This window comes from Gloeotrichia echinulata CP02 (assembly GCA_038087035.1).
Taxonomy (GTDB): domain Bacteria; phylum Cyanobacteriota; class Cyanobacteriia; order Cyanobacteriales; family Nostocaceae; genus Gloeotrichia; species Gloeotrichia echinulata.
This window is the reverse complement of record CP051187.1, coordinates 3847211-3904881: the sequence shown is the minus strand read 5'-3', so window position 1 is coordinate 3904881 and position 57671 is coordinate 3847211. Positions and strand designations below refer to the sequence as shown.

At 40.6% G+C, this 57671-nt stretch carries 46 protein-coding genes, 1 tRNA gene, 3 pseudogenes and 2 riboswitches (1 of these 52 cut by a window edge); of the genes and pseudogenes, 10 read left to right on the top strand and 40 right to left on the bottom strand.

All coding sequences use genetic code 11. The annotated features are described in order from the left end of the window. On the top strand, positions 1-95 hold the final stretch of the coding sequence (locus HEQ19_17205) for an ATP-binding protein (GenBank protein ID WYM00972.1). It extends 1303 nt beyond the left edge of the window; the window shows 95 of its 1398 coding nt (coding positions 1304-1398); its start codon lies off the left edge, out of view; the stop codon is at positions 93-95. Positions 96-385: 290 nt separating this feature from the next. Then, positions 386-1528: an IS4 family transposase gene (locus HEQ19_17200; GenBank protein WYM03469.1), complete on the top strand. Its 1143-nt coding sequence runs from the start codon at positions 386-388 to the stop codon at positions 1526-1528. Between the two features lie 215 nt (positions 1529-1743). On the opposite strand, the gene HEQ19_17195 is transcribed toward HEQ19_17200, so the two are convergent. The 5 genes and pseudogenes from HEQ19_17195 to HEQ19_17175 all read right to left on the bottom strand — a co-directional run bounded on the left by HEQ19_17195 (position 1744) and on the right by HEQ19_17175 (position 4081). Then, positions 1744-2505 (bottom strand): class II aldolase/adducin family protein, encoded by a 762-nt coding sequence (locus HEQ19_17195; GenBank protein WYM00971.2) that lies wholly within the window; start codon positions 2503-2505, stop codon positions 1744-1746. Next, positions 2492-3163 carry a cysteine dioxygenase family protein gene (locus HEQ19_17190; GenBank protein WYM00970.1) on the bottom strand — a complete coding sequence of 224 codons (672 nt, stop codon included), beginning with the start codon at positions 3161-3163 and terminating at the stop codon, positions 2492-2494. Before HEQ19_17190 ends, HEQ19_17195 begins: the two co-directional genes overlap by 14 nt. Further along, a complete protein-coding gene (locus HEQ19_17185; GenBank protein ID WYM03468.2) occupies positions 3160-3369 on the bottom strand; it encodes an RRXRR domain-containing protein in 210 nt (69 codons plus the stop codon). Before HEQ19_17185 ends, HEQ19_17190 begins: the two co-directional genes overlap by 4 nt. 10 nt (positions 3370-3379) lie before the next feature. Beyond that, a complete protein-coding gene (locus tag HEQ19_17180) occupies positions 3380-3682 on the bottom strand; it encodes an LLM class flavin-dependent oxidoreductase (GenBank protein WZI66943.1) in 303 nt (100 codons plus the stop codon). A gap of 201 nt (positions 3683-3883) precedes the next feature. After that, positions 3884-4081: pseudogene (locus HEQ19_17175) on the bottom strand (transposase). A 650-nt stretch (positions 4082-4731) separates the two neighbouring features. On the opposite strand from HEQ19_17175, the gene chrA reads away from it, so the two are divergent. The 3 genes and pseudogenes from chrA (at position 4732) to HEQ19_17160 (ending at position 8050) form a co-directional block, all read left to right on the top strand. Continuing rightward, the gene (gene chrA, locus HEQ19_17170; GenBank protein WYM00969.1) at positions 4732-5931 is read left to right on the top strand and encodes a chromate efflux transporter; all 1200 of its coding nucleotides are present in this window, start codon (positions 4732-4734) and stop codon (positions 5929-5931) included. A gap of 753 nt (positions 5932-6684) precedes the next feature. Continuing rightward, positions 6685-7278: pseudogene (locus HEQ19_31135) on the top strand (sulfonate ABC transporter substrate-binding protein). 202 nt (positions 7279-7480) lie between these two features. Continuing rightward, positions 7481-8050 carry an ABC transporter substrate-binding protein gene (locus tag HEQ19_17160; protein ID WZI66942.1) on the top strand — a complete coding sequence of 190 codons (570 nt, stop codon included), beginning with the start codon at positions 7481-7483 and terminating at the stop codon, positions 8048-8050. Between the two features lie 66 nt (positions 8051-8116). On the opposite strand, the gene HEQ19_31130 is transcribed toward HEQ19_17160, so the two are convergent. Together HEQ19_31130 and HEQ19_17155 are read right to left on the bottom strand one after the other, a co-directional pair. Next, positions 8117-8305: a hypothetical protein gene (locus HEQ19_31130; protein WZI66941.1), complete on the bottom strand. Its 189-nt coding sequence runs from the start codon at positions 8303-8305 to the stop codon at positions 8117-8119. A 49-nt stretch (positions 8306-8354) separates the two neighbouring features. Continuing rightward, on the bottom strand, positions 8355-8993 hold the full coding sequence (locus HEQ19_17155; GenBank protein WYM00968.1) for a cyclase family protein: 639 nt from the start codon (positions 8991-8993) through the stop codon (positions 8355-8357). A 297-nt stretch (positions 8994-9290) separates the two neighbouring features. Between HEQ19_17155 and HEQ19_17150 the strand changes: the two genes are divergently transcribed. The 3 genes from HEQ19_17150 to HEQ19_17140 all read left to right on the top strand — a co-directional run bounded on the left by HEQ19_17150 (position 9291) and on the right by HEQ19_17140 (position 12746). Beyond that, positions 9291-10148 (top strand): ABC transporter permease subunit, encoded by an 858-nt coding sequence (locus HEQ19_17150; protein WYM00967.1) that lies wholly within the window; start codon positions 9291-9293, stop codon positions 10146-10148. 22 nt (positions 10149-10170) lie between these two features. Continuing rightward, a complete protein-coding gene (locus HEQ19_17145) occupies positions 10171-10935 on the top strand; it encodes an ABC transporter substrate-binding protein (protein WYM00966.1) in 765 nt (254 codons plus the stop codon). A gap of 965 nt (positions 10936-11900) precedes the next feature. Beyond that, positions 11901-12746, top strand: a complete 846-nt coding sequence (locus HEQ19_17140; protein ID WYM00965.1) for a hypothetical protein — start codon at positions 11901-11903, stop codon at positions 12744-12746. A gap of 290 nt (positions 12747-13036) precedes the next feature. Here the strand turns inward: HEQ19_17140 and HEQ19_17135 are convergent, their stop codons facing one another. The 16 genes from HEQ19_17135 to HEQ19_17060 form a co-directional block, all read right to left on the bottom strand. Continuing rightward, a complete protein-coding gene (locus tag HEQ19_17135; protein WYM00964.1) occupies positions 13037-13531 on the bottom strand; it encodes a DUF6174 domain-containing protein in 495 nt (164 codons plus the stop codon). 79 nt (positions 13532-13610) lie between these two features. Continuing rightward, the gene (locus tag HEQ19_17130) at positions 13611-14921 is read right to left on the bottom strand and encodes a DUF4910 domain-containing protein (protein WYM00963.1); all 1311 of its coding nucleotides are present in this window, start codon (positions 14919-14921) and stop codon (positions 13611-13613) included. Between the two features lie 38 nt (positions 14922-14959). Further along, entirely contained in the window at positions 14960-15685 is a 726-nt protein-coding gene (locus tag HEQ19_17125; GenBank protein WYM00962.1) for an SDR family oxidoreductase, read from the bottom strand. Between the two features lie 32 nt (positions 15686-15717). Continuing rightward, on the bottom strand, positions 15718-16374 hold the full coding sequence (locus tag HEQ19_17120; protein ID WYM00961.1) for a PIG-L deacetylase family protein: 657 nt from the start codon (positions 16372-16374) through the stop codon (positions 15718-15720). Next, the gene (locus tag HEQ19_17115) at positions 16371-17168 is read right to left on the bottom strand and encodes a sugar phosphate nucleotidyltransferase (GenBank protein WYM00960.1); all 798 of its coding nucleotides are present in this window, start codon (positions 17166-17168) and stop codon (positions 16371-16373) included. Before HEQ19_17115 ends, HEQ19_17120 begins: the two co-directional genes overlap by 4 nt. Before the next feature lie 57 nt (positions 17169-17225). Beyond that, complete coding sequence (locus HEQ19_17110) at positions 17226-18398, bottom strand: class I SAM-dependent methyltransferase (GenBank protein ID WYM00959.2); 1173 nt, start codon at positions 18396-18398, stop codon at positions 17226-17228. A 194-nt stretch (positions 18399-18592) separates the two neighbouring features. Further along, positions 18593-19594: a GDP-mannose 4,6-dehydratase gene (locus HEQ19_17105; GenBank protein WYM00958.1), complete on the bottom strand. Its 1002-nt coding sequence runs from the start codon at positions 19592-19594 to the stop codon at positions 18593-18595. Positions 19595-19610: 16 nt separating this feature from the next. Continuing rightward, positions 19611-20948, bottom strand: coding sequence for a glycosyltransferase (locus HEQ19_17100; protein WYM00957.1), 1338 nt, complete (start codon positions 20946-20948; stop codon positions 19611-19613). Positions 20949-20998: 50 nt separating this feature from the next. Beyond that, positions 20999-22924, bottom strand: coding sequence for a tetratricopeptide repeat protein (locus tag HEQ19_17095; GenBank protein ID WYM00956.1), 1926 nt, complete (start codon positions 22922-22924; stop codon positions 20999-21001). A gap of 164 nt (positions 22925-23088) precedes the next feature. Then, on the bottom strand, positions 23089-23283 hold the full coding sequence (locus tag HEQ19_17090; GenBank protein WYM03467.2) for a hypothetical protein: 195 nt from the start codon (positions 23281-23283) through the stop codon (positions 23089-23091). Positions 23284-23286: 3 nt separating this feature from the next. Then, on the bottom strand, positions 23287-24549 hold the full coding sequence (locus HEQ19_17085) for a nif11-class peptide radical SAM maturase 3 (GenBank protein WYM00955.1): 1263 nt from the start codon (positions 24547-24549) through the stop codon (positions 23287-23289). A 22-nt stretch (positions 24550-24571) separates the two neighbouring features. After that, positions 24572-24721, bottom strand: coding sequence for a hypothetical protein (locus tag HEQ19_17080; GenBank protein ID WYM00954.1), 150 nt, complete (start codon positions 24719-24721; stop codon positions 24572-24574). 399 nt (positions 24722-25120) lie between these two features. Beyond that, positions 25121-25552 carry a Nif11-like leader peptide family RiPP precursor gene (locus HEQ19_17075; GenBank protein ID WYM00953.1) on the bottom strand — a complete coding sequence of 144 codons (432 nt, stop codon included), beginning with the start codon at positions 25550-25552 and terminating at the stop codon, positions 25121-25123. 874 nt (positions 25553-26426) lie between these two features. Next, positions 26427-27908, bottom strand: a complete 1482-nt coding sequence (locus HEQ19_17070) for a calcium-binding protein (protein ID WYM00952.1) — start codon at positions 27906-27908, stop codon at positions 26427-26429. Between the two features lie 178 nt (positions 27909-28086). Continuing rightward, a complete protein-coding gene (locus HEQ19_17065) occupies positions 28087-30663 on the bottom strand; it encodes a tetratricopeptide repeat protein (protein WYM00951.1) in 2577 nt (858 codons plus the stop codon). Positions 30664-31284: 621 nt separating this feature from the next. Next, positions 31285-31596: a hypothetical protein gene (locus HEQ19_17060; GenBank protein WYM00950.1), complete on the bottom strand. Its 312-nt coding sequence runs from the start codon at positions 31594-31596 to the stop codon at positions 31285-31287. 747 nt (positions 31597-32343) lie between these two features. On the opposite strand from HEQ19_17060, the gene HEQ19_17055 reads away from it, so the two are divergent. After that, a complete protein-coding gene (locus tag HEQ19_17055; GenBank protein WYM00949.1) occupies positions 32344-32724 on the top strand; it encodes a hypothetical protein in 381 nt (126 codons plus the stop codon). Positions 32725-33270: 546 nt separating this feature from the next. On the opposite strand, the gene HEQ19_17050 is transcribed toward HEQ19_17055, so the two are convergent. From HEQ19_17050 to HEQ19_17035, 4 genes are all read right to left on the bottom strand, one after another. After that, positions 33271-34053, bottom strand: coding sequence for a peptidylprolyl isomerase (locus tag HEQ19_17050; protein ID WYM00948.1), 783 nt, complete (start codon positions 34051-34053; stop codon positions 33271-33273). Between the two features lie 305 nt (positions 34054-34358). Then, complete coding sequence (locus HEQ19_17045; protein WYM00947.1) at positions 34359-34550, bottom strand: hypothetical protein; 192 nt, start codon at positions 34548-34550, stop codon at positions 34359-34361. A 92-nt stretch (positions 34551-34642) separates the two neighbouring features. Continuing rightward, positions 34643-36187 carry an HlyD family efflux transporter periplasmic adaptor subunit gene (locus HEQ19_17040; GenBank protein WYM00946.1) on the bottom strand — a complete coding sequence of 515 codons (1545 nt, stop codon included), beginning with the start codon at positions 36185-36187 and terminating at the stop codon, positions 34643-34645. A gap of 179 nt (positions 36188-36366) precedes the next feature. Next, positions 36367-39444, bottom strand: coding sequence for a peptidase domain-containing ABC transporter (locus tag HEQ19_17035; GenBank protein ID WYM00945.1), 3078 nt, complete (start codon positions 39442-39444; stop codon positions 36367-36369). 295 nt (positions 39445-39739) lie between these two features. On the opposite strand from HEQ19_17035, the gene HEQ19_17030 reads away from it, so the two are divergent. After that, a complete protein-coding gene (locus HEQ19_17030; GenBank protein WYM00944.1) occupies positions 39740-39919 on the top strand; it encodes a hypothetical protein in 180 nt (59 codons plus the stop codon). A 1199-nt stretch (positions 39920-41118) separates the two neighbouring features. Here the strand turns inward: HEQ19_17030 and ilvA are convergent. From ilvA to HEQ19_16960, 13 genes and pseudogenes are all read right to left on the bottom strand, one after another. Continuing rightward, positions 41119-42630, bottom strand: coding sequence for a threonine ammonia-lyase, biosynthetic (ilvA, locus tag HEQ19_17025; protein ID WYM00943.1), 1512 nt, complete (start codon positions 42628-42630; stop codon positions 41119-41121). A gap of 560 nt (positions 42631-43190) precedes the next feature. Further along, positions 43191-43835 carry a universal stress protein gene (locus tag HEQ19_17020; GenBank protein ID WYM03466.1) on the bottom strand — a complete coding sequence of 215 codons (645 nt, stop codon included), beginning with the start codon at positions 43833-43835 and terminating at the stop codon, positions 43191-43193. 242 nt (positions 43836-44077) lie between these two features. Further along, positions 44078-44211: riboswitch (cyclic di-AMP (ydaO/yuaA leader) on the bottom strand. Between the two features lie 141 nt (positions 44212-44352). After that, positions 44353-45189, bottom strand: a complete 837-nt coding sequence (locus HEQ19_17015; GenBank protein ID WYM00942.1) for a nitrate ABC transporter ATP-binding protein — start codon at positions 45187-45189, stop codon at positions 44353-44355. Positions 45190-45252: 63 nt separating this feature from the next. Continuing rightward, entirely contained in the window at positions 45253-46695 is a 1443-nt protein-coding gene (locus tag HEQ19_17010; GenBank protein WYM00941.1) for an ABC transporter substrate-binding protein, read from the bottom strand. Positions 46696-46821: 126 nt separating this feature from the next. Then, entirely contained in the window at positions 46822-47673 is an 852-nt protein-coding gene (gene ntrB / locus HEQ19_17005) for a nitrate ABC transporter permease (protein WYM00940.1), read from the bottom strand. Positions 47674-47769: 96 nt separating this feature from the next. Next, a riboswitch (cyclic di-AMP (ydaO/yuaA leader) is annotated at positions 47770-47971 on the bottom strand. A gap of 372 nt (positions 47972-48343) precedes the next feature. Continuing rightward, positions 48344-49030 carry a ribonuclease III gene (gene rnc, locus HEQ19_17000; protein ID WYM00939.1) on the bottom strand — a complete coding sequence of 229 codons (687 nt, stop codon included), beginning with the start codon at positions 49028-49030 and terminating at the stop codon, positions 48344-48346. Between the two features lie 856 nt (positions 49031-49886). Further along, positions 49887-50078 (bottom strand): hypothetical protein, encoded by a 192-nt coding sequence (locus HEQ19_16990; protein WYM00937.1) that lies wholly within the window; start codon positions 50076-50078, stop codon positions 49887-49889. A gap of 225 nt (positions 50079-50303) precedes the next feature. Further along, positions 50304-50942 (bottom strand): Uma2 family endonuclease, encoded by a 639-nt coding sequence (locus tag HEQ19_16985; GenBank protein ID WYM00936.1) that lies wholly within the window; start codon positions 50940-50942, stop codon positions 50304-50306. Between the two features lie 342 nt (positions 50943-51284). Further along, positions 51285-51356 (bottom strand) — tRNA-Gly (locus HEQ19_16980). A gap of 57 nt (positions 51357-51413) precedes the next feature. Then, positions 51414-54617, bottom strand: a complete 3204-nt coding sequence (locus HEQ19_16975) for an efflux RND transporter permease subunit (GenBank protein ID WYM00935.1) — start codon at positions 54615-54617, stop codon at positions 51414-51416. Between the two features lie 75 nt (positions 54618-54692). Further along, positions 54693-54851, bottom strand: a pseudogene (locus HEQ19_16970) (RRXRR domain-containing protein). Between the two features lie 532 nt (positions 54852-55383). Next, on the bottom strand, positions 55384-56850 hold the full coding sequence (locus HEQ19_16965; protein WYM00934.1) for an efflux RND transporter periplasmic adaptor subunit: 1467 nt from the start codon (positions 56848-56850) through the stop codon (positions 55384-55386). Positions 56851-57522: 672 nt separating this feature from the next. Then, positions 57523-57636 (bottom strand): hypothetical protein, encoded by a 114-nt coding sequence (locus HEQ19_16960; GenBank protein ID WYM00933.2) that lies wholly within the window; start codon positions 57634-57636, stop codon positions 57523-57525. Between the last annotated feature and the right edge of the window lie 35 nt (positions 57637-57671).

Genomic DNA, 57671 nt, shown 5'->3' with positions numbered 1-57671 from the left:
GAATTATAGTGACTCAGCATAACGGAGAAATTCGCTGTTTTTCTCAACCTGGCCAGACACGCTTTCAGATTCGTTTGCGAATAGCACTAAGTTAAGATACAGCCGCCCTGACGGGTTAACGAATCGCGGAAGTCCCCACCCTCAACTCGTGAGTTCGGTGGGGATAGGGAGTGGGGGATGAGGATTACATCTGGAATTGATTTTTTACCAGGTAAAAACAAATTCTGGATGGATGACGAATCCCTAGGATTTTCTGCTAATATATTTATTGTCTTGACCTGAAGGGGCGACGAAACAAGCTCAAAAGCTTTGTATGTAAGGAGGGCAACGTTTTGTGGTAGAAAAAGATAGGTCTACTTTTGTCAATAAGACCTATCTAATGATAATGTTACCTGCATTCTACCAAAACCACTTAAAAAGTCAATTAAGTTTAGCAGAATACTTGCTGCTAAAAATTTTAATCCATCTATTACAGTCAATCAAAGAAGTAACTTTAGAAAAGTTAGCAAATGCGCTACCTTTGGCAGTTAAATTTGAGAGTAGAAGAAAGAGAATACAAAGATTTTTATCATTACCAAATCTCACCATTGAGAAAGTTTGGTTTCCCATTATTAAAGAATGGCTGGAAACATACTTCAAAGATGAAAAAATTATTTATATAGCAATTGATAGAACTAATTGGAGTCGGATAAATTTATTCATGGTGAGTATCATTTGGGATAAAAGAGCAGTACCAATATATTTTACTTTATTGCCAAAATTAGGTAATAGTAACATCGCTGAACAACAAAAAATATTGTCTCAAGTAATACCAATCTTTAAAAACTATAAAATCTGTGTATTAGGTGATAGAGAATTTTGCTCTGTCAAACTGGCAAAGTATCTCCAGGGATTGGATGTGTATTTTTGTTTGCGATTAAAAAAGAATGAGTTTTTGCAAGTTGAAAAAGATGTTTTTGTTGAGTTAAAAAATCTGGGTTTAGTACCGGGAGTTTCTTTTTTTATCAAAGGAGTTAAAGTGACAAAGACTCGGGGTTTTATGAGCTTTAATGTAGCGGCTAAATGGAAACGTAAAATCAATGGAGTAGCACCGAAAGAAGGATGGTTTATTTTAACAAATTTTGACGACTTAGAGTCGGCAATATCTGCCTATAAACAAAGATTTGATATAGAAGAAATGTTTAGAGATTTTAAAACAGGTGGTTATAATTTAGAAGAGACTAATGTTGAAGGCAACCGATTTATTTCTCTAGTTTTACTGATAACGCTCGCTTACACTTCTGCCATGATTCAGGGTCAAAAAATTAAACATAAAGGAATACAAAAATATGTAGCTCGTGTTAAAGAGTCTGGTCGCTCTGTGCGGAGACATAGTAGTTTTTATGTTGGCTTGTATGGTCAAACTTGGGTCAATTTCACAGATATTTGTATGGAATTAGTGACAGAATTAATGAGAATTAATCGTAATAAGCGCAAGTATTATCAACAGGGATTGAGGGCTATGAAGCTTATCGAGTCTATGTTTTAGCTTATTTCGTCGCCCCCTCAGTGTCTTGACCATCAATGCCATAAGCGAAAACCAAGCTAATAGGTATATGTTGCCAGAAAAAAATTTGGGTCTTGGGAACCAAGACTCCTGCCCTTGGAAGGAATGTAAGACCAAAAAAAACTACGGAGTTTTTGAGGCTATTCCTGATGAATTGGGAGAGCTACAGACTTCACCCGTAGGCAAGTCTGAGTAGTTCACTCAAATAAATCTGGTTCTTCGCGTACAATCCTTTCATAAAGTGGCTGGAAGCTAAACCATCCACTTACATGTGATCCCACTTGGCTTTTTGTTAAACGAGCAGTTTCATGTTGGATGATATGGGGTTTACCTGCAGCTTCCGCTAGCAGTTGCGCTTGACAGGAGCGCTCTAAGGTAATATACCAATAAGCAGCTTCATCTACTGTGTGTCCTACGGTTAAAATGCCGTGGTTTCGCAGGATGACAGCTTTTTTATTAGCCAAATTTTCCGCAATTCTTTTACCTTCAGAGGTATCTAAGACAACACCTGTGTAGTCATCAAAGACGCTATGGTCTTCGTAAAAAGCACAAGAATCTTGAGTCAGGGGATCAAGGAGGCGACCTAAACTAGACCAAGCTTTACCATAAATTGAATGGGCGTGAGCGGCCGCGATCACATCAGGTCGAGCTTCATGAATTTGGGAATGGATAGCGAAGGCTGCTTGATTAACGGGGAGATCGCCTTTGACAATTTCCCCTTCTTTGTTGACTAACAGCAGGTCAGAAACGCGAATATGACCGAAGTATACACCCAAGGGATTTACCCAAAAATGGTCTGTAAATTCTGGGTCACGAGCTGTAATGTGACCAGCTATACCTTCACTAAACCCAAATCGGCCAAACAACCGAAAGGCTGCAGCTAGGCGCTGTTTGCGGTGTAGGCGTTCTTCTTCAATTGTCTGGAATACGGGCGGTTGTGGTCTACTAAATACTGACATGTTCTTTTTCTTCCTCTTCTTTACACGGAGCATTGGAATAACCAGAACGAAACGATTTCACGCTGTGAGTTTCTGGGATAAACTGATGGCGCCAAATGCACCCAGTATCATTTCCTAGTATATGAATAGATACGGATGCCGTATCAGATATTGTTTTCACGGCGTGAATATCACCATCTGGGGGTAAAAGACGGTAAATATCACCTGGTTGGAGCGATCGCTCTTCCACGATTTCTAATTCGGCGTGTTCTTCTGCATCCCCGTGATCTACACGGCGATAAACTGTTTCTTGCTGATTACCTTGGTATAAACCAATCAAACCCCAAGCCAGATGATCATGGACAGGAGTTGCAGAACCAGGAGGAATCACCAAGCTGAACACTGTCAGAGAACGTTCTTGTGAGCGATAAAGCAACCACTGACCGATACCACCACCCATCCCACTTTTTGGGTTAATTTGGGCGTATTCTGTGGGTAGCCAACTCGGTTGAGCCAGCAATTCTTGAAAATAGGGTTCCAATCTGGAAACAGTTTCTGCGCGGTTCTCAACAGTATTGGCGCTAATTTCCCGCACTGTCGCCACAAAGGAACGCAGTTCTTGACTCTCAATAAACCATTGGTCTTCTGGTAGTGGTTGGAGAGTGCTTTGGTTGGTCATACAATGTTGGATTTTGAATTTTTGATGGGTTTGAATTTCCCTGTACCGATTCTCCTACCTGTGGTGACAACAGCGCTAGGTATTTTGACACCAGGGTTCATCTTGATACCAAGTTGTTCCAGTTTTGCTACAGGAAGACTTTCCTTGAGAATAATAGTGAATGGATATCTCTGGAATACTGCTGCTTTACCTTGAGACAACAACACCCTAGCATGGCTAATGCGTACTGGATACAAGGGTCTTACGGGCGAAGAGTGTAGGAGCAACAAAACCAGGACGGTGCGCGATTAAGAATTTTAATTTTTCTGTTGCCGCAGCCGCAAAGGATGCCACAGTTAAACCATCTGGGCCGGTTGAGCCATAACCCACCAGCACCCGATCAAAGCCCCCATCTTCATGGGCTTGAGCAAACTTGCGAACATAGGCTTGATCTATGGAACCACCAGTGATAGAGATAGTTGGGCTATCCAACTCTGATAACGCTCTAGTTCCAATCATCCCAATCAATTCTATTGGCATCGCGCACCTCCTACAAAGTTACACATTGTTAATGGCAGATTCAATTTGATGAGACTTCTGGCAAAAATCAGAGTTGAGAATTTTTCACCCCAGATAATTCAGAGAAAATCGCCGCAAAACTCCTCACTCCTCACTTAGCAGTAGGACAAATAGCCGTAGCAACATCTACCTTTTTTGGTAAGATTTTTTGCTCTTGCGTACTTAGCGTGCTAAATTGATAGGATAATGCCAAGAAAGTAAAGCTCTAATCTCAAAATTACGAAAGTTTCTAAATCCAAATCCACTTCGCTTTATTAACTTCAGTTTATTATTTATTCCTTCTACTACTCCACTGGTAGTCCTTCGTTCAAAATATCAGACTATTTCTCCAAACCACCGTTTAATTGTCTGCACACTTCTTTGATAATATGGTTCAGCTTTTTTTAACCAATTGATTAATTCTAGCGTTCCCGTTACCACATTTTTATTGTAGGCTTGATTCTACTAATACTTCAGGCAAATTTAGGAGTTGAGTCATTATTCGTTTCATAATTTATTTTATTAAACATTATTAAAAAATATCTTAACATTTTAGCACGCTAAGTACCCAAGAACCAGATTTATTCGATGCTTCACTGAATATAAGATATTTCGGTGAAACTGAAACAGCGGCTTATTACTTTGTGGGACGGCGAAGAGACAGTGTAAAGTTTTATTTGAAGGATGCCTGTCATCTGCGTAAAATTGCTACCGTGAATGACTCGAAACTTATATTTAGACAACTCCTTCCAACTATGGATGTAGATTTTGTCCGCACGGGGCAAAGTACCGTAATCCCTTTTCCGTTTAAGTATATTAGGGAGTATAAGAACTTTGGAGTTGCTCAATAAATGCAGTACCAATTGACTTTTAGGCTATTTGCTACTGTAAAAACAAGCTTTGTTTTCTAGAAATGTAGGATACTAACCTTGTTGCTGGAAATCAAATAATCGATATTACCTATTATTACACTCATTCTTCCCCATTCCCCAGTCGCGGGCGTTAACGCAAAAGCGCTATCACTATAAACAATGAGTAACTCAGCACTTAGTCGTTTGGGCGAACTCGCCAAACTTTTTCTCAAACTGGGTATCATCGGCTTCGGCGGACCGGTAGCCCATATCGCTATGATTGAAGATGAGGTGGTTAAGCGGCGTCAGTGGCTGACAAGAGAGCATTTTTTGGATTTGCTGGGAGCAACTAATCTAATTCCAGGGCCGAATTCCACAGAAATGGCTATCCATGTAGGATATGTCTATGCAGGATGGTTGGGGTTAATTGTTGCAGGTGTAAGTTTCATCTTACCAGCGGTGTTAATTACAGGTGGATTTGCTTGGTTTTATGTTAACTATGGCACATTGCCCCAAGTTGCACCTATACTCTACGGCATTAAACCGGTGGTGTTAGCCATAGTCATCAATGCTCTGTGGGGTTTGGCGAAAAAGGCGGTTAAGACGCGCCAATTGCTAATAATTACCTTGGTTGTTGTGGTGTTGTCAGGACTTTTAAAACTGAATGAAGTAGTTTCCCTATTAATTGGGGGATTACTGGGGATGATTTGGTTGCGTACTGGTGATAAAGGGAACCCACCAGCACAACAGACAAACTTTGTGATTGCTAGTTTAACTACAGGTGCAACTTTGAAGGCTACAGCTGCTAGTGCAACGGTAGCAACTGCAGCCAATGTACCTTTATGGCAGTTGGGTTGGTTTTTCCTCAAGATTGGTAGTGTATTATTTGGTGGCGGCTTTGTACTGATAGCCTTTATTCAAGGAGAATTAGTTGGAGAGTACGGCTGGTTGACACAACAGCAATTACTAGATGCGATCGCTATTGGTCAGTTTACCCCCGGACCGGTGCTTTCTACTGCTACTTTTATCGGTTATGTCCTGGCTGGGGTGCCGGGTGCAATTGTGTCTACACTGGGTATTTTCCTCCCGTCTTTTGTGTTTACCGCTGCACTTAATCCCCTTGTACCTAAGTTACGCGCCTCAAAATGGACGAGTGCATTTCTTGATTCCATCAATGTGAGTGCTGTGGCGCTGATGGTTGTTGTCACCTTCCAAGTAGGAGTAGCCACTTTAAGTTTAGCAAAATTGCCGTTTGTAGATTTCTTTGGTTTGGCGATCGCAATTATCTCTGCAGTTTTAGCTATTCGTTTCCGCATTAATGCTGCATGGTTGGTTTTAGGTGGGGCTATCATTGGCTGGGGTGCTTCTTTATTGGGTTGAATCCCCTCCACTCCCTTTCCCTTAGTCAAGACTAGGGCGTGTTTTCAAAGTCTTATACAATACCATCAAAACGCTGATACATGTAGGAGCGAGTGGGGGCACGGCAATGCCGTGCCCCTACAGCTGGTATCATATCGTGTGGATTTAGGGGTATCTAAAAATTTATGCAGCTAAACAAATAGTTTGAAAACACGCCCTAGGGGCGCAAGGCCTTGCGCCCCTACGCCCGCTTTTATAGGCCCACAAGATAAATTAGAGATTTTTTGATTTGTCAGTCCTAAAGGGCGGGCTGTCCGGCCTACCCTACAAGAGGTTGAGCAAATTTCAATCGACAAATTGATCCCTATCCGGTATCGAATACATCTTTGTAACAAAAAGACTTGATTTTGAATTAACATTAGTATAACGTAGTAACTACGGTAAGTTTATCGAGTTACCGGAGTTAACGGCTAACAGTGGATTTATCACTTTCTTAAAGCATAGTTTGTAGACACAGAAATTTACCCTGATGTCAAAAAACTGCTTTGAGTCTCACTACCGATACAATGCCTGCGGGTGTTCTCCCAGCATGTTTGATGCTGCAATATTTCTGTTTTGATTTAGCAAGGGCTACTGAAATTGAGTTGGCATTGCTCACCTGACTCTTGTCTAAAATTTCGAATGAATTTTGTTTGCTCTGACTAAAAGTCAGGCATTTTTGGGCAGTTAATTCTGTCTTTCTAAACCCTAAAACTTTCCGGAGAGAACATCGATATGGTCAAACCTCAATCTGGCAGAATATTTCGTCGCTTTTCATTGCTCTTAGTACCAGGTTTATTAGCTTTAGGACTAGTTAGTTGCATAGCAGAAAACCAAAAAGTAGCGACTCAATTTCCTGTAGGTAAAGTATCCGAAGCCAAAATATCTAAAGTGTTGGATACCACATTATCTTCGGTATTCAACACCGAAGTAGTTCCAGCATTGGAGACCACAACATCTCAAGCATTATATAAAACAATCCCCAATGCTTCAGTCGTCAAATTAGCTCAAACATCAAACAACAAAACACCTGGAATTAAAACTAACGTCATCCGCATCGGATTTCAACAATCAGGCGATTTAGTCAAGGTTACAGGAGTTTTAGAAAAACGTCTGACACCCTTGGGAATTAAAGTGGAGTGGGCACAATTTGCCCAAGGACCCCAACTGATGGAAGCCATGAATGTTGGCAGAGTCGATTTGGGTTCTGTGGGAGAAACTCCGCCAATATTTGCCCAAGCTGCTGGCTCTCAACTGGTTTACGTTGTTGGTTCGCGACGAACTGCAAATAGTGGTAAAGGAAGCGCGATCGCCGTACCACCAGATTCGGTTCTTGCGTACTTAGCGTGCTTAATTATTAGTTAAAGTCTATAAATTTGCTTTAAAAGTAAGACTTACAGGCGTTCATAATTTAATTTTCAGCAATATGACCAAAAATACAGGAAATAATGGCTATTACCGTATCTCAGTAAGGGTTTCAAGCTGATTATTTAATAAATTTAGCACGCTAAGTACGGAAGAGCCAAACCTGATGACACAGGCTATCAATGGGAATGCGATTGATCTTGCTTCTGGTAGTGAGATTCCGCCAATTTTCGGGATTCAATCTAATGCAGCATTGAGGCTGATTGCTTCCACCAGGGGTCCGACTATTGGTCAAACCTTACTAGTCCCCAAAAACTCTACAGCGAAGACAGTTGCTGATCTTAGAGGTAAAAAAATTGGCTATGTCAAAGCGACTACAGCCCACTACTTCCTAATTAAGATGTTGGAAGAAGTTGGATTGTCGTTTAAAGATGTGAATGCGATCGCCTTGAGTATTCCTGATGGACTTTCCGCCTTTAGAAGAGGGGATTTGGATGGTTGGGCTACCTATGGTTATGCAATTCAACAAGCGAAGAAAGACGGGGCTAGAGAACTCAAGTCAGGGAGAAATATCCTCAGCGGTAACTTTTTGATTTACGGAGCGCCTACAGCTGTTGCTGATCCAAATAAAAGAGCTGCGATACCTTCGGTGAGCTTCGCTAACGCAGATTTTATTTGTCGAATCAAGAAAGCCCAAAATTGGCGCGAAGCTACTCCCAGGAATTTGGACACTTGATCCGCTAAATATGCAGAAGCGATTGGAGTAGATAAAAAGCTGGTACTAGACGAAGCCAACGCCGGGCTAAAACAGCGCCGTTCCCAAGTTTTCCCCATCTCTAAAGAGGCGATCGCTTCTCAGCAAAATGTAGCTGATACTTTTGCTAAGGCTGGCGTGATTCCATCTAGAGTGAATGTAGCACCTTTGTGGGATGGCACCTTCACCGATGCAATTAACAACTGCAAATAGCACATTAGGAGTATTTTTGAACAAGCCTTATCCGCGTTATTATTTGTAGTAGCGCTTTAGCACTAAAGTGCTACTACAAACTGGTTTCTTCTGTACAAATCAAAATTGCTCTAACAGGAGTTGCATCAGCATCTTTAATTTTTAAAGGTAGAGCAATGAGTGTGTATAACCCAGGATCAACATTATCTAAAACCACACCTTCTAAAATCGCCATTTTGTTTTGATAAACAGCCCCATGAGATTCAAGTGCTTGAGATTCTTCAGGATCTATCGAAGGTGTATCAATGCCGACCAAAATCACATTCTGCTGTGCTAAATAATTTATTAATTCTGGTGAGAGAGAATTGAAGTCAGAATTCCATTGTTCAGGATTGGGGAAGGAGCCGGTTTTAAATAATATTCGTTCAGCTTGAATAGTGACGTTTTTAATATCTTCTGGATAAATCCTCGTTCCTGGTTGTTTACTAATATTAATTACTTGACAAAGACCGAGATAATAATCAAGGGAAACTTCAGCAATACTTTTGCCCTGTGGATGGTAATGGCTGGGAGCATCTGTGTGAGAACCAAGATGTACTGTAGAGCTAATTGAAGATAATACTAAATTATCGCCTTTGACAAAATCCAGAGAAATTTCGCGTTTAAAACTACAGTCTCCGGGGAATACGGCGATTTGTTCAGAAATTAGGGGAGAAATATCGATATATTTCATACAGCATATTTCATGTGAGTGAGGTACACAAGGGCGGGTAAGATGCCCCACCCCACAAGAGTTTTATCATTCCCATATTTTCTCTGGTGGGAAAATATAGAGCGGTGCTTCGTCCATCCAATTTTATCCCCAAATGTTGACCTTTAACCCTTGCTCCGGGAAATTTTAAATTTGACATTTGAACCTTGACTCTTATGAAATCATAAAATACGGTATACCGGTAGACTTGAAAAAGATTTTGTATATTGTATGTTATGAATAGTTAGATAACCCCCAATTACAACTAATCTACGAACGATGAATTTCCGATTAAAACAGCCTAATAAAGGTTCGACAGGAAATAATGAACAGTCCAAGCCAAGTATTTTTTACCAGCTATTTCACCTGCTAAAAATAGAGCAGATTATTTCTTTGTCATCGATTTTATTTGTGCTGATTTTATGGAGTATTAGTACTTATTTTAATTGGGTTCAACCGTTATTTTTGCCATCTCCAACATCAGTGTTAACAGCTTTTTTAGAAATTTTGCGAGATGGGTATAAGGGGAATTCTCTAATTTTTCATATTTATCAAAGTATGTACCGATTGTTTGTTGCACTGCTGTTAGCAGTGGTGACAGCAATACCAATAGGTATGTTATCGGGATTTTCTAAATACATTCGTGCCGCTATTGACCCACTGGTGGAATTTTACCGACCTCTGCCGCCTTTAGCTTACTATACGCTGTTAGTGATTTGGCTGGGAATTGAGGATTCCTCGAAAATCGCGCTGCTATTTTTAGCGGCTTTTGCACCACTCTATATTGCAGCGGTGTCGGGAGTACAGCGAGTACCGCGCGATCGCATTAATTGCGCCCTGTCTTTAGGGGCGAAACCTTGGCAGGTTTTTGTCTATGTAATTTTTCCCTCCTGCTTACCAGAGTTGTTTACCGGACTGAGAACAGCCGTAGGCTTTGCTTATACAACATTGGTAGCTGCAGAGATAGTAGCAGCGATTTCTGGCATTGGTTGGATGGTGTTAGATGCCAGTAAATTCCTCAGAAGTGATGTGATATTTGTGGGAATCATCATTATGGGTGCGATCGCCATGTTGATTGATGCGGGTATTCGTTGGATTGAGAAAGTTCAACTCCCCTGGATTGGTTATGACAACTAAGAGAAAAAAGGATGAAATTACTATGTCAGTGAAACGAAGAGATGTACTGTTTGGCTTGATGGGATTAAGTTTACCGCTGATTGTCGCTAGTTGCAGTGGCAATAAATCTGGGAGTTCTTCCGACTCTACACCAACAGAACGCCCCACAAGCGCTGCTGCTGTACCCGAAAAGATTCGGATTGGTTATCAAGTCGTACCTAATGCAGAATTGCTAGCAAAGGCTTTAGGATTAGCTCAAAAAGCATTTCCCAACTCCAAAGTAGAATATCTCAGCTTTGATTCTGGTCGGGATGTGAATACAGCGATCGCCGCCAATGGAATTGATTTTGGTCTGGTCGGTTCTGTGCCAGCTAGCGTTGGGATTGCTCGCGGACTAGCTTATCATGTTTACTTCATTCACGATTTGATAGGCTCTGCCGAGGCGCTGATTGTGAAAAATGGGAAGGCGATCGCTGATATCAAGGGGAAAAAAATTGCCACACCCTTTGGTTCCACCGCTCATTTTTCCCTACAAGCCGTCCTGAAAACCGAGAATATCGACCCGAAAGAAGTCACCATTTTAGATTTGCAACCCCCTGACATTGTAGCAGCATGGCAACGGGGAGATATTGATGGTAGTTACCTTTGGCAACCGAATTTAACTAAACTAAAAAAAGCTGGCGGTAATATTCTGATTACCTCCGCCGACCTCGCCAAAAAAGGCTTTGCGACCGCCGATTTAGGAGTGGTTCGTAAAGAGTTTGCCGAAAAATATGGTTCTTGCGTACTTAGCGTGCTTAATTATTAGTTAAAGTCTATAAATTTGCTTTAAAAGTAAGACTTACAGGCGTTCATAATTTAATTTTCAGCAATATGAACAAAAATACAGGAAATAATGGCTATTACCGTATCTCAGTAAGGGGTTCAAGCTGATTATTTAATAAATTTAGCACGCTAAGTACGGAAGATCCCTTGCACCTTGAAAGGGCTAGTCCTAATAAAAAACTCCATCCCCTTGTGGATAGAGTTTTTGGGAATGGACATGAGGAAGAATTTACCAATGCTCTATACCCAATGTCCCAAGCGATGGGGAGAACAACCTCAACCACCCACAAGGGGATGGAGTTTCCCGTCGCTTTCAATAAATAAAAAACAAGCAACGCTGGTTGCAAAGTCAGCGAGAGAAAACATTAGAAAATTAAAATTAGACTGTTTCTAGAAATCGCCAAAATGAAAGAGTATAAAATATACATCTTCCTTTTGACGTAATTTTAGATGTTGAATTCTTTATTTTGGTATTTTTTATGTCTTTCAAGGCGGTTTTTATGGCTAAAAAAATAAAATTATCAATTTAAAATTTCAAATTGTTTTACAGAAAAAAAGCATAATCATGGATTTTGAATTGATTAGAATATCTTATAATTTGTACAGAAAATTAACTATGACATGCCTTCTTATGCAGCCAGAATAACCGTACAGCAATACATCCAGCCTTAGCGTGACTCTGTATAGTAGTAGATGGGTTGGGGTTGTTTTTTAAAGTCTGAGTAATTTGACGGAATAAATATAATTTGTAATTGGCGTCAAAAGTATGATATTTTTACTTAAGTAAAAACCTGCATAAATCCTTTGAAGCCCATTTAACTCAGAGTTTGAATAGGTAGTGATGTCTTGAGATTTTTCTCAACCGGAATCATGCCATAATTTGTGCTGGTTTTTAATTAGTTAGTCAAGTTAGTCAAGTTGAAAACAAACAAATCACTGGACTTTTGTATGAAGCAATACATGGGATTTACCAAGCATTTTTTAGTATTTGCTACATCTTTGGTAGCTAGTTCTGTCTTAGTAGCTTCACCTGGTCGAGCTGCTACTTTTGCTTTTTCTGAAGGTAATTTTGAGTTTAAAAACTTTAGTCAAAGTCCTGTAGACACTTTTGCTGAAGCTATAATCAATACCCCTTCTACTTCTGGTGTTCAAGATACCAATAATGTAACAACTCTAGCTAATGCGAACGCATCTTTTATCGACAATTCAGGAAAAGCATCAAATTCTTCTTTCGGCGTTGCTATAGGTGCAAATAAAGATTACTTAGGAATTGCGGAAAACCAGTCTACTGTTCAAGGGATATTTGATGTAGAAAAAGACACACTTTTTTCTTTTGACTTTACAGGTGATTTGACTCTAAAAACATCAATAGATAATCCAACAGTAGAGAATGCAAATGCAACGGGAGATGTATCTTTTGCCTTAATAGATACCGCTGATAACAGTATCTTAGATTACTTTACATTGGGGGGTAATTTAACAAAAAATGCCAATCAAGATTTCCTCTCATTTGAAACAAATGGGAATGTTAGCTTAAGTAACCTATTCACTAAGACAGATTTTGATGGTAATCAAAAATCGGCTCAAGGTTCTTTTGATGGCTCTGTGAAACGTTATTTTACTGAAAAAACACGTTTAGCTCTCACAGAAATTAACCAGAATCAAGTGAGTGTTTCAGTATCCGAACCTTCACTTTTACTACCTTCACTTTTCTGTTGTGGTGTAATTGGCGTGGCGCTAAAACGTAAACGCAAAAAACCACATCACCAAGGAAATAATTACGGTATAGGGTGAGGTCTGTATAGGCTTCATCGAATTCATGTAATTTAAATTTATTAATGTTTGTAGTCAGGGTTAAAGTCCTGGCTACAAACAGGTAAATTTGGCTCTTGCGTGTATAGCGTGCTTAATTATTAATGAAAGTCGATTAAATTGCTTTAATAACAAGGCTTATAGGCGTTTATAATTTGATTTTTAGTAACAGTAGCTCAAATACAAAAAATAATGGCTTTTATCGGAGCCAGGCAAGGGTTTCAAACTTATTTTTTAACAAATTCAGCACGCTAAGTACGGAAGAGCCCTATCTATTTAATTAGCTGAAAATTCTCAATTGTGAGAAATATTTCTTCATCAGCTATCTGACTGTTGTAGTCGATATCTATTTGAGTGGGATAGCCAAATCTAGCATTGTATCGCACATTCAGGCTGTATGCTCTACGCTTAATAGCATCCTCAATTACATCAAATAGCTTAGGAATTGTATTGTATGTTTGAAAGAATTGTGGATCAACTGGTTGACCGGTAGCTACAGAAGTGACGGAAACTGTTTGTCCATTCCGGACTTCAATGACTACTGGACCTCTAGCATCGGGAATACAAAAGCAACTATTACTAATTGTGTATCGATAGTTATAGACGTTTTTTTGATTCCATAAACGGCGATTAAATTTTAATTGTCTAACATTTGAGTTACTTTTCGCTGGTGATTCGGCTATCTGACTGATAGACTGAGACATTACTGGTACATTGAAAGCTAATGATAGCAACAAAGTTGCACTAATAGTGGCAAGTAAGCGCATATAAATCTCCATGACTAATTTATTGGAGAGTCTCATCTATCTGAATAAGATACTAAGTAATATTACCACGTCGGAGCATTTACGAATCTAGCGAAGTCAGTAAATCATGTGCGAATAATGTGTCAGCAGCATCTTTAATCATATCAAATGCCATCCCTGACCTTTGGGCAATATCCAGCAGTGTATGATGACCATCTGACAAATTTAAAACCCACAATATTGCCATTTGATGTAGCCTACTATCTTGAACTCCACTGTATGCTTGATATAGGCCTCGTCTTCCCAACTGTGGCTCACATTTTGGGCTTTGATTTAAGTAGAGTTTATTATTTTCCAGTATATTTAATATAGAAACACATTTAAAAAATGATTGAGAAAGATATGCAGGTTTAACAAAGTTTAAATCATCCGCTGATGTGTGATATTCAGGAAAGGAATCGTGAGGCGATCGCATCAAGCAACCCACAGCTAAATTAAACCCTGGTGAGCAGTATTGTCGCTCATCATAGCCATAGGGAAAGAAGTCTATAATTTCATAATCTTGAGCCGAGTTTTTGAGGACGTAAGCAGCTATATCATCAATTTCTGCATTACCTCTGCGGCTTTTTTTGTAAGTAAATTTTCCTGAATCACCTAAACAAGTTAATACCAAACCATGTTTAATCTTGGTGACTTTAGCTTCGTTTAAAGATAACCATGTAATTGAGCCAATAGTTGCGGGAATCCAGATAAATCTATAGGAGTATCTTGGTGTAGTTTGGCTTAAATATTTGGCAATAAAAGTAGCGATCGCAATTCCTGAAAGATTGTCATTGCAAAGTGATGGATGACATGCATGACAAGAAATTAATACTTCATCTGACCTTTCTCCGGGGATAAAATACTCACCATAGGTCAAATATCCTGGTTCCAGGGAGGAATCTATACATACTTCATATTCTTCATCTTGTAGTTCTAAATATTGTTTGTGGCTTAGGCAAAAACCCCAAGTTTCTTTATAATATGAAGTCCGGTAAGGAATCCAATCAGGATATTCAGTAATAGTAAAAAGATGTGGTTTTAATTCTGTCAACGATAGCTTTTTGTGAACTGGAATACTGTAGCTAATAACATGCAAATTCGAGTTAGCAAAATCTACTATTTTATCTCCTTGTGAATTTTTAATATAGGCATCTTTAATATTCCATTCTTTCGGAACTGTCCAATCAAATATTTGAGTACCTGTAGGCACTTCATGAATTGATAAAGGAATATGCTGTTTGATGACTTTCAGGGTTTCTCGAAAGCCATCACCTGTAATACTGCGACATATGGGATATAGCTGGAAAATAAGTTGATAAATTTCCTCAGCAATTTGATTTGATGGTATAGTGATACTACTAAGGCTCATGTTTTTCTGGTTTTCAGCTATTTTGAATTTTGAGCAAATCAGGATTTCAAGAATGGTCGGATGTTGATATCAGTAACTTCAGTAGTTCGAGGTAAACTAAGTGCGTTAATGACAACACTTGCCAAATCTTCTGGTTGCATAAGGTTCTCAGGGTGATAGAGTTTACCCTCAATTTCGTGGATGCTGGCTTGGAGAGGAGTTGCAGTCCGCCCAGGAAATATACTAATAACACGTACCTGGTCGCCATTCACTTCTGCTCTGAGACTGTCTGCGATGGCTTTGAGCGCGTGTTTGGTTGCGGCGTAATGTCCCACACCGGCTTTCGCATTTAAGCCTACACTTGAGTTGATAAACACGATTTGACCCTGGGAGGTTTTGAGTATGGGTAACAAACCTTGAGTCAGGAGATAAGGAGCGCGAACATTAGTGCGGTACTGTTGGTCAAATTCTGCAACGGGGGTATTCTCAATCGTACCCATTGCGAAAATAGCAGCGTTGTGAATCAGGATATCAACTTGTTCAAAATCTTTTTGGATTGAGACTATTAGTTTTTGAATGTCTTCGTCCTGAGTCAGATCAATTTGATAGCTTTTGGATTTAGGTGAACTTTCGCGAACATTTTGGGTGATCGCGTTGAGGGTTTCTAGACGACGCCCTACCAAACAGAGTGTAGCACCTTGTGCTGCTAGTTCCAAGGCGATAGCTTTGCCAATACCGCTATTAGCTCCAGTGATGACTGCAATCTGATTAGCCAGCAGTTTCATAGTTACTCAACCTATTCCCAAATTTTATAAATTTATGATAAAATGACTTTTCGACAGTAAAATGCTTCTGCATAATTGTTCGGTGAATTTGACTCGATAGAGCGAATTCTCAGAATTGACCGAAAAGTTTCTTCCGTAAACCATTGTTTATTTTGCTGTGTTTTAAAAGCATCCATAATGTATTGAATTTTCCGGCGGGTTAAGGCTTCATCTAGATGGACAAAGAAATTGGGAATACCCAAATCGCCGTCATACTTGGGAATCTCATATTCCAGGATTAAATGATTTCTAAAAGTGTTCCAAGTAAAATCAGAAATTAAACGATGATCTTGGTGGCGATCATCTCGATAATGCGTAAAAATGATATCTGGTGAAAATTCCTGCTTCAACTGCTCAAAGCATTCTTTCACCTCGATTCCATGAAAAGGTAAAAAGCCATCTCGGAAATTTTTAATGATAACTTTTTTGGACTGTATTTCTTTTAAGAATACATTGGCGCTTGTAGTTGCTTCCTCTGCTCTTTGTTCATTGGAACTAAAGACAACCCAATATATGATGATATTCTGATAATTTTCTATCAGCTTTAAAATTGTGCCACCACAACCAATCTCGATATCATCACAATGGGCACCCAGACAGAGAATTTTATACTCAGATTCATCGGTTTTGCTCAAGCTAAGTTGCATCATCTAGAAATTACCTCTAGTGTTTTATCTCTCCATACTTCCCAAGGTCTTTCACCTTGAGCATACATATCATCCAACTGTTGCTTTTCTTTAAACGTATCCATAACACCAAAAAAGCCCTTATATTTGTAAGCTATAAGTTCTTTGATCGCAATTAGTCTTTGAAAAGGCTCCAGAACAAGTTCTTCACCATAATTAATATATTCAAAGATATCTTTTTTAAAGAGAAAATATCCTCCATTAATCCAAATCTCTCTTTGTTTGACATCCTTAATATCTTCAACTAAACCATTTTCATCGATATCGACTAAATGAAAAGTTTGGCTTGGTCTAACACACAAAAAGCTACCTATTTTATCACGTTTATAAAATTCCTGAATATAAGTAGGTAGATGCAAGTCTGTCAGTCCATCACTGTAGTTAGCCAAAAAGACTTCTTCTCCTTTGAGATACTCTTCTACTGCTTTAAATCTTTGTCCAATATTTGCAGTTAACCCCGTATCCACAAAGGTAATATTCCAATCTTGGATATCCCGATTAAATAATTTTATATCGCTGCCATTTGACAAAGTAAAATTATTGGATAGCCATTCATTATAATTTAAGAAATAGCTTTTAATTAAATCAGCCTTGTAACCCAAACACAAGATAAAATCTTTGTGCCCATAGTGAGCATAGTATTTCATAACCTGCCATAATATCGGTCGATAACCAATATTAATCATTGGCTTAGGGATAGTCTCTGAATATTCCCTCATTCTGGTTCCTAAACCACCACAGAATAAAACAACTTTCATTTTTAACCTCTACATTGTTAATAATTTATGAAAAAATTGACACAATTTACACAATATTTAAGAGTAAAGCTTGACTTCGGGAATTGGCACAACAAATTGACCGCCCCAATCTCGAATATAGGCTATTTGTGTGATAATTTCGTCCTGCAAATTCCAAGGCAAAATTAACACATAATCAGGTTTAGTTTCTTGAATTTTGTCTGGATGAAAAATGGGAATGTGAGTCCCAGGTAAAAATTGACCTTGTTTGTAAGGATTACGGTCTACTGTATAATCAATAAAATCTGTGCGGATACCGCAGTAATTTAACAGAGTATTTCCCTTACCAGGCGCACCGTAACCCACAATGGATTTTCTTTCGCGTTTAGCTTTAATTAAGAAATCAAGCAATTTAAGTTTGGTTTCTTTGACTTGTTCGCCAAAGGAAAAATATGTTTCTAAGTTTGTAAAACCAGCCGATTCTTCTCTAGCTTTCAGTTCTAATACTTTTTCACTCACTGGCTGGGAATAATTTTCAGTATGACGAGCATAAATTCTCAAAGAACCACCATGAGTGGGTAATTCTTCGACATCAAAGATAGTTAAACGGTGGGTGTTAAAAACTTTGTCTACTGTAATAAAAGAAAAATAAGAAAAGTGTTCATGGTAAATAGTATCAAACTGATTTTCTGCCATTAATCGCATCAAATGGGGAAATTCCATAGTAATTACCCCATGTGGTTTGAGGATAATTTTCATCCCAGCGACAAAATCATTGAGATACGGCGTATGAGCCAGGACGTTGTTACCCAATAATAAATCTGCTCGTTTTCCCTGACTAACGAGTTCCCGTGCTGTATCCTGTCCAAAGAACTTGACAACTGTGGGAATCCCCTTTTTAATCGCTACTTTAGCGACATTAACAGCAGGTTCTATTCCCAATACTGGGATGCCTATTTCTACAAAATATTGTAACAAATACCCATCATTACTGGCAATTTCTATTACCTGACTATCTTGGTTTAATTGAAAGCGTCCTATTACCAAATCAACGTAGTTATTGGCATGTTTTAACCAGCTATCAGAGTAGGAGGAAAAATAGGCGTATTCGCTAAAGATATTTTCAGGATTAATATACTCTTGCAGTTGCACTAAATGGCATTTTTCACAGACATAAGCATGGAGTGGATAAAATGCTTCCATCTCATTGTGCTGTTCTGGTTTGCGATAGCTTTCGCAGGGAGGAGACATTCCCAAATCTACGAATGTGTGAAGTAATTTTGTCCTACAAAATAGACATTCGCCTTGATTTGGGTTTTTATAAAACAATTGTGATGTATTTACAAAATCGTGATTTTGAGTTTTTACCAATGATGAATCTTGCATAATATAGTTGTTACAGAAAAGTTTGCAAATTTGACAATTATTGAACGCCGCAAACTAATTTAGAAATTTTTCGCAAGTTCCAGCTTATAATCAATAAAGCTTTGATACCATTCAATGGTTTCAATTAGTCCCTGTTCAAGGGTATATATTGGTTTCCAATCAAGAAGATTTTGAGCTTTTTGTGTCGAAAGATATTGATGTTTTATTTCGTTATGAGATTGATTTAAAATCACAGGTGTAAGATAACTCTTGTTGATCAATGCTAAAATTTTATTTACCAATTCCAAAACTGAAATTTGTAATTCATTGCTAAAATTAAACGCTTCTCCAACTATCTCACTTCGATGCATTTGTTCGGCAAGATGTAAGTAAGCATGAACCCCGTCTTTGACGTAAAAATAATCACGAATATTGGTGCCATCGCTGCGAATTAAAACAGGTTTTTCCTGCAAAGCCAAGCGTATGGTATCTGGCACAATGTTGTTAAAGTTTAAATCTCCACCACCATAGAGATTTCCACAACGAGTCACGCATACTGGTAAGCCGTAGCTCACATAGTAAGTACGACATATTAGATCCGCACAACTTTTGGAAACATCGTAGGGATGCGCTCCCTGAAGTGGTGCTGTTTCAGAGTAGGGTAATATCTCTTGGTTTCCATAAGCTTTATCGCTAGATGCGACTATGATCCGATTTACTCCTCCTATCTGACTACAAGCTTCCAGTAAGTTCCAGGTTCCTTTGATATTGGTTTCAAATGTTGCTAAAGGTTCACGATTAGCCCAATTAACTATAGTTTGAGCAGCCAAATGAAATACGGTATCAATTTCATATTCATTAATTGCTCGTTTCAATACTTCTAAATCTTCTATCCGTCCGTAAACGGTTGTGATTTTCTGAGATAATCCTTCTGTAAATAGTCTAGACTGAGGCACCCAATCTCGAACTAAGCCGACAACTTTTGCTCCTCTGTTTAAGAGTTCTTGAGTCATCCAGCTTCCTAACATACCTGTACATCCTGTAACTAAAACGTTACGACCTTGCCAGAATGAATTTGACATGAGTACTCCTTTAATTTTAATCTGCTTTGACTAATTTTTTATTGGTTGTAATTTCAGAGAGGGAAAACAACTTTGAAATAATCTCATCTCGGAGGGGAGCTACTTCCTCTTGAGTTAACCACACAAATAACTTGGCTACAGATTCAGGAGAGCTATCGATTTTGAGAATTTCTTGAATCATCCGCAAAGCTCCAGCAAGATTACCAGTTTTGAGAGGTATTGCGGCATGTTTCAGACAATAATTAAAGTTATATATACGAGCATCTGCGAGAACCTGAGAATAAAGATCAGCAGGGATATAGCTCTCGGAAATCTCTAGCCCTTGGCGAATGGACAAAGCCAGAATTCCAGATGATAAATCATTAGATGTCATTCTGTGAGAATGTATACGGTAACGAGCCAAACTTTCTGGTTCGTACCACCAATCATAAAAAACAGCAATGCGTTTATACAATTCCCATTCAGGAGCGCAAATTAACTCCGGATAATAACCTCCTAATTGTTCATGAGTGAGGCGACGAATAACAACCGCAGGTACCTGGAACGGACACGTGACACCAATTTGCTGCAAAAAATTGTGAGGGATACCTTTATGGTCTCCAAACCAATAACTCACTTCCCCTTTTTCAACTAATACCCCTTTTTCATTGAAATATTCAAAATTTGCGAAAGCAGCTCCTACGGAATCTGGACACCCTTGAAGACTTTTCTGAAGATTGGCATAAAAGCCCTCAAGGACACAATCATCATCATGTAGGATATGAATCCACTGACCGCGACTGAGACAAATACCTGCATTGTGATTTGGGAGTACTCCAATATTTTGCGGATGTCTGTAGTAGCGTACTATTCCTCCACCAATACTGTGTACTAGATCAAATAAAGGTGCTGTACTGGCATTATCCATTACCAGAATTTCCATATCCTCAGCCCCAGTCCATTGTACCAAGACGCTAGCTAGACATTCGAGGATATAATCGGTGCGGTTATATACCGGAATCACCACAGTCCAAAACGGTCGAGGTTTGTCAGGGTCTGTTACAGGTGGAATCCGTGGAAACTCATAGGCGCCAACAGTCACCTGAGTTTGGGATATGGGTGGAGTAACTAATATTTCTTGGTTGATTCCAGAATCTTCGTAAGCAGCTACGGCTTTGGCGTAATGGGGATTGAGTAACGTCAACCCCTGACGATACACAGAAATCGCCTCTGTGGTCTGGTTTTGAAGTTGGTAAATCTGACCTAAGCGAGTGTAGATATCCCAATTATAGGGATTGAGTTTTAAGGCTTGGTGATAAGATGCGATTTGTTTTTCCCAGGTAATATTAGGATGCTCGACCTGATTAATTGACATATTTTTTTAGTGCAAAAATAGAATATTTCAGCTTTTGGTCAAACAATCTTTCATAAAGTCATGGAGATGAGCCTTGAAGCAATTTCATCACGCAAAGGAGTCGCTTCTTCCCATGTTAACCAATTAAATAATTTCGCCACTGCTTCAGGGCTGTGATCCATTTTCAAAGCTTCTTCCAACATGACCAAAGCCCCAGCTAAATTTCCTGCTAAAATAGGGGATTTGACCATTTGTAAACAATAATTAAAATAATGAATGCGGGATTTTGCTGTAATTTCAGCACCCTGTTGAGTTGGGAAATAACTGTCGGAAATTTCAATTGCGCGGCGAATTGATATCATCTGCTTTCCAGATAATAAAAGTTCGCTCGTCATATTGTTGCCATGTTCGCGGTAATTAGCCAAAATTTCTGGCTCATACCACCAATCGTAACTAACAGCAATGCGTTTATAAAGTTCCCAATCACTTGTATATGTCAACTCAGAATGATATACTCCCAATCGTTCATGAGCTTCTCTGCGAATTACTACCGCAGGCATATTCAAGGAGTTAGCAACTCCAATACGTTGTAGCCAATTTTCAGCTATTCCTCGCTGTTCTCCATATACTTGTTGACAAAAAAATACTTCCCCTTTGTCGTTGATGTTTTGATAACCTGTAAAAGCTGCGCCAATCGAATCTGCACACCCCTCTAGACTTGCTTGTAACCGAGAATAAAAACCAGGGAGGATATAATCATCGTCGTGAAGTAAATGCACCCAGTGACCACGAGTTAGAGCAATTCCTGCATTCCAATTTTCTGGTAAACCGAGATTTTGCGGATTGCGGTAGTAGCTGATTATGCCTTGGCCAATACTATTGACTATTTCAAAAATTGGCGTTTTACTGGAATCGTCTATAACGATGATTTCCATCTGCTCTTTTCCTTGCCATTGTACTAAGACGCTGGTAAGGCATTCAAGTAGATAATCGATGCGATTATATACAGTTATGACTACACTCCAAAAAGGGCGATCGCCTAGGTTATCAACTACTTTAGGAATGCTAGGAAAATTATATTTCCCTACAATTACCTCAGTTTGAGAAATTTCTGGTGTGATTGGTACCGGCTGAGAAATTTCTGCATCTTCAGGAACTTCTATGGCTTGAGCATAGTGAGGATTAATCAGCTTTAATCCTTGGCGATAGGCAGAAACTGCTGCTGCTAATTGATTTTTTTGTTGATAAATTTTACCTAACTTGAGGTAAACTTCTCCATAGTTGACATTGAGTTCTAAGGCTTTTTGATAACAGGCGATCGCCTCTTCTAATTCGCCTTTTGCTTGCAGCACTACCCCCAACTGATAATGAGCTTCTACAAAATCGGGTTGTAAAATAATTGCTTGTTTGTAATAAGCTAGAGATGTTGCCAAATCACCAGCTTTTTTTCTGGCAAGACCTAGCTGAGAATTTAATTGTGCATAATGCAATTGCTCTGTAGGAGATAGCTGTCCTTGAGCATGTAGTGTATTGCCTAAATTCGCCTCTGCTTCCACAAAATTAGGCTTTAAATCTAGAGCTTTTTGATAATAGTTAATTGCTTGGGCAAATAATCCTTGTTGTTGCAGAGCATAACCCAAATTGTTGTAAATTGCTAGGGAGTTTGGTTTCAGGGCTAGAGCTTGACAATAAGCGATCGCAGCTTCCCCGTATTGCCCTTGTCCTAAACGTAAATTACCCAAACTAAACCATATTGTTGCAGAATCAGGCTGAATTTGGGTAGCAGCACTGAAAAACTCTTCGGCAGTTTTGCTTTGTCCCTGTTGTTGCGCTAATGTACCCATTCTATATAAAGCTTCGGGGTTGTCTGGCTGTGTTTCCAGAATTTGACGATATAATTTTTCAGCTTCCCCTAGGCGACTAGCTCGTTGATATTGGGCAGCTATTTGCAACATTTCAGCAGTATTTACATGGTAATCTGTAGCTTGTGTAGTCATAAGACCTCCAAATTCCACGAACCTGGTATAACGCAAAATTAAGGTTTTTCTCACCTGGGTCGGTAGGTTTTGTTTGCGTGCAAGATCAACCGCGATTTCTCATCCCCAGGGCACATGAAAGCGGACTTTTCCAACAGCCTCTTAGACCGGGAAAGGAATATGAATTAAGAATTATCACTATTGAGCGTTTCGCTTTTATCCAGGCTTTGCTTTGCTTTTAACAGGACTTTTAAATAAGTCAGTTGACTCTTCCAAGCTGAACGCGGAAGTACAGCAATATTCTCTGATGCATCTGGCGATAACTCTAAGCCTGTTGTTTCAGTTTTAATTGTGGCATTTGCTGAATTTTCTGTCATCATTTATTACCTCTCTAAGATGTAAGAATTTTCTGCTTCTTCCTGCCAATTTTGCGACCATTGAATGCTATCAGCACTGAAGCGTAATGGGTCATTTTCTGGCAAAGGTATATCTATAGGCTCAACAATTAACTCAAACTCACCATTGTCAAAAGGTAATCCTTGTGCTTTGATTTTAGGAACAACACGTTCTCTCAAACCACGTTCAGCTTGGACAAGAGAGCGATAATGACAGTAAGGATTATTCCCTCTTTTATCAAAGAAAACATGGGCAGTCCAACTGCAACCCCCACGGCAAATTTCGGCGAATTCGCAAGTTTTACAAAAGCCCCACAAGTGATTTGTACCTTCTGCTGTTCCTGCGCCTAAATTCAAGCGCAACTCTGGGGCATTTTCAATGATGTCATGCAAAGAGCGATCGCGAATATTCCCACCTGTGTAAGCCGTAGTCGGTAATGAGGGACAACCTTTAATTGCGCCGTCAGCTTCAATTCCCAAAGTAGAAAGACCAGCACCGCAACCTTGCCAAAATGAGAATTCATGCTCGTTACCTCGTCCCCGCAACAGCCTTTCATAAGGGCCGTAGTAACCAATATTATTTCCCGCCTGGACTTGGACACCTTCGCGGTAGGCGCGGCGAACAACACGAGCCAGCATCGGGTAAATATCTAGCAGTTCATAGGGTTGGAGCAGAATGTCTGCGTTATCTGCTGCATTCCCCATTGGTACCGTCATCTGAATTTGCCAAGCACGGGCCCCAGCATCACGAATGCATTCATAGATGGAAGGAAACTCTGGCGCTGAGAGGCGGTTAATTTGCGTGTTACAACCAAAAGTAATACCTACTTCTCTCAGATGGCTCATGGTTTTAAACGCATACTTCCAAGAACCTTTTTTTCCCCGCAACCGATCATGGGTTTCCTCCAAACCATCAATAGAAACGGAGACAGTACGAATTCCCGCTGCTTTCATTTTTTGTGCAGTTTCTAAGGAAATACCATAGCCGCCAGTTGTCATACCACAAAGCATCCCCGCTTGAGTAATCGCTTGGGCAATTTCTAGCCAGTCTGGACGCAAAAATGCTTCACCACCAATCAAGGTAACTTCTTTAATCCCCACTTCTGCCATTTGTCTTACCAGATCCAAAGCTTCTTCTGTGGAAAGTTCTTTGGTGCGTTCCTGTCCGGCGCGGGAACCACAGTGACTGCAGGCTAGGTTGCATTTTAAAGTAATTTCCCAAACGGCGTAGCTTTTACGGTGGTATGTCATAGTTCACTCTCCATCTGATTACTTAAATAAATCCCTCTTCGCTGAGGTCTTCAAATTCGCCTGATTCTTTTAATGCCAATATTTTGATGGCAACTGTTTCCCATTCTGCTTGAGAAAAGTGATAGCCTCCATCTGCCATATTTTTTTTGATATCTTCGATTTTATCACTCATTAATTGAGTGCCAAAATCTTCATCTTTGACTAGTTTAATCAGGAAATTCTTGACCTTTTCTAAAATGTCATGTCTAGGGCAATTGTTTTATTTGCTAAAAAAAGTTTTCGATTCATGATTTATAATCCATAATTAACATAACTTTCAATACGGTTCGGTTAAGCCCAAAATCCCGCCCTGCAATAAATTGATTGCTCATAGCTAAACTCAGCTAAAAGCTTACTAGGTAGGCTTTTAACCGATTTCAATCGGTTTAAGCTAAAAGCCAGAAAACAACTACGGCGCTTAACCGAACCGTATTGACATAACTTTCCACGAATTGGGAAAAATTTCTGTTTTCACCTGTTGGTGATTTAGACACCAACAGGTAATTATGAATTATGAATTAGTTGAATCTGATCATTGTAGTTCTTCTGGCGCAACAACTCCGTATAAAGCCTGTACGGGCGGATCAAGTGGATTAATGACTATGCCATATAAGGGTTGTGGTTGCGGCCACGGTTTTGGGTGTGGCTTTGGATACTCTTCAGGAGGCCAATAAATAACCCCATACATTGGCTGAAGACCTTTGAATTTAGAGATAGTTGTTAAACCACCAAAAGCTCCCACTAACTCCTCTTCGCTGAGGTCTTCAAATTCGCCTGATTCTTTTAATTCCAATATTTTGATGGCGGCTGTTTCAAATTCTGCTTGAGAAAAGTTATAGCCCCCATCTGCCATAGCCTTTTTGATATCTTCGATTTTATCACTCATTAATTGAGTGCGAAAATCTTCATCCTTGACTAGTTTAATCAGGAAATTCTTGACCTTTTCTAAAATTTCTAGTGACATGGTATTGTTTCCTCGTTGAATGAGAACAAGTCTATTAGCTTGAGCATTGTGATGTACTACAGCTAGATTTGACGTGACACCTAGAGCTATTACCTGCCGAAACGCTTACATACACTGTTTGACGAATATCACCTTGATCATTGGCAGATGACTTGTCAAAACTTGTAGTTTCGGCTATAATATTTCCATCGTGTGAAACTATCCGTTGAATTACAACTCGATAGTGATCCATGATTGTCCTACCTACTATTGTTTGTTAGAGAAAATAAACAAGTCAGCGGGAGGACAAGGGAGAAAGTGGATAAATAACTATCCTGCCTATTTGAATTAGCTCTGGGAGAACAGAGGCAACTCAAATAGGAGTCTATCCCGGGAATTGCTAACTTTTTTTTGGTAATTTGTTTATGTGTGGGGAATTATTTTTTAATTCCCCACATTTTTATTGTATCCGATTTTGTGTTTAATGAACATTATTTTTCTAGCTAAATTACTAAAAATATATAAGATTATCTCAATATATAAAACCCCAATTTATTAGGTTATATATATAAGCCGAAAGTATCTGGATCTTAATTTTTTAATAATTAAAAGCCAGATTTAATAAGTCCATAGCATTCGCTTAAGTAAGTCGGCGCGAAAAAACAAAACTATATTACGACACGTAAATATGACTGAAATGCTTCCCAATGACAAATGACAAATGACGACCATAACCAGTATGGTTTATTTACGCTGACCTACTTAAGACTCTTTATTTGTTTAGTAATTATGGCTCTTTCACCTAACAGCACTTTTAAATAAGTCAATATTACAAATTTCACGCAATGTGCAACTTTATATTTAGTCCCCTTCTTAGAAAGAAGGGTTAGCGACATTATGTGGGCGGGGTGATAAAAGTACCAGCAGCAAAAGAATTAATGTTAGATGCACTAAATCCTGACACCTGAGCAATCACTTCAAAGTTGTTATTAACTGTAACCCCAATCAGCGTGGTTGGTGTGCCTGTTACGTCATTGAAGGCATAAAATACCAGAGCATCTGGGTTATTCACCTGGATTTTATCTACACCATTCTGGAAGTCAAAAATATCAGCGCGATCCTCAAAACCAGTTAACAGAAAACCATCGCTGAGAAGGAGTTGTCCACCAGAACCACTAGTATAAAAATTAACCTCATTGTCTCCAATAACGAATGTATCTGATTTTGAAGTCAATGGATCGAATCTACCGAGACCTCTAGCCCTCAGAAAATTAGTCTCGCTGAAGGATGACTCTGGTTTACCGTCGCCGTCTCGATCACGGAAGATACCGCCGATTAATATATCGTACTCACCAGGTCCACCACGACCATTAAGGGTGTCGTTGCCGAAGCCACCAACCACGGTATCATTACCCTTACCTCCGAAGAGTTGGTCATTCCCTCCAAAGCCACCAAGGCGGGTATCAATGTCATTAAAAACAAAATTCAAATCATTATCGCCACCATCAATGAGGTCATTGCCCTCTCCTCCTGAGATAGTATCATTGCCACCACCACCAAAGATAGTATCTTCACCTCCTTTACCAAAGAGGTTGTCATTGCCGTCGGGTCTTCCAGAGGTATCCCGATCCCCATAGATCAGATCATTGCCGTCACCTGTGAGGATAAAGTCATTGCCACTCTCCCCTATAAGAGTATTGCCAACAGTTTCATCACCATTATCACCTTCCTGACTAAGACTACCATAGATGGAATCATTACCAAATCCCCCGAATATCCGGTCACTGCCAAGACCCCCAAAGAGCCGGTCATCGCCTTCGCCCCCATCGAAAAAATCATTACCAGAGCTACCGATAGCAAGGTCATTTCCTGCACCGCCGATCAAAATGTCATCGCCAGAGCCACCGAGCAGAAGATCATCGCCACTGCCTCCTAAGAGAGTGTCATTAGCGTCCTTGTCGTTTCCTCCAGTTAGAGTATCATTACCACCTCCCCCCGAAATGATGTCATTACCGTTGCCACCATCGAGAAAATCATTGCCATCGTTACTGCTCTCGGGAGTTTCACCAGTAGAAAGGTTAAAAGCTTGGTCTCCTGAGATGACATCATTGCCCTCACCCCCAGAGATGTTGTCATTCCCTGCACCTCCCACGAGGGTATCATTATCACCGACTGTTCCGAAGCTTAGTTTTCCCCCTCTAATGATGTCATCGCCGTCACCTCCATCAACAAAGTCATTCCCCTCATCGCCATAAAGAAGGTCGTCTCCACCCAATCCCGTCAAGGTATCATCTCCAGCGCGACCGTATATCTGATCAGCATCCGAAGTACCCACCAGATTGGGATCATTTCCGCTGGTTCCTCTAATCAAAGCCATATTATTTGTCTCCTCAAATTTCAAATATTACAAACTTGGAAAAATTTAGAGTTCTTCGATGCCTGTTATGCTGAACTTTTAATTAACCCGTTTTGGTCAAACTGGGAATCAAGAAATAATTGCCCCTATTTTTTGCCTTTAACTGGTGTTAATTGTCATTAATCTCTCCTCCACTCGTTTAAACTTCCCCGTAATTGGGATTGAGTTCTAAGGCTTTTTGAAAGTAAATCTCGGCAGTTTGTAAATTCCCGTTATTTTTACTATTAAGACCCAATTTGTGATTTAATTCTGCATAATGAGCTTGTTTGTTTTTTGAGAGTTTACCTTGGGTATGGAGTGCATTACCTAAATTGACATCTGCCTCAATGCAGTTGGGTTGCAATTCCAAAGTTTTCTGATAGCAATTAATTGCCTCTTCTAACTTACCTTGTTGTTCCAGGGTGTAGCCGAGGTTATTGTAAATTGGTGCTGCATCTGGTCGTAGAGCAATAGCTTTTTTGTAAGCGTCCTCGGCTGCTGGTAACTGTCCATCAAGTTGACGCAAATTACCCAAAGTAAACCAAATTTTGACAGAATCAGGTTGAACTTTTGAAGCTGTACTTAAAAATTTCTCAGCCTCTTGTAACTCTCCCTTTTGCTGCGCTAGCATCCCTAACCCATACAATGCCTCTGGGTGTTCCGGCTGTTGTGCTAAAATTTGGTGATAATACTGTTGAGCTTGGTCGAGGCGATGAGACTGGTGATGTTGCATCGCCAGCCGCAGGGCATCAGCAACAGTGGGTATATTTGTTCTCCTTTGTTTCTGGAAGATATTGAGGAGAAAATCCTCCAGAGCTTTTATTGGTTCGAGATCGTTATATAATTTATGCTTATTATCCGCTATTTGCTGGGAGATGTGTCGGCGATATTCAGCATCTTGAGCGAGACGCACAGCAATTTTGACATAATCCTCCTTACTTGCAGCAATCATCTCTGCGATGCCCATCATCTGCAAAATTGCCGTGGTATGACGACCCCGCATCAACTCTCCTGGTAGTGCAACTATGGGAATGTTGTAGGGAATTGCTTCCAAGGTAGAGTTGCATCCCGACCAACCAATACTATCCAAAAAGATATCTGCAATGGCTGTCACTCCTGCAAATTTTTGGGGTTCCAAAGAAGACAAAAATATGCAGTAGTCTTGATAGTGGAATCCAAATTCCTCAAAAGCATGGCTGAGACGCTGACGAAAAACTTCCGTGACCCATTCACCTTTGGCAAATTTGATAAATACAAATTTACAATTACCTACCTCCTGAGCAATTCTAGGAAATACATCATCATCCTGCGGTAAATATTTAAATAAAGATTGGCAGCACCAGAACATAATTTCATTATCTTTCAGACCGATTGCTTGTTTTTCTATCCTTTCCGGTTGAATTTCTAAAGGAGAGTAATAGATAGATAGATTCGGCAATCTTACCAATTTTTCGGTGTAATGTTGTTGAGCATTTTTGGGTTCCATTAAGTCACTGCTCAAGTAGTAGTCAATTGTTGGTAAACCACTAGTATTTGGGTGTCCCCAAGAGGTAATTTGAATCGGAGCCAATCTTAAGCAACCAAGCTTAACTGTTGTAGTGTCCATCCCCAGTTCTGGAAAAATCAGAACGTGTAAATTGTCTTGCTCAATCAGATGACACCATTGTTCAATTGGCAAAGGACCTTGAATAAATTTGTCAAACGCTTTCGCGGCTTTTACTGTTTCCCGATCCCGTTTTGCATTGGTGTAATATCCAAATAACTCAAATTCAGTTATATCCAGATTTTCTATCCAACCCCTAATGGGAATTCTCCAATTAGAATGATGTTGAAAATATCCAGAAACCAGACCAATACGAATCTTTTCGTTGTTTGCTAAATTAGGAAGAGGAATAGGCTGGCAATTTTGGGTATAGCGACTTGCCATGATCTGACAAATCATTTCCCCATAGCTTCGCTGCAAATCGCGGTCATTTAAGCCTTGATATGCTAGAAAGAAAGGCAATAATGTTCCTACATCTTCCGCCGCATTAGCTCGGTCTTGGGTATTAGCTAATTGATAATAACTAACTAAATTTTCCAGCTGTTGTTGATAATTATTTCGTCTAAGTTGGATTTCCTCAAAGCTGGAATAAATAATTGGCAGTTGACTTATACAAATACCCAATTTAGCCTGAGCCAAATCTGGTTTAAGTGCTAATGCTTTCTGGTAGGATTGGACTGCTTGATCTACCTCTCCTGCTTCTAAAAATGCATTAGCCAGATTGTCATGAGCTTCGGCAAAATCTGGGTTTATTTCTAATGCTTTTTGGTATGATTTAATCGCTGTTTTCCACTTCTGCTGTTGCTGAAATACAGTCCCTAAATTGTTATAAACTAAGGGCAGTCCAGGTTGGATTTCTAAGGCTTTCTGGTAAGACTGGATGGCTTGCTCTAACTTACCCTGTTGTTGGAGTGCATTACCCAAATTGCTATGAGCATTAACATGGTCAGGTTTAATTTTTATAGCTTGCTGGTAGCAGGTAATGGCTTTTTCTAACTGACCCTGTTGTTGGAGTGCATTTCCCAAGTTGTAATAAGCATCAACATAGTCAGGTTTAATTTTTATAGCTTGCTGGTAGCAGGTAATTGCTTCTTCTAACTGACCCTGTTGTTGGAATGCATTTCCTAAGTTTTTTTGAGCCACAGCCAACTCAGGTTCGATTTCTAAAGATTCTACAATATCTTCGTTATTCATAACAATTAAGTTCTAAAAGATTGAGTTGTCTTCTCTCTCTTTCAAGCATTGAAATTATAAATTATCATCACTTACTCCCGAACCGCTGGAAGATTACCGTTAGCGGAGCGTCCCGTAGGGAAATAATTTTGAGCTTCTGCATTCGCGGAGCGTCCCGCAGGGAAGGCGCGTTCGCGTAGCGTCCCATAGGGAACGTAGAGAAGAAGGAAAATTATAGGTAATCTTAGACCGGGAAAGGAGTAATCTAAGTAGCCATCATGAACTGCGTACACCAGAAAACATAAAAAAACTTATTATTCCACTCCTCCCTTGCGTTTAGGGGTTAGGGGTGGGGTCTTATTTTCAAGCTAGGTAGGGGGAGCATCCCTATTTTGCAAAAAAAATACCGAGCGATTATAAATCGCGGCTATACAAGCAAAGCCTACAGACCTAGGCTGTAAGTCGGCGACATCACGCTTGGTTTGTGTAGCCCCAGAATTCTATTCTGAGGGCTAATTTACTTCCAGATGTAAATTATCCTGATGTTTAATGTTTATAAAAGTTGCCCCCACTTGGGGCAACTTTTATTTGAAATTAAACGCTAATGACGCGCCTTGTGGATTTTAAATTAGCCTGTTGCTATTAGTTAGCAGCAGTAACTACCTTCAGACCGATGCTAGCTATTTGTCCAGCAATGCTTAAGTTTGAAGCTTCAACTTCAACCAAACTGTTAGGACCTAAAGCTTCAGCGTCTACCAACAATAGAGTTGAAGTACCTTTAATGGTAGAGTCAGCTTTAATTGTCTTGTTGATATTAGTGTCTTCTTTGATAACGCTAGTGTTACCAAAGTTTATATTGTTGTTTTGGGTGGAACTCAAGGTTTTGGTGAAATTGAAACCACCAACAACTTCTTCGGTAGTAACTTCTAAGTAGTTGATATCTGCAATAATCATTGTTTTCTCCTGAAAATTAACTAGTCTTGTTTTGGTAATTTGTTTGTGGACGCTTTGTTTTTGTCCACATTCATAATATAAAATATCTTTCTCTAAAAGTCAACAATTTTTCCAATTATTTTTGATAAATAAACATGATGCAATATCTCAAATAAATCAAATTAAACTAATCAATAAAACGCTGGATAAAACACAAAAATCTTGGCAATAAACAATCGTTTACTACCAAGAAATTCGATGGGAATTATATACTATTCTAAATATTCAAAACCCTGTTATCTTTGTAAGATAACATCTTTACAGCATTTTAATAAATTAGCAATTCTAATTCATACTGGCATTCAACAAACACAATAAACCACCTATTTATTATTGGCTTAACCAAGTGATTCTAAAATAACTCCACAAATATATATCTTATTTTGATTCTTCGGTTATTTTTATGGAACCCTTGGTTCAAAATGATTGCAACCCAAATCATGTCAGCATTTCCTTTAAAACTTCAGCATAATTCTTTGTCAGCCTTAGAGGATGTTTGAAAAGTTTTGGGCAATGTTGGTGACAACTACACTAGCATTGTCCGCACTTCTCTGCGTTCGCCTAGCGTTTGTCTACGACACGCTCCGCGAACGCAGAGAAATGTGGGTTTTGTCTGTGTAGACGCGGTTTCTAACCGCCAATGTGAGTAGTAAATTAGACTCTCTTTAACCTGCTTTTGTTTTTAGGTTTAGCTTTCAGCTAATCCCCTTGCATCAAGTTTTATATCAAATCCAGGTGATTGCAGATGGTATTTGTAGGGAACACTCCTGTGCCCCTAACGTTTGTCTGTTTATTTCACCGGATTTGATATTACTTAACAATAGAAAGAACGTCAGCGAAAGATTGAGAGCGATTTCCTTCGGTTTGAGCGCCAAAAATAACGCTTATGAAGGTGTCTTTGCCAGTAGCATCAGCTTTAACAACTACTTCAGCTACGTTTCTAGTTACATCACCCAAGCTATTTGTAACGGTATTAACGAAGGTTTGCTTAACGTTAGCCGTAACTTTCTTGGTGGTTGTGAATGTGTTATGGATGTTAACGAGAGAGCCACCAAAGATTTCTTCAGAACTATTTTCCAAGTAATTTAAATTAGAAATGATCATTTGTTTTCTCCTGAAAATTAACTAATTTTTCTTCATTGTTTGTGATCGTTGTGTTTTATTGATCACATTTAAACTATAACTCATTTGTTGTAAAAGTCAACATACTTTTACCAGAAAATACATAAAAACTTTTTATACTAATATCATGAGTAAAATCATAATAGCTCATATTTTTATGCAAAAAAAATGACACAAAAAATATGGTAATAACAAGTAGAGGTTACTACTAAATGCAATATTGATTGCATGATCAATATTGCCTAAGCAGCTAAACACATATGCATATAGGAATCATATTTGATTTATGAAAAAATCCAATTATCTGTAGGTAGGGCTATGCCTTGCTACGTATATTTCAAAAATCAAATATTAGTCCTATAGCAAGGCTTAGGCGAGAGATGCATATTTTATCTAGGGAATTAAGTCATATTTTTCCTATGTTTAATATAAGCATTATTAGACAAAAAAACTTCCTTGATACTAGATAGTAGTGTTAATGAGAAAACTATTTAATGTTGGTGAATAACATGTTTAAGCCTGCTCTAGTAGTTTCTTCTGTGGTGGTACATTGGCGTTTAAGTCTAGCTGAGTAACAATTAACAGACTGTTGACTTGTTGATTTAACCAATTAGAAAACAATTCTGTAATGATTTTGTCGCGTAACTGCTCATCTAACTGCGGTTGAATGACTTCTTCCACCCAAATTAAATAAACTCCCCTGGGAGTTGTAATCGGTTTGAGGATTTCTGGTGGTGTAGCAGCAAATACAGCCGCTGCGATCTCCGGGCGAAAATCTTTGCGGTGTTTAAGTCCTTGATATCCATAAGCACGGCGCTGTTCTGGTTCTTGGATATATGAACGAGCAATTTCTGGAAAATTAATTTCGCCTTCTTCGAGAGCATAAAAAAGCTCTAAAGCTAAGTCTCTATCTTCTAACTGGACTTCATAGGTGACAGCAGCCGTATAATCTAGTTGGTGTTCATAAAAGAACTTTTCAACTTGAGGCGCAAATAGATGATTGGCTAACTTTCTTTTTTCGACGTTATTGTGGACTAATTCTTCAAATTCCTTCACAGATAGATGATGCTTCTCTAGCCAGGTCCAGGTATCCTTAGCTTTGACAAGTTTCTTTTCTAACCGCAGCTTGTCTCCTTCTTCTTGTAGTTCTTCTGGTGTAACTGCAATTCCTGCTTCTTGAACCGCTGCACTAATAATTTTTTGAGTAGCGATGGTGTCCAATACATCAGGAATTTTGCAGGTAAGTTTGAGGCTATGGATAATGTCTGAAGTGGAAAAGGTCACATTTTCTATCATAACAAAATGCCTCCATAAATTAATGGTTATCTAAAACTTAGATAAGATGGAGTTTTGGTGATGTTGTACTTACTATTAAAATTAAAACCTGAGTTTCAAAAAATATCTAGGTCACAATGGTTCTAATACTGCTCGGTTAAGAGGCTGTTTGAAAAGTCGGTCAGGGTGTAAAAAAGCCATCTCAGTATAAGCTGTCAATAGAAAAACAAACCTTACACTGAGAGAGTTACATGAGTAAAGCATACCTCAGCAATTTGACCCATGCCCAAATGAGCCGAGTTTCTCCCGTTTTGTCCACAATGGCTCTATACTAAGACAACAGATAATTCCTTATCAATTCTGGCTGCTAGTTTGTAAGCCATTAACGGGGGATTGCGGTAGTTAGTGGCAGTTTTTGTAAATCCCCAGCGTCTGGCTTCAACTTCTGAAACTCCAAATTCAGCAGCTAACTCGCGGTAAGACCAGCCATGTTTTCTCATTAAGTCAATCGGATGCATAACTTTCTTCCTGTGTATAGTAATGTGTCAAGCTTGAATTAATGGGTAAATAAATTTTGTAATAAGCACTAAAGTGCTGACTACAAAAGATCTCAACCGCCTTTCTGCAGTTTCTTAAATGGATCTAATACAAAGTCAATTACCCGCCGCTGGCGAATAATTACTTCAGCGCTGGCTGTCTGACCGGCGGTTAAGGGAATACGTTTATCGCCATTTTGCAAGTACTGCTGCTCTAAGGCGATTTCCAACTCAAAACTTTCGATGTTTCCTTGGGGTGTTTGGCTGACTTTGGAATCGGGAGAGATCCGAGTCACCTTTCCTGGTACAATTCCATACTCCTGGAAGGGATAGGCATCAAACTTGATTTTGACCGGCATTCCCACCTTCAAGAAACCGCTATCCTGAATCGGTATATTCGCTTTGAGAACAAAGTCAGTATTTTTGGGAGCAATTTGGGCAATTTTCTGACCTGGTTGTACAACTTCTCCCGGCTTGCTGATTGGTAACTCAAAAATCACCCCATCAATTGGCGATCGCACTAATTTTTGCTGCAACTGAAGCTTTAAGGATATGATTTGGCTTCCTGTCTGGGCGATTTGAGATTTTAGCGTCCCAATTTGGCTTTCTAAATCTTTGAGTTGCTGCTGATTTTTAAGAACTGCCAATTTCCCTGTTTGGACTACGCTTTGATAGCTGTTTTCTTCTTCTTGTAGTCGAAGTTTTGCTTGCTGAATATCAGACTCTAATTGATGGATTGTTACCTGTGAACGATTTTTTTCTTCTTGCAGTCGGAGTTCTGCTTGTTTAATATTGGATATGGCTTGTTGATAGAGTCGTTTGCTTTCTTGTTCTTCTTTTCGGAGTTGGTCAACTTGATTCTCAGAAACCGCACCATTGTCCACAAGTTGGCTATAGCGTTGCACTTGTCTAGAATCTATAGTCAAACGACCTTGAGCCGACTTTTGGTCATTGCGCGTGGAGTTAATCTGCTGCTGTAGCTGATTGAGTAATGCCTGTTTTTCTAACTTTTGTAAGTTATAAGTACTTTGTTTAGCATCTAAGTTTTGTTTTACCTGGTTTACTTGAGAGATTTTTTCCAAAGCTTGGGATTGATTTTGTTGCTCCTGAACTCCAAGGGTCAACCGTAGTTGGTTTTTAATCACATCCAGTTGCGCCAATTGATTTTGTAGTCCAGAAAGCTTTGCTTGAGCCTCTTGCAGTTCCGTTCGCAGGATATCAGACTCAAGTTCCAATAAAAGCTGTCCTGCTCTGACTGTAGTTCCTTCTTTTACCCTAACCGCTTTCACACTCCCGCCTGCTTGGGAGTCTAATTTTTGGGTTGAACCTTTAGGTTCTATACGCCCTCTAGCGCTTCCAGTCTCATCTATTTTTGAGAAAATTGCCCAGGGTAAGCCAAGACCAACACAGCCTATCAGCACATATAGCACAATTCGTGTCCAAACCCTAGGTAAAGCATCTAGTAGTTTTTCTGTGCCGTAGTACAAGTCTTTGGTATTAGCTTCTATGGACTGCTCTTCTATCTGTGTAGTTTCTTGCTGATTGCTGTTACTTCTTACATACTCATCCTGCTCATCTTTCGCCAATGCAGATGAGGAATTGGGAGATACATATGGCATAGTTTGATTTCTCAGAATGGTAGATGCACTGGGTGGGAGGGGAGAGAGATTGTCCCCTTGTCTGAATGGCAATAAGTTGAGGCCCCGATGAGGGGAATGAGCAGGAGGATTGTGAATAATTTTCACTACTCCCCATCTCCCTGATTTTCGTGCCATTCTCCCCTTCCAATCTCCAGTCGCTAGACTGCTTGACTAAGTTGTTGTTGATTGAGGTAGTAGTAATGACCCTTTTTGACGATTAATTCATCGTGAGTACCACTTTCCACCAATAGGCCGCGATCTAAAACTAGAATCAAATCGGCATTGCGGACAGTAGATAGGCGATGGGCAATAATTACACTGGTGCGTCCTTGGAGAATTGTTTTAAGGTTGTTTTGAATAATACGTTCTGATTCCGAGTCTAAATGACTTGTAGCTTCATCAAAAAGTAACAATCGAGGATTTCCCAGCAAAGCACGGGCAATAGCTAGGCGTTGGCGTTGTCCGCCGGAAAGCATTCCGCCCCCTTCACCAATTTGGGATTCGTAACCCATTGGTAGTTGCTGAATGAATTCATCTGCTCCGGCAAATCTTGCTGCCTGGATAATTTCTTCTAAAGAAGCTTCTGGGTGAGCGATGGATATATTTTCACGAATAGTGCCACCAAATAGGAAGGTATCTTGATCGACAACACCTATTTGAGAGCGCAGAGATTGCAAGGAAACACCAGAGACATTATGACCGTCTACCAAGACTTTTCCATCTGTCGTAGGGTATAAACCTAAAATTAATTTGCTCAGGGTTGTTTTTCCAGAACCACTGCGGCCTACCACTGCTACCATTTGCTCTGGCTGGATTTCAAAGCTGACATTTTCTAGGACGTTTTTCTCGCTCTCTGGATGATAGCGAAAGGTGACATTCTCAAAGCGAATATTACCACGCAATTTACCTAGGGACTTGCGGGGTTTTTTGTGCAAGTCTTCTTCTGGTTCGGCCTCTAAGACATCGTTAATGCGTTCAGTGGAAATAATAATTTCCTGCAATTCATTCCACAGCATTGACAGCCTCTGAAAAGGACTCAAGACGTTACCTACCAACATGTTGAAAGCAACTAATTGTCCAATCGTCAGTTCGCCTTCAATCACCTGGGATGCTCCAAACCACATCAATGAGGCATTCACAAAGGTTTGGATGACGCCACTGACTATTTGTAAGTTATTAACTATGATCTGAGCATTAAAGCCTTTTTTGACTAAATCATGTAGCAGTTCTTCCCAACGCCAGCGCACTGTCTGTTCTATTGCTAATGAGCGGACTGTACGAATTCCGGTGAGGGATTCGATCAGATAGCTGTTTTCTTCGGCTCCAGCATTAAAAATCTCTCTGGAGATGCGGCGCAAAATATTTGTGCTAGCCAAGGCCATGATAAAAAATGGCGGGACAGTCAGCAGCACAAATAAGGCCATGCGCCAGCTATAGGAGAACATCAGGGCTAGATAGATCACCAATGTCATCATATCTAGGATGATTGAGAGTGTCTGACCTGTGAGGAAGGACTGAATTTTCTGGTTTTCTTGGATACGAGAGACGATATCCCCGACGAAACGGGACTCAAAATATGAAAGGGGTAAGCGGAATGTATGTTTGATAAAACCTACCAGTAGGGAGATGCTGACGCGGTTGGCTGTATGAGCTAGCAAATATTGCCGTACTCCATTCATGGCAATACCGAACAAACCAAAAACGATCATCCCCACACCAACGGCATTTAAGGTACTAACGCTGCGTTGTACAAGCACTCGGTCGAGCAACAACTGAGTGAATACCGGTGTCACCAATCCAAATAACTGAATAAAGATTGAGGCGATTAAGACTTCTAGTAGTACCCAATAGTGAGGCTTGATTAAACTAAAAAACTTCCAGAAGCTTGTACTCTCGTCTTTGGCATCTTTTAGTACGGATGTGGGTTGGAGTAACAATGCATAGCCAGTCCAACCTTGGTTAAATTCGCTTTTTGTTAAGCTGCGTTGACCAAGGGCAGGATCGCAGACAATCACGCGCTTTTTGGTGATTTCGTAGACAACGATGTAGTGTTTACCTTCCCAATGGGCTATCGCCGGTAGAGGTTGTTCTGCCAATTTTTCGAGGGTAGCTTTAACTGGACGGCTAGCAAAACCGAGGTTTTCTGCTGCAGCAGCTAGAGCGCGTAAAGAGGCGCCACTACGGTTGACGTTGGTCATATCTCGCAAGCGATTGACGCTGAAGCGCTGATCCCAATAGTTCCCAATCATTACTAAGCAAGCAGCACCGCAGTCTGCACCACTCTGTTGGGCATAGAAGGGATATTGCTTGGTGAGTCGTCCCCACCAATGCCATATTTGTACTTTTGGGCTGGGGAAGTAAGCATCTAGTTTTTTTGGCTGTTTTTTGGACTCTCTTTCTCGCTCTGGAAAGGGAATAACGTTGGGAATTGGGTTTTGGTGCCCAGGAAAACTCTTCCTTGGTCGAATGTCACTCCTACCTGGTCTTTTGTCCCTGGTCTGTTCTCCCAGTTCCCCTAATTCCTGACAGTGTTCTAGTGCTGTTTGCCATTCAGATTTTTTCAAAATGTAGGCGATCGCTGGTTGCTTTACTTGCCAATTACCCTGTTTTGGCTGTGCATAAATTTTACCTGGGGTCAAAGAGTCAGCCTGAGAATTTACCAGTTTACCTGTGTGTAATAGCCATAACTGGGCATCTTGAGATACTTGCTCGCTTACTGAGCCAATCTCTAGACTGTGCCGCTCAAACATCTCTAAGGCTTTGAGCATTCCTGGAACAAGTGAACTATGGGGCGGAAATTCTGAGTTTTGCCGACATAACATCAGCAAATCCCAAAGTTCTGCCTTTCGATATAGGCGAACGCAGATATCCGTATATTTATTTACTAACCTCTCCAATACCTCCTGTCGGAGATAGCAAAGTTTTAAGTTTGTTGAAGCTCTAGCAATGTAAGGAGTAAAGTGTGATTTGGGAAACAGTGTTTGTTCCCCAAATGATGATTCTGCAGACAGCGTGGTGATTAACCTCTCAGAGCTATCTAACAGTCGGACTTTACCTGTCAGGATGATGTAGATCCCTGGAATCATATCTATAGACTGCCAAAATTGCTTTGCTACTGGCGGCTCTATAATTTCCGCTGCTACCAAGCAACTTTGCAGTTCCCTTTCTGAAAGGGTCTCTCCCAAAACACCCATGAGTTTTTCACCCAGCTGTTGTGGGGAAAATGCTGTGATCATCAATTAACCTCTTTAGATTAAATTTAATTAGAGACTTGCAAAACAGTTGACTGCTAATGGTCAACTATCAACCGTCAACAACATTTATTAGTGGTTATTTTGATTTGTTGGAATTCCCTAACTCATGGAAACTAGCCTGTCAGTTGGATAGGCAATGCCCACCACAATCGCTTTTTGTAAGGCATAGCCCTACTGACAAATACTTAGATATCTTGAGAAATCAAACCGGACTCCTATATAGGACTAGTATTTGATTTGTCAAATATACTACCTACAGAAACTTACATATGTTGATATGTTTAAAAATCAAATCGGATTGCTACTTCAATTAGTTTTCATCCCCTGGCTAAAGTACAAAAAACGCAACTGCGTTACTGTCTGGGTTTTTCAGCATTTTCCTGATAATTCCAGGAAAGCTGATGCGGGAGTCGCAGCCGATTGGATTATGGGGATATTGCTGAAATATGCTGGATAAATTCATAACTTAACCTCAAACAAATATTTATGTCGGTTAAGAGGATGTTTTAAAAGGGTACTTTGCTTTCATACTTAGCACAACCAAGTATCTCAGTAAATGGCTGAAACCTTGATTTCTCCTCGCTGTTAACCCAAGTCGAAGCTGCTCGATTATACCTTCCGGGACTTTTAAAACATCGTCTAAGTTTGGTCACAAAAAAATTATACACTTATTTTTCAGATTGCAACATAGAAGTTCCAATCTGAAAAATAAATAAATAAAAAATAAATACAATGGCTGGTATAGAAATGCGAATTTGATTATGAGAAAGTACATAGGCTTGACATCGAATCAACATGTAAAATTTTATTCATTCCTGACGATTATAAATCGCGAACAAACTGCCTAAACCTGCTTTTACTGGTTATTTTATTAAGTACACGCAGGTGGATTTTGTTTGTGTAGTAGCGATTTATATCGCCAAATTGTCTTCAAATTTCTGATGAATGATTTAGAATTGCGATAAATACTCCCTTCCCGCTAGAAAATTATCACCAATGTAATTTATTGTGTAACAAACAATGTCACATAATCAATTACCTAGATTGTCACCCCACCTCCCTGAGTAGAAAGCGAGTAATGTTTATTCATGTATTCTCATGTAATACATGATAGTTGAAGAAGGCAGCTATGCTGGAGGCAGAAGGTTTCGTTCAGATGGGGAGTCAAAACCAACCATGACCAGAGCCACCAAATTTTCAATTTGGTGGGGGTCTTAAACCCTTGCTCCTTCTAGCTAGTCGCGCAGACGGTTCGGGCAATCTTATAAGGGATAAATCCCTTCTGCCATAAACCTCTGCCCTCTGCCTTTCTTCGATATTACTAGTAGTCTGTCAATTTTGTTTTGAGGGATTTTTGGTAGTGTGAGCGTCTCGCTCACGCGGGCAAGATGCCCGCACTACAGTCCATCATTTTTATCTTGACAGAGTACTAGAGTGTTTTACTTGGTAAATTGTCCTACAAATAGTCAATACTTTTATCACCAAACCAGAATTCTTTACGAAATTCATATATTTTCTATACAGAAAATAAATAAAAAAATCAGACTTATACCAATTGAAAAAATCTTTGCAACACATCGATAATCTGTAGGGGCGCAAGGCCTTGCGCCCCTACCCTACGTTCAAGCTGCGCTAATAGCGCAACTACGAACAACCCTAACCCAAAAACAGCTTGTAAGCAGGATTCTGACTTTCATCCCAATAACGATAGCCGAGGGTATCGAGAAAAGCTTGCCATTCTTGCATTTCTTGGGGTGGTACCTGGATACCTACCACAATTCGCCCGTAGTCGGCGCCATTGTTGCGGTAGTGAAACATGCTAATATTCCAATCAGGACTCATAGAACCGACAAACTTCATTAATGCACCAGGACGCTCAGGAAATTCAAATCTGTAGAGTAATTCATTATGCGCCAGGGGAGAATGTCCACCAACCATGTGCCGCAAATGCAATTTTGTCAATTCATCATCTGTTAAATCTATAGTTTCAAACCCGCAGCCTTCAAAGGTTTGCACCATCTTCACAGCATCAGCGCGGTTTTGAATTTGCATCCCGACAAAAATATGGGCTGTTTTTTGATCAGCAATGCGATAATTAAACTCAGTCAGATTGCGTTTGCCAAGACATTCGCAAAACTTACGCAGACTACCCGCCTCTTCCGGAATCGTCACAGCAAAGATAGCCTCGCGACGTTCGCCAAATTCTGCCCGTTCGGCCACAAACCGCAGACGCTCAAAGTTCATGTTAGCACCACAGGCGACAGCTACTAAGGTTTTGCCCTGAATTTGCTCTCGTTCAGCATAGGCTTTCGCAGCGGCGATCGCCAATGCCCCCGCAGGTTCTAAAATTGATCTGGTATCTTCAAACACGTCTTTAATCGCCGCACAGGTATCATCGGTATCGACCAGAATAATTTCATCTACATACTGCTGGCACAAATGGAAGGTTTCTTCCCCGACTTCCCGCACTGCTACCCCATCCGCAAATAACCCCACCTGGGATAACCGCACCCGTTTACCTGCTTTGAGGGATTGATTCATTGCATCCGCATCCACGGGTTCCACACCAATAATCTTGATTTCTGGACGCAACCGCTTGACATAAGCGGCAATTCCTGATATTAATCCGCCACCACCAATGGCAACAAAAATTGCATGGATGGGTTGCTGGTATTGGCGAAGAATTTCCATACCAATGGTACCCTGTCCAGCAATCACATCCGGGTCATCAAAGGGGTGAATAAACGTTAAGTCCTTTTCCGCCTCCAGCTTCCGAGCATAGGCGTAGGCATCATCATAGGTATCCCCATATAATACCACCTCTCCCCCCCGCGCCTTCACTGCATCTACCTTCACCTGGGGGGTAGTTACCGGCATGACAATAATTGCTCTAGTTCCCAGACGTTTTGCACTGAGGGCGACACCTTGGGCATGGTTGCCCGCAGAGGCAGCAATAACACCTTGTGCTAACATATCAGGAGGCAGGTTTACCATCTTGTTGTAAGCCCCCCGCAGTTTAAAGGAAAACACTGACTGCATATCTTCTCGCTTCAGCAGCAGCTTGTTATTTACTCTCGCCGAGAGATTAGGGGCATATTCTAAAGGCGTTTCTTGAGCAACATCGTATACGCGGGCGGTCAGGATTTGTACCAGGTAATCGCAATACATGGGGTCAACAGGTTGTAGATGCCGGATGGAGATTAATTTTACTTGATATTTGTACCTGTTGGGCGGGGAATGAGTAATGAATAATGAGTAATGAGTAATGAGTGGATTATTTTTTATTTTTATTTCAACTTGTTGATTGAAGTTGTTAATATCTTAATAATTCTTTCAATACTCAATACTCAATACTCAATACTCAATACTCAATACTCAATACTCAATACTCAATACTCATTACTCATTACTCAATACTCAATACTCAATACTCAATACTCAATACTCAATACTCAATACTCAATACTCAATACTCAATACTCAATACTCAATACTCAATACTCAATACTCAATACTCATTACTCATTACTCATTACTCATTACTCATTACTCATTACTCAATACTCAATACTCAATACTCATTACTCAATACTCAATACTCAATACTCAATACTCATTACTCATTACTCATTACTCATTACTCATTGCCACCAAGTCGGCGGGCTATAGTCCAAAAGAACCCATAAGGAGATGGATAAACCGCCGACTTCCCATGAACACAGATCTAATCAATCATCAATCCCATTAGGAATACCCAAGACAGCACAGGGAAAGTTATAACCTAATGCCTTAATTATGGGATGATTGACAGACCTGCAGCCGACAAACAAAATATCAGCAGCTTCTAATTCGACAACTTTTTTCAGTTCTGTAGTCAAATCTCCAAACCGCAGATGAGATTGGAAGGAACCTTGCCATTCTTCAGCCAGACTTCGGGCTTGCCAAACAATTTTATCTGCTTGTTGTAAGGGGGCTAGCAATTTTTCTTGTAAAAGTGGTGTAATCGTGCTTAATTTTGGTTGAGAGAGAACTGTTAAGACAGATTTTGATACATTGCTCGCTGGGCACTCTAAATTTGGCAAATGTTTGGCAGAATTAAAGATTTCTGGATACTCCCTGGTGTAATTTTCTTCGACTACATAAACGCCTTGTACCGTGACTTGGATGTTAGTAGCTAAACGGGTTTGGTGAGCCATCCAAAAGGCGAGATCTAAGGCGGTGTGACTCTTGGGGGAACCGTCATAAGCCACGATTAAATTAACTGAATTTTCTGGTTCAGCGGGTTGAGAAAATGGTTTTTCAGGCTCTGGTAGCAATACCATTTGTTCAACTAAGTCATTGCGACCGATGGCGCTTTGTAGACGCGCTAACATTGGCTTGATTTTCACAGCTTTAACTTCTCTCCTATGAAATGAAGTACGTATGAGAAGCAGGGCAAACAATTTTAGATACTTCGACTTCCCTGCGGGACGCTGCGCGAACGCTCAGTACAAGTTTTGGATTTTGGATTTTGAATTGAATGGTGAAAGACCCAATCTCAAATTGCAAATCTCAAATCTAAAATCGGTAGAGGAAACCCCAATCACAGCTAATAAGTGCAGCCAAAGTTTTTGGGGGTTCCTTCCATTGCCGACGGAGTTAGCTGACGGGCTAAGACTGGAAGGTGTCTCTCATATAGATTCGCCCCAAACGTTGGTTCCTCCGTTTCAAATCCGGTTTTGATGAATTTGAATTAGGCTACCCATTAAAACAGTTATCAGATATCAGTTATCAGGATATTATGTGGTCGTGGTGTGACGAAAGGCCTCCAGCAATGGGTATGATGTTTCACGCCCATTTCGGAAATTGATAAATGTTCACTGATAACTGTTAAAAAAATAATAGTCTATTTTACTCGTCTTGAGTGAAATATTTATCCAAAAAATTTAAAGCGTGGTTACGGAGTTCAAAATATTCTTTTGAGTTTCGCATAGCAGCGCGATCGCGTGGATGAGGAAATGGGACTTCTAAGATTTCCCCAATCGCAGCTGCTGGACCATTTGTCATTAATACGATCCGATCTGACATATATAGTGCTTCATCTACATCATGGGTAATCATCATCACTGCTTGCCGATTGTTCTCCCAAATATCCAAAACCTGCCGCTGTAGTTTACTCCTAGTGAGGGCATCTAGTGCCCCAAAAGGCTCATCCATCAACAGCATTTTGGGGCGAATTGCCAAGGCTCTGGCAATGCCCACACGCTGTTTCATACCCCCAGAAATTTCATCGGGATATTTATCAGCAGCCGCCGTCAAGTTTACCATTGCCAAGTGTTCGTTTACAATGCTAATTTTTTCGGCACGATTGGCATTTTTTAACACTTCATCCACGGCTAATCGGATATTTTCCCGCACTGTTAACCAAGGTAAAAGAGAATAATTCTGAAATACCATCATCCTGTCTGCTCCCGGCTGGCGAATTTCTTTACCCTCTAGCCGTACCGATCCAGAAGTAGCTTTTTCAAACCCACCAATAATTTTCAACAATGTTGATTTACCACAGCCAGAATGCCCAATTACAGAAATATATTCATCTTCACCAATTGTGAGATTAACATTATTTAAAACAACAAAATTGCCTTTATCAGGTGTCGGATAAGACTTGACCAAATTTTCAACTTCGAGAAATCCATTTCGGGTCATAGGTTTGTTGTTGGTATTGGTTGGTAATGAGGTATATTTCATTATCAAATGCTCCTGAGTGTTGTTATTGGTTATTTGTCATGAGGAAATTAACTCCTCAATCTGCTAAGACATGAAAAAGCGCGTCGGAGCGTTGGCTCTAATGGGAAAACTATTCAAATAACCAACAGGATCGCTGGGGTCAAAGCCTTTTTTATCAATGAAGACTTCTGGGGGTTCTACTTTGTAATCGTCTTTGGGAGATTCAATCCCCATTTCGGCAGCAATTTCGCGATAAAGGTCAGTTCGCCAGCCTCTTTCGGCTATTTTATGGGCATTTTTGGGAATTTTTGGGATTTGTCCCCAACGGGCTGCTTGGGTCATCAACCATATACTTCTAGATCGCCATAAAAATGTCCCGTGTTCTCCTGGTTCTTGAGGAATATTTTGCGGCACATCATAGAAAATTGTGGTATCGGCGGCTGGAATGGTGCGGTCTTTACCATCAAATCCGCCGTAGTTGTAGTTGCCGAGAATTCCAGGACCTGTAAACTTAGTAATCGGCGCACCCGGTTTTTTCGGCTTTGCGCCGGTAAAGGAACGGTCGGTTAATAATTCGGCAACCTCTTGACGATTTTCCACTTTACTGCAGTACTGGCAAGCTTCAATCATGGCCTTGACCAGAGAACGATAGGTTTTGGGATAATTATTGATGAACGATTCCATCACTCCCAATAATCTATCTGGGTGTCCTAACCAAACTTCTTTACCTTGGGCGAAGGTAAAACCAATACCTTCGTTACCTTTAATTGCTCTGGTGTTCCAAGGTTCTGCTACCATGTATGCCTGCATTGCACCGATTCTCATGTTGGTGACCATTTGCGGCGGGGGTGTAATAATTACCCGAAATTCCTTGAGAGGATCGACGCCTGCGGCTGCAGATATGTAGCGGACAAAGTATTCGTAAATGGCTGAACTCAGCACCACCGCCCAAACTTTACGTTCTGGGGGTTGGCTGTCAAAGTAGCCGCGAAAATCTTTACCAAAGGCTTCTAATGCACCATCACCATATGTTTGTTGATACTCGTACCACGGACGCAGCCCATAATCCCACATGGCTTTGTTCATCGTCATGGCGTTACCGTGGTGATGAATAGTCATCGCCGCACATAAGGGGGCGTGGCGTGCGCCTTCAGCCCCTATTCTGGCGTTGGTGACGGCACCACATACCACTGGTGAAGCGTCCAAGCGACCAAAAATCAGACCGTCGCGGGAGGTAGCCCAACTGGCTTCGCGGTTGAGTTGGACGTTTAAACCATATTTGCGGAAGAAGCCTTTTTTCCAGGCGATCGCAAATGGGGCACAATCATTAACGGGTACATATCCCACGGTGATGTTGGGTTTTTCTAAATCTTGGGATCTAACTACTGGTTTTACGGCTAGGGCTTCTTCTGTTAATCCCTTAGCAGATCTATCTCCTGAAATAGCACAGGAGGATAGGGCGATTCCAGCGGCTGTTGCGCCCATCCCAACAATAAATTCTCTTCGATTCCTGTAATAATTATTCATTATCTCTTTTGGCTTGTGATTAACTACAAGTCTTAATTTTTTCCACCGCAAATATGCTAGTATTTATTTTTTGAAATACTACTTTGTAGGTAGGGCTATGCCCACCCTACTACTACAAACCCGAAACTAATTTACAGATTTTGGACGATGAGTTACTAATTCTTGAACTTTGCCGACAGCGTAATCTAAAACTAGTCCAGTTAAGCCAATTACTAATACGGCTAGGAATACTGAACTTAAGTTTAAGCGGCTCCATTCATCCCAAACAAAAAAGCCAATCCCAATACCGCCTGTGAGCATTTCGACAGCAACAATTACTAACCAAGCAATTCCTAAACTAATTCGCAATCCTGTAAAAATATAGGGCAAACTGGCAGGCAAAATAATTTTTGTAATCTGTCGCCAACGGGGCATTTCTAACACTCGTGCCACATCTAAATAATCTTTGGAAACGCTAGAAACTCCCAGGGCGGTATTAATAATTGTCGGCCACAAAGAAGTGATAAAAATTACGAAAATCGCTGAAGGTTCTGCCAAGTTGAAGATGGCTAAGGAAATCGGTAGCCAAGCTAGGGGCGATACGGGCTTAAAGATTTGAATAATCGGATTGAATGCTAGCATTGCCGGTTTGGACATTCCAATCAGAAATCCTAGGGGAATTGCTACTACAGCACCCAAGAAAAAGCCCAGTAATACACGACGCAGACTGGCTAACAATAACCAACCAATTCCTAAATTACCAGGGCCGCGTTCGTAAAATGGGTTTAAAATGTAGTCCAAATTAGCTACCAGCGCCTCTGGCGGGGTAGGCATTAATTCATGATTGGCAAGTGCTATAATCCACCACAATATGATGATTCCTAAAAAGCCCACCACAGGCCATAAGAATACATCAGAAAGAATCACAGGTTTTGTTTTTTTCCAGGCCGCTTGTCCAGCAATAGCCACGATTGCAGCTAGATTAAGTTGAAATACCATTGACAACCTCAACAGATTTAAGTGCGGGTACAAAAATATGAGCAGTACCAGCCTTGGAAACTGATGAGATCAGAACATGATTAAAATTCTGTCTCTTCAGTCTCCTCTCAATGCCTACGAAGTTAGCTGACGGGCTAGGGCTGAGAGATGCCCTTCTGAAGAAAGTTATGAGTTATAAGTTAAATATTAGTAACTCCTCACTTCTAACTCCTCACTTTCTGCCAAATACGCCCCAAAAGGTGGTTCCTCCGCTCCAACATTACATTCTATGTTGCGCTGGATTAGGCTGACTTACTCTAATAACATATTAACATTAACAATATAACATAGTTTCTCAGTAAAAACATCTGTCTTGAGATAATTTTTTCTGACTTAAATACCTAATTTTTCTCATTCTCCTGGTTGAAGCAACATCAGATGGAGGTTATTTATCAAGTGAAAATCAAATTTCTATAGGGTGTGTTAGGCAGTAGAAAGGGATGACTTATTTTTTGTAAGTGCCCAAATAAACCAATTTACATGAAAATTTAGATTAGTCAAGCATAAAATGAGTCATATATTTTTCTATTTTTAATATTGTAGGGTGCGCCAGATTTGAGAAATTGGTGATTATCAAGAGATTTTTGACATCTGACGCCCCCTACTAATGCGCGAATTGGGTAAGTACTGTTTACAACAACCCTTTTTTTGTCAATTTAGCTAGTCCATCTTCAGCAGCAGCTTTTTCAGCATCTTTTTTGTTCTTTCCCTTACCTTCTCCATACACCTTGTCACCCACGAATACTTTAGCTATAAATTCTGGTGCGTGAGACACACCGCCTACTTGCACTGTGTCATATTTGGGAGGATTGTTGGGAGTGAGGTTGCGTTGTACCCATTCTTGGAAGCGATTTTTTGAGTCTACATTTGAGCGCACAACAACTATGTTTTCAGGTACAGAATCAAACAATGGTTCGACAATAGCGCGGACTGTTTTAATATCGGAATTATTATCGAGATAATAAGCGCCAATCACTGCTTCAAAAGTACTACTGAGTAAATTAGGATTTTGATAGCCTCCATCTCTTATTGCGCCTTTTCCTAGCCGCATCCTGAAATCTAAACCTACTTCAATTGCAAATTTTGCTAATTGCTTTTCATCTACCAATGCAGAACGCCGTCGGGTTAATTCGTCTTCTCCCTTTTCTGGATGACGATTATAGAGATACTCACCGCTTAAGTAATTTAGTAAAGCATCACCGAGAAATTCTAGGCGTTCATTGGCTTCCCCTTCTCCTGGGTTTTCATGCACATAAGAACGGTGGGTTAGCGCACGGCGTAGAAGTTTTTCATCACGGAATATCAGAAGTTTGTGCATTTTTATTTTGTGTTTTCTAATTTTGCTTGAATGAATAGGGCGGACAGGATGTCCACCCCACAAGATTTGAGCCTGATATAATTGAGGCGTTATCTAGACGCAGTTACTCTTTTTCCCTCCAGGAGGATAGAGACTATTTCCGCGATAGTTGTTACATGAAAAACAAGAAAGTCGTAGGTTTTCAAAAGAGTTAGAACCGCCACGACTCTTGGGTAAAAGGTGCTCAATTGTCAGGTTTTCTTTGGCAATATTTTGCCGACACCACCAACATTCAGAACCATATAAAGCGATGAGTTGCTGCTTCTTGTTGCGCTTTTGTTTAGGATTCATTTTTGCCTAATTTTGATTTGGTGAACTAGGCAGCATCAACAAATCACACATCTAGCAGTAGCATAGCTTTATGCAAGGAAATGATACTCAATTAGTACTTCCCTATCAAAAAACTATCTACCGGCACTCTTTTTGGTTCAAGTCTCAGCCGTAGAATTCCTGGCTTCCTACCAAGCTTCGTGTCATCCCATCCCCTCAACATTCGCCCAAACATCTCATCTTCCACTGAAAGTCTTGTCAATTAGTTGACGTGACATCAGGCTGAATGTTCAGCCGAAGGGATGACATGGAGCTAGGCAGGAAACTAGGAATTCTGCTGCTGAGACAACACCAAAAACCTGCGCTTTAGTAGTGCGGTTATTTTGCTGCCTTAAGTACAGCTTTGCACAAGTAATACTACTTGTCAAGTATCTTACACAAGATTATTCGAGCCAGCGGATTCATGCTGAAGGTTCAGTTAAGGGGCTTACTGTTGGGTATTTTTTAAATTGCAAGTCCCTTGAGAGAGACTTTTACTGTTAAAATTTCAGACATCAACATTTATCTGTTCTATTTGCCTAGCAGCTTTATCCCACAGCTTGGCTGAAGTTTCATCTTGCCAATGATTTCGCAAATTCTCGGCTTTTTTGTGACATATTCGCTCTTGCATCTCTAAGATTGCAGCTAATGTCAATTTGTCGATTAATGCTTCTAAAACATCCATGTATTCTTTGTTCATAACCGATATCTCCCTTGTCGATTGCCAAATTATTGGACTACTTGAGAAATTAATGTCCGCAATTATATTAAGCCTCAAACCATTATTATTTTAGTTGGTGTTTAGCCAGTTAGATACTAACGCAAGGTGAATCTTTGCCATTCTCCATGCTCCATGCCCAGGTGTCTGTATCTTTTTATATTATTTGTATATATTGTATATTTTGTATATATTTGTAGTGGCAATTCATGAATTGCTCCGACGGATGTTTTCACGGAACTTTGAGATTAAATCTTTTGGTTTTTCACCAGACAAAAGCAAACTTGCCAAAAGAGTGAAATCTAAATCGGGTAAAAATTCACTTTTTGATATTTTCTCATACTTATCACCCCGCAGAAAATATAACGAAAATTGATGATTCTGCCAAAACCAAACTTCTGGTACACCCAAACCTTGATAAATTAATAAATCATCAATTCCCCCACTCGTCACAACTACCTCAATAGCCAAATCAGGAACAGATTTTTCCGAATCAAAACAATAACATTCATCTGGTTCAATACCTCTAGCGGCTGCTTCCCTTCTAAAAGTAGTTGAACCTAAAGGATAAAAATCAATATCTTTTTCTATAAAATAGGTTTCTAACAATAAAGCAATAATCTTTTTATCAAACTCATGGCGACGACTAGGAGACATTATTTGTAAAGTACCTTCTAAATATTTAAAGCGATAATGAGAAGTATTTTCAAATTTCTGTAACAGAATCTCATATATATTCCAGTTAATCCCATTCATCAGTAAAATTTGGTCAGAATCAACATTATCTAATGCTGATTGACTTGTTAATTCTTCCCAGCGACTCAACTTTTCTAGTAAACCTAACATTGTCACTGCTCCAAAATTGCTTTAATCTTACAGCAATTTTCATTCATTTGAACCACAGATCTTCGTAGGGGCGCAAGGCCTTGCGCCCCTACCCTGTGGTCTATTTACCTGAAAATGGCTGTAAGATGTAGTGTTTTTAATATCAATTATTAAAAATATATAGAAAGCAAATTTTCTTCGGTATATTGTTCAATTTTCTCCCTAGCAAGAGCTATTTCTTGAGTAAGTAAATATGCGGTAAATCATTTTTAACTACTAGCTGAATCTTTGTGTTTCTCGTTTTAGTAGTTCCTTTTACCTTGTCTTTTTGTGTGGTACAATTTGCGAATTTACAACAAAATAAGCGGGAGATGGGACTCGAACCCACGACGTTCACCTTGGGAAGGTGACATTCTACCACTGAATTACACCCGCGAATAGCAGTTAGCTATAAACTCATAGCCAAATGCCATTATAACATAAATATGGGAATTAAGAAGCAGATTTTTCCCGCTCCGCTGGTAAACTGATGACTTCACGCTCACCAGCGGATGGGTGCGGTGGTTTCTTGCCGAAGCCATAACGCAAGATATTCTTGATCCAGGTTTGGAAGTTGTCGATATAGCTAAATATAACTGGCACCACTACTAGGGTCAGCAGGGTGGAAGTTGTGAAACCACCCATGATGGCGATTCCCATCGGTTGGCGGACTTCGGAACCGACGCCAATTCCCAAGGCTAGGGGTAGGGTCCCAGCAATGGTGGCGAGGGATGTCATGAGAATCGGACGCAGGCGGGACACACCTGCTTCTATCAGCGCCTGACGCAGGGTTTTGCCTTCCTGCATGTTGATGATGGTATAGTCAACTAAGAGAATTGAATTTTTGGTGACAATTCCCAACAGCAGGACAATCCCAATCAGGGCATAGATTCCCAAGGGTTTTTGAGACAACATCAAGGCGACAAGGGCACCGCCTAAACAAAAGGGCAAGGCTGCCATAATGCTTAAGGGATGTAAGAAGTTATTATACAGCAGCACGAGGATTGCATAGATACACATGACGGCTAGCCCTAGGGCGCCAGTAAAGCCTCGGAAAACATCCTGCATAATTTTTGCACCGCCACCAGGTTGCTGTGCTACCCCTGGGGGGAGATTTTGCATGGCGGGTAGTTTATTGACTGTTTCCAGGGCTTTTCCGAGGGCGATACCTTGCAAATTGGCTTCTATAGCCACTCGACGGGCGCGATCGTAGCGACTGATGGTTGCAGGTCCACTACCGAAGCGGATATCTGCAACGGCGATTAGGGGTACTAAGCTACCGTTTTGGCTGGGGACTTGGAGATTTTTCAGGGTGTTGATGTCTGCACGGGCTTTGGGGTCTATTTGGACACGAATTGGGATTTGGCGATCGCTCAAATTAAATTTCGCTAAATTCGCTTCATTATCACCGATGGTAGCTAGGGAAGCGGTACGGGCTATTGACTGTACGGTGACTCCCAAATCTGCAGCCCGTTGGGGGTTGGGAATGACTAATATCTCTGGTTTGACCAAACTGGCGCTAGAAGACACTTCCACCAATCCGGGTATGGTTCGCATCTGTTTTTCTAGTGCGTCTGCTGCTTGGTTTAATGCTTCGGGATTTTCACTCCGCAGAACTATGGATAAAGCCTTGCGACTATCACCGGGAGACTGACTTTCAAAGCTGATTTTGGCTCCTGCTATCTGTTCAAATAAGGGACGTACTTCCTCTTCAAACTGCTTTTGGGAAATTTTCCGTTCTTCCTTGGGCTTGAGATTGACAGTTAGGGTAGCGGTGTTTAATTGTTCTGTGGCTAACACCTGTGCAACTGCAGGGTTTTCCCGGAGTAAATTAGTAGTTTGTGTGACTACCTTGTTCATGTCTTCCAAGGTGGAACCGGGGGGTATTTCAATCGCCATAGTGGAAAGACCAAAGTCACCATCATCGACAAAACCCTTGGGAATCAAGGGAACTAGCATCAGACTAGCAATAAAAAAAGCTAGGGCGATCGCTATTGTTGTTAATCTATGACGTAATGCCCACTGTAGTACAGATTTATACGGCTGAAATCTTTTGCTGACTGGTGCGTGCTGAGTGTGGAGTTGTTTTTTGCCTAGTTTTAATTTAATATTGAAGAATGGGATAATTTTTGGCTTCTTCTGTTCCTGTCTTTTTTGATTTGGGTGGGTCTGTTCTTTATCTTTGAGCAAATATGCCCCCATCATCGGCGTTACCATCCGCGCCACAAGAGTTGAGAAAATTGTGGAAATAGCAACTGTGAAGCCAAATGGTTGGAAAAACTGCCCTGGAACGCCACCCATAAAGGCAACGGGCAGAAATACGGCGATAATCGTGGCGGAAGAGGCAATTACGGCTAATCCTACCTCATCAGAAGAGTCAAAGGCAGCTTCCCAAGCTGATTTTCCCATTGCCATGTGCCGTTCCATATTTTCAATTTCGACAACGGCATCATCTACCAAGTTACCCACGGCTAAGGCTAATGCTAACAAGGTCATGTTATTGAGAGTGTAACCTAAGGCCTGCTGCACCGCAAAGGTGGGAATCATGGACAAAGGTAGGGCGACGGCGGTAATTAATGTGGCTCGCCAGTCGCGCAAAAATAGTAGAATTACTATCACTGCCAGCACCGAGGCTTGAATTAATTCATCAATGGTGCTTTCATAAGATTGACGAACAACGTCGGCTCTAGTAAAAATTAAATCTAATTTGACATCAGGGGGTAGAGTTTTTTCCAGTTCTTGGACTGCGGCTTTGACTCCTGATTCTACCGTCACCATCACACTCCCAGTGCTACGTAACACTTGGAAGGCTACCACAGGTTTGTTATTTAAGCGTGCGGTTTGGCGGATGTCACCATACTTATCTTCTACAGTTCCTAAGCTGGACAAGGGTACTGAACCACCCCCAGGAAGGATGATTTCGTAAGTTTTCAATGTATCTACACTGGCTGCACTACCTAGGGTGCGGATACTTTGTTCGCTACCACCCAATTCGGCACGTCCACCGGGTAAGTTAATGTTTAAAGCGCGGATTTGGTCGTTTACCTGGGTGGCTGTAATACCTAAAGATTGTAACCGGTCGGGGTCGAGATTAATCCGAATTTCTCGGTCAACTCCACCGACACGCTGAATTTGTGCTACACCTTTGACTGCTAATAAGGCGCGGCTAATGGTTTGGTCTACGAGGTTGCTTAATTCTTCAACGGAACGTTGTTCTGATTTAACCACATAGGTGATGATTGCACCACCTGAAAAATCCAGGCGTTTAACAACTGGGTCATTAATATCTTGGGGTAGACTTTGGCGGATTTGGGCGATCGCATTTCTCACATCATTGGTGGCGCGATCGCTATTTGTCCCTAATATAAAACTGATGGTCGTCTTGGAACTTCCACCAGTCACGGTCGAAATCATATTATCGATATTCCCCAACCCAGCGACCGCATCTTCAATCTTTTTCGTCACCTGGGATTCCAATTCCACAGGGCCGGCCCCTGCTTGGGTTACTGTCACCGAAACGGCTGGTACGTCAATGTTGGGATTAATATCAATTCCCAAGGATGTGAACGAGAACCAACCTACTACGGTCAAAATTAAAAATATCACTATTGTGGGAACAGGTTTTTTAATCGACCAAGCCGAGATATTAAAAGACATCGGAGAAGTTTATATTTTAGATTTTGGATTGATTGTCAGTCGTCATTGGTCATTGGTCATCAGAAATCTCAGTTCTGACACTGGCGAATTGGGACGCGATTCCTTCAATATAATGGTAAACGGCAACTTTCTATAAACTGCTGCTTTTCCGTTTCTTAATAGCTGTCTAGCTTGTGCTGAATGAATTGGTTCTAATGGTCTTTTTTCTGTGTCAATTACGAATACTTTGGACATAATATCCCTCCTTGCGGGTAATGTTAGTTTGCTCAACTTTTCTCATTCTTACTCCCTTTCCGCTGGAAGATTACCAAAATAATTTTTATCTCACGCATACTGCAGAGCAGAACCCGCAGGGTAGGCGCATTCGCGGAGCGTCTCGCAGAGAAGGCGCATTCGCGGAGCGTCTCGCAGAGAAGAAGGAAAATTATAGGTAATCAAAGACCGGGAAGGGAGTAATTCCTAACTCCCGAACCACTATAAGATTAACGTTCGCGGAGCGTCCCGTAGGGAAATAATTTTGACTACATTCTCTACGTTCGCGGAGCGTGTCGTAGGGAAGGCGCAAAGTCAGGAAACTTATAGGTAATCAAAGACCGGGAAGGGAGTAATTCCTCACCGAGTTTTCGATTTTAAATTTTGGATAATGGAATTGAAGATTCAAAATCCAAAATTTAAAGCTGTCCCAGAGCCACCGAATTTATTCGGGGAATAAATCTCAAATCCAAAATCTAAAATCTAAAATGTAAAATTGTGTGCCTCCTCCCTATTATGAAACTACTCGTACTTTGTCGCCATCTTTGATATAAGCAGCACCGTCAACTACCACACGCTGTCCTAGTTGCAAACCTTTCCTGATTTCTACTTTATTACCGTTGAGCGGTTCTCCTAGTTCTACTTTTACCGCACGCACTGTGTCTTCGCCCGATAGGGTGAATACTATAACACTCCCATCTGTTTGAGATTGTACTGCTTTTTGCGGCACGGCCATTCCTGTTGTTGTATTAATGGTAATCGCCCCACGGGCGAACATCCCTGGTTTGAGTAGGTTTGTTGGTGGCAAGTCAATTTTTACTGTGGCTTCCCGCCTTTTATCATTAATTTGGGGTTGTATATCTCTGACTCGTCCCTGTAACCGCACGCGGTTATCAATATCAGAAGTAATTTCTACGGATGCATCTAGTTTTACCTGTGGTAGTTGAATTTCGGGAACTTGGGCTTGCAGTTCGAGTTTGCCATCACGGATAATTGAAAACAGCTTTTGCGTCCCACCAATTACAGTACTAACTTGGGTTTGGGGTGGTATACCTGTGACATCTCCTACCCTGGCTAGCTTCTCGGAGACAATTCCCGAAACTGGTGCTAGCACCAATGTTTGTCCGATTTGAGTTTGTAGTTGTCCCACCTTGGCTGTACTATTACGGACATCGGCTGTCGCTCTATTGACATCAGCTGCTGCCTTGGTGACATTGGCTTGGGCGCTGCTGACATTGGCTTGGGCGCTACGGACATTTTCTTTACCAAGACGCACAGCCTCGATCGCAGTTTTTACAGTGTAGGAACGAGTATCGAGTTCTTGTTCACTAATTGCACCTGCAGCGGCGAGTTTTTGATAGCGTTGATAATTCTTTTGGGCTTCTTCCAATTTCGCCTGGGCTTGGGCTAAATCTGCGCGTCTTTGCTGGACTATCGCCTGACTTGCAGCGACAGATGCTTGACTTGATGCTACAGTTGCCTGTTTTGATTCTACATCGGCTTCCTTTGATTGTACATCGGCTTTGGCTTGGTTAATTTGAGCTTGCAGGATAGAATCATCCAACACCGCCAGCACTTGACCTTTTTTGATAAAAGTTCCTTCTATAATATCTTCAGGGATTTTTTTGATTTGTAAACCGTTTGTCTGTGGTAGCACCGGTATTAAATCACGAGCGGCGATAGTCCCTGTGGTGCTGAGGGTCCGGGCTACACTGGCGGTTTCTACGGTGGCTGTGGTGACTGTCATCGATGGGGGAACATTTTTCGCCGATTTATTCGCGATCGCATTTTCTTGACCAGTGGGACGATGATTTAATACACCCATCCCACCAAAGGCGATCGCTACTCCTAAGCCTGTACCCAGTAACAATGGCATCAACCACAGGCGAGACTGTCGATCATCTCGGTTTCTGCCAAAGCCATTATCCTCAAGGGTAACAGGTTCTTGGACTTCGATTTTTGTCAAACTTTCGTCGCTCACCGTCACACCTCCAGTTCCTGTGAATTCAAATAAAACTACTGATATTTTCTTAAGAAAGTTTTAAATTCATTACTTTATATTAACTATGACGCATTTTGGGAAATTATCAACCTGATAGTTCTGGCTTGACAGCCATGAGCAAACTCATGGTTTCATGACCACTGCAGCACTTTCGTTATTTATAACCCTAAAGCTCATTTTGTCAATCAAGATTTATACCTAAAATAACTGATATATCTTAGCATTTAGCTCAAATTCAGTTTGACTCTTCGGTATCAGTTGTCAGTGGTCAAGCCTACGGTATAGCTGCGCTGAGAGCGACGTAGAAGCGTCTTTTAGATTTTTACAGACACCTGGGGTCTTGCTTGTACCCCAAAAAATCTAAAATCCAAAACTTGTACTGAGCGTTCGCGCAGCGTCCCGCAGGGAAGTCGTTGGCGTAGCCTCTGTCTACGACACGCACTCGCGTTCGTAGAGAAGTATCCAAAATCTAAAATTCGGAGGGTCAAGGGTCAAAAATCGAGATTTTTTAGCTTGAACAAAAAGAAGCCTCTCGCTCACTGCGTTCGCGTTAGCGTTCCGAAGGAAAGCAGGAGCGATGAGATGAATTTTTGGGCGATGTTAGCGGAGCGGCACGAAGTGCGGAGTTCCACCCCCGAACAATATTTGATTTCAATCAGATGGGTGATGGGGTGGGCGACTTTTCGCCAAGTTCCTAATGTATTCACGAATAATATCTGTTTTGGTTCTTCCTGAATGCTTTGCATAGCTTTCTAATATTTCCATCTCTGATTGTTCTACACGGATATTTAAATTTACTT

Excerpts from the sequence above, each read along its gene's own strand:
- HEQ19_17200 (WYM03469.1), top strand. The coding sequence starts at position 386 with ATGTTACCTGCATTCTACCAAAACCACTTAAAAAGTCAATTAAGTTTA.
- HEQ19_17195 (WYM00971.2), bottom strand. The coding sequence starts at position 2,505 with ATGTCAGTATTTAGTAGACCACAACCGCCCGTATTCCAGACAATTGAA.
- HEQ19_17190 (WYM00970.1), bottom strand. The coding sequence starts at position 3,163 with ATGACCAACCAAAGCACTCTCCAACCACTACCAGAAGACCAATGGTTT.
- HEQ19_17180 (WZI66943.1), bottom strand. The coding sequence starts at position 3,682 with ATGCCAATAGAATTGATTGGGATGATTGGAACTAGAGCGTTATCAGAG.
- chrA (WYM00969.1), top strand. The coding sequence starts at position 4,732 with ATGAGTAACTCAGCACTTAGTCGTTTGGGCGAACTCGCCAAACTTTTT.
- HEQ19_17160 (WZI66942.1), top strand. The coding sequence starts at position 7,481 with ATGACACAGGCTATCAATGGGAATGCGATTGATCTTGCTTCTGGTAGT.
- HEQ19_17155 (WYM00968.1), bottom strand. The coding sequence starts at position 8,993 with ATGAAATATATCGATATTTCTCCCCTAATTTCTGAACAAATCGCCGTA.
- HEQ19_17150 (WYM00967.1), top strand. The coding sequence starts at position 9,291 with ATGAATTTCCGATTAAAACAGCCTAATAAAGGTTCGACAGGAAATAAT.
- HEQ19_17145 (WYM00966.1), top strand. The coding sequence starts at position 10,171 with ATGTCAGTGAAACGAAGAGATGTACTGTTTGGCTTGATGGGATTAAGT.
- HEQ19_17140 (WYM00965.1), top strand. The coding sequence starts at position 11,901 with ATGAAGCAATACATGGGATTTACCAAGCATTTTTTAGTATTTGCTACA.
- HEQ19_17135 (WYM00964.1), bottom strand. The coding sequence starts at position 13,531 with ATGCGCTTACTTGCCACTATTAGTGCAACTTTGTTGCTATCATTAGCT.
- HEQ19_17130 (WYM00963.1), bottom strand. The coding sequence starts at position 14,921 with ATGAGCCTTAGTAGTATCACTATACCATCAAATCAAATTGCTGAGGAA.
- HEQ19_17125 (WYM00962.1), bottom strand. The coding sequence starts at position 15,685 with ATGAAACTGCTGGCTAATCAGATTGCAGTCATCACTGGAGCTAATAGC.
- HEQ19_17120 (WYM00961.1), bottom strand. The coding sequence starts at position 16,374 with ATGATGCAACTTAGCTTGAGCAAAACCGATGAATCTGAGTATAAAATT.
- HEQ19_17115 (WYM00960.1), bottom strand. The coding sequence starts at position 17,168 with ATGAAAGTTGTTTTATTCTGTGGTGGTTTAGGAACCAGAATGAGGGAA.
- HEQ19_17110 (WYM00959.2), bottom strand. The coding sequence starts at position 18,398 with ATGTCTCCTCCCTGCGAAAGCTATCGCAAACCAGAACAGCACAATGAG.
- HEQ19_17105 (WYM00958.1), bottom strand. The coding sequence starts at position 19,594 with ATGTCAAATTCATTCTGGCAAGGTCGTAACGTTTTAGTTACAGGATGT.
- HEQ19_17100 (WYM00957.1), bottom strand. The coding sequence starts at position 20,948 with ATGTCAATTAATCAGGTCGAGCATCCTAATATTACCTGGGAAAAACAA.
- HEQ19_17095 (WYM00956.1), bottom strand. The coding sequence starts at position 22,924 with ATGACTACACAAGCTACAGATTACCATGTAAATACTGCTGAAATGTTG.
- HEQ19_17090 (WYM03467.2), bottom strand. The coding sequence starts at position 23,283 with ATGATGACAGAAAATTCAGCAAATGCCACAATTAAAACTGAAACAACA.
- HEQ19_17085 (WYM00955.1), bottom strand. The coding sequence starts at position 24,549 with ATGACATACCACCGTAAAAGCTACGCCGTTTGGGAAATTACTTTAAAA.
- HEQ19_17080 (WYM00954.1), bottom strand. The coding sequence starts at position 24,721 with ATGAGTGATAAAATCGAAGATATCAAAAAAAATATGGCAGATGGAGGC.
- HEQ19_17075 (WYM00953.1), bottom strand. The coding sequence starts at position 25,552 with ATGTCACTAGAAATTTTAGAAAAGGTCAAGAATTTCCTGATTAAACTA.
- HEQ19_17070 (WYM00952.1), bottom strand. The coding sequence starts at position 27,908 with ATGGCTTTGATTAGAGGAACCAGCGGAAATGATCCCAATCTGGTGGGT.
- HEQ19_17065 (WYM00951.1), bottom strand. The coding sequence starts at position 30,663 with ATGAATAACGAAGATATTGTAGAATCTTTAGAAATCGAACCTGAGTTG.
- HEQ19_17060 (WYM00950.1), bottom strand. The coding sequence starts at position 31,596 with ATGATTATTGCAGATATCAACTACTTAGAAGTTACTACCGAAGAAGTT.
- HEQ19_17050 (WYM00948.1), bottom strand. The coding sequence starts at position 34,053 with ATGATAGAAAATGTGACCTTTTCCACTTCAGACATTATCCATAGCCTC.
- HEQ19_17045 (WYM00947.1), bottom strand. The coding sequence starts at position 34,550 with ATGCATCCGATTGACTTAATGAGAAAACATGGCTGGTCTTACCGCGAG.
- HEQ19_17040 (WYM00946.1), bottom strand. The coding sequence starts at position 36,187 with ATGCCATATGTATCTCCCAATTCCTCATCTGCATTGGCGAAAGATGAG.
- HEQ19_17035 (WYM00945.1), bottom strand. The coding sequence starts at position 39,444 with ATGATCACAGCATTTTCCCCACAACAGCTGGGTGAAAAACTCATGGGT.
- HEQ19_17030 (WYM00944.1), top strand. The coding sequence starts at position 39,740 with ATGTTTAAAAATCAAATCGGATTGCTACTTCAATTAGTTTTCATCCCC.
- ilvA (WYM00943.1), bottom strand. The coding sequence starts at position 42,630 with ATGTATTGCGATTACCTGGTACAAATCCTGACCGCCCGCGTATACGAT.
- HEQ19_17020 (WYM03466.1), bottom strand. The coding sequence starts at position 43,835 with ATGTTAGCGCGTCTACAAAGCGCCATCGGTCGCAATGACTTAGTTGAA.
- HEQ19_17015 (WYM00942.1), bottom strand. The coding sequence starts at position 45,189 with ATGAAATATACCTCATTACCAACCAATACCAACAACAAACCTATGACC.
- HEQ19_17010 (WYM00941.1), bottom strand. The coding sequence starts at position 46,695 with ATGAATAATTATTACAGGAATCGAAGAGAATTTATTGTTGGGATGGGC.
- ntrB (WYM00940.1), bottom strand. The coding sequence starts at position 47,673 with ATGGTATTTCAACTTAATCTAGCTGCAATCGTGGCTATTGCTGGACAA.
- rnc (WYM00939.1), bottom strand. The coding sequence starts at position 49,030 with ATGCACAAACTTCTGATATTCCGTGATGAAAAACTTCTACGCCGTGCG.
- HEQ19_16990 (WYM00937.1), bottom strand. The coding sequence starts at position 50,078 with ATGAACAAAGAATACATGGATGTTTTAGAAGCATTAATCGACAAATTG.
- HEQ19_16985 (WYM00936.1), bottom strand. The coding sequence starts at position 50,942 with ATGTTAGGTTTACTAGAAAAGTTGAGTCGCTGGGAAGAATTAACAAGT.
- HEQ19_16975 (WYM00935.1), bottom strand. The coding sequence starts at position 54,617 with ATGTCTTTTAATATCTCGGCTTGGTCGATTAAAAAACCTGTTCCCACA.
- HEQ19_16960 (WYM00933.2), bottom strand. The coding sequence starts at position 57,636 with ATGGAAATATTAGAAAGCTATGCAAAGCATTCAGGAAGAACCAAAACA.